The 55,638-nt window shown below is 64.0% G+C and carries 57 protein-coding genes and 1 tRNA gene (1 of these 58 only partly in view); 34 read left to right on the top strand and 24 right to left on the bottom strand.

Annotated elements, in window-relative coordinates; genetic code table 11:
- On the bottom strand, positions 1 to 325 hold the beginning of the coding sequence (locus tag ACN0TK_RS15500) for a hypothetical protein (protein WP_417310432.1). Its footprint begins 677 nt before the window's first position; only the first 325 of its 1,002 coding nucleotides appear in the window; the start codon lies at positions 323 to 325; its stop codon lies off the left edge, out of view.
- Complete coding sequence (locus ACN0TK_RS15495; protein WP_417310431.1) at positions 325 to 1,446, bottom strand: GNAT family N-acetyltransferase; 1,122 nt, start codon at positions 1,444 to 1,446, stop codon at positions 325 to 327. Before ACN0TK_RS15495 ends, ACN0TK_RS15500 begins: the two co-directional genes overlap by 1 nt.
- Before the next feature lie 350 nt (positions 1,447 to 1,796).
- Here ACN0TK_RS15495 and ACN0TK_RS15490 point away from each other — a divergent pair, with 350 nt between their 5' ends.
- From ACN0TK_RS15490 to ACN0TK_RS15445, 10 genes are all read left to right on the top strand, one after another.
- Entirely contained in the window at positions 1,797 to 2,540 is a 744-nt protein-coding gene (locus ACN0TK_RS15490; protein ID WP_417310430.1) for a family 16 glycosylhydrolase, read from the top strand.
- A complete protein-coding gene (locus ACN0TK_RS15485) occupies positions 2,537 to 4,870 on the top strand; it encodes a phosphotransferase (protein WP_417310429.1) in 2,334 nt (777 codons plus the stop codon). The genes ACN0TK_RS15490 and ACN0TK_RS15485 overlap by 4 nt, the downstream gene beginning before the upstream one ends.
- A gap of 91 nt (positions 4,871 to 4,961) precedes the next feature.
- Complete coding sequence (locus ACN0TK_RS15480; RefSeq protein WP_417310428.1) at positions 4,962 to 6,665, top strand: hypothetical protein; 1,704 nt, start codon at positions 4,962 to 4,964, stop codon at positions 6,663 to 6,665.
- A gap of 368 nt (positions 6,666 to 7,033) precedes the next feature.
- A complete protein-coding gene (locus tag ACN0TK_RS15475) occupies positions 7,034 to 8,044 on the top strand; it encodes an AraC family transcriptional regulator ligand-binding domain-containing protein (protein WP_417310427.1) in 1,011 nt (336 codons plus the stop codon).
- Positions 8,045 to 8,152: 108 nt separating this feature from the next.
- Positions 8,153 to 9,061, top strand: coding sequence for an alpha/beta fold hydrolase (locus ACN0TK_RS15470; RefSeq protein ID WP_417310426.1), 909 nt, complete (start codon positions 8,153 to 8,155; stop codon positions 9,059 to 9,061).
- Between the two features lie 51 nt (positions 9,062 to 9,112).
- Positions 9,113 to 9,817, top strand: coding sequence for an NAD(P)-dependent oxidoreductase (locus ACN0TK_RS15465; RefSeq protein ID WP_417310425.1), 705 nt, complete (start codon positions 9,113 to 9,115; stop codon positions 9,815 to 9,817).
- Between the two features lie 32 nt (positions 9,818 to 9,849).
- Positions 9,850 to 10,557: a DUF4386 domain-containing protein gene (locus ACN0TK_RS15460; RefSeq protein WP_417310424.1), complete on the top strand. Its 708-nt coding sequence runs from the start codon at positions 9,850 to 9,852 to the stop codon at positions 10,555 to 10,557.
- Positions 10,558 to 10,641: 84 nt separating this feature from the next.
- Positions 10,642 to 11,352, top strand: coding sequence for an NAD(P)-dependent oxidoreductase (locus ACN0TK_RS15455; RefSeq protein WP_417310423.1), 711 nt, complete (start codon positions 10,642 to 10,644; stop codon positions 11,350 to 11,352).
- A 72-nt stretch (positions 11,353 to 11,424) separates the two neighbouring features.
- Positions 11,425 to 11,859 carry a hypothetical protein gene (locus ACN0TK_RS15450; RefSeq protein ID WP_417310422.1) on the top strand — a complete coding sequence of 145 codons (435 nt, stop codon included), beginning with the start codon at positions 11,425 to 11,427 and terminating at the stop codon, positions 11,857 to 11,859.
- A gap of 57 nt (positions 11,860 to 11,916) precedes the next feature.
- On the top strand, positions 11,917 to 12,660 hold the full coding sequence (locus tag ACN0TK_RS15445) for a PRC-barrel domain-containing protein (protein ID WP_417310421.1): 744 nt from the start codon (positions 11,917 to 11,919) through the stop codon (positions 12,658 to 12,660).
- A 63-nt stretch (positions 12,661 to 12,723) separates the two neighbouring features.
- Here the strand turns inward: ACN0TK_RS15445 and ACN0TK_RS15440 are convergent, their stop codons facing one another.
- Entirely contained in the window at positions 12,724 to 15,081 is a 2,358-nt protein-coding gene (locus ACN0TK_RS15440) for a glycoside hydrolase family 15 protein (protein WP_417310420.1), read from the bottom strand.
- Positions 15,082 to 15,107: 26 nt separating this feature from the next.
- Complete coding sequence (fabG, locus tag ACN0TK_RS15435) at positions 15,108 to 15,893, bottom strand: 3-oxoacyl-ACP reductase FabG (protein WP_417310419.1); 786 nt, start codon at positions 15,891 to 15,893, stop codon at positions 15,108 to 15,110.
- Positions 15,894 to 16,387: 494 nt separating this feature from the next.
- Here fabG and ACN0TK_RS15430 point away from each other — a divergent pair, with 494 nt between their 5' ends.
- From ACN0TK_RS15430 to ACN0TK_RS15405, 6 genes are all read left to right on the top strand, one after another.
- Complete coding sequence (locus ACN0TK_RS15430; protein WP_417310418.1) at positions 16,388 to 16,912, top strand: DUF1269 domain-containing protein; 525 nt, start codon at positions 16,388 to 16,390, stop codon at positions 16,910 to 16,912.
- A gap of 1 nt (position 16,913) precedes the next feature.
- Positions 16,914 to 17,933 carry an HlyD family secretion protein gene (locus ACN0TK_RS15425; protein WP_417310417.1) on the top strand — a complete coding sequence of 340 codons (1,020 nt, stop codon included), beginning with the start codon at positions 16,914 to 16,916 and terminating at the stop codon, positions 17,931 to 17,933.
- A complete protein-coding gene (locus tag ACN0TK_RS15420) occupies positions 17,930 to 19,504 on the top strand; it encodes a DHA2 family efflux MFS transporter permease subunit (RefSeq protein WP_417310416.1) in 1,575 nt (524 codons plus the stop codon). Before ACN0TK_RS15425 ends, ACN0TK_RS15420 begins: the two co-directional genes overlap by 4 nt.
- An 82-nt stretch (positions 19,505 to 19,586) precedes the next feature.
- On the top strand, positions 19,587 to 20,264 hold the full coding sequence (locus ACN0TK_RS15415; protein ID WP_417310415.1) for a response regulator: 678 nt from the start codon (positions 19,587 to 19,589) through the stop codon (positions 20,262 to 20,264).
- Positions 20,251 to 21,624: an ATP-binding protein gene (locus ACN0TK_RS15410; RefSeq protein WP_417310414.1), complete on the top strand. Its 1,374-nt coding sequence runs from the start codon at positions 20,251 to 20,253 to the stop codon at positions 21,622 to 21,624. The genes ACN0TK_RS15415 and ACN0TK_RS15410 overlap by 14 nt, the downstream gene beginning before the upstream one ends.
- Before the next feature lie 161 nt (positions 21,625 to 21,785).
- Complete coding sequence (locus ACN0TK_RS15405) at positions 21,786 to 21,932, top strand: DUF3096 domain-containing protein (protein ID WP_417310413.1); 147 nt, start codon at positions 21,786 to 21,788, stop codon at positions 21,930 to 21,932.
- Between the two features lie 304 nt (positions 21,933 to 22,236).
- Here the strand turns inward: ACN0TK_RS15405 and ACN0TK_RS15400 are convergent, their stop codons facing one another.
- Complete coding sequence (locus tag ACN0TK_RS15400) at positions 22,237 to 23,817, bottom strand: FAD-dependent oxidoreductase (RefSeq protein ID WP_417310412.1); 1,581 nt, start codon at positions 23,815 to 23,817, stop codon at positions 22,237 to 22,239.
- Between the two features lie 140 nt (positions 23,818 to 23,957).
- Here ACN0TK_RS15400 and ACN0TK_RS15395 point away from each other — a divergent pair, with 140 nt between their 5' ends.
- The 3 genes from ACN0TK_RS15395 to ACN0TK_RS15385 are packed head-to-tail and all read left to right on the top strand — an operon-like array spanning position 23,958 to position 25,703.
- On the top strand, positions 23,958 to 24,419 hold the full coding sequence (locus tag ACN0TK_RS15395) for a DoxX family protein (RefSeq protein WP_417310411.1): 462 nt from the start codon (positions 23,958 to 23,960) through the stop codon (positions 24,417 to 24,419).
- Positions 24,416 to 24,856, top strand: a complete 441-nt coding sequence (locus ACN0TK_RS15390; RefSeq protein WP_417310410.1) for a cupin domain-containing protein — start codon at positions 24,416 to 24,418, stop codon at positions 24,854 to 24,856. The genes ACN0TK_RS15395 and ACN0TK_RS15390 overlap by 4 nt, the downstream gene beginning before the upstream one ends.
- Positions 24,857 to 24,896: 40 nt before the next feature.
- The gene (locus ACN0TK_RS15385) at positions 24,897 to 25,703 is read left to right on the top strand and encodes a VOC family protein (RefSeq protein WP_417310409.1); all 807 of its coding nucleotides are present in this window, start codon (positions 24,897 to 24,899) and stop codon (positions 25,701 to 25,703) included.
- Positions 25,704 to 25,860: 157 nt separating this feature from the next.
- On the opposite strand, the gene ACN0TK_RS15380 is transcribed toward ACN0TK_RS15385, so the two are convergent.
- The 4 genes from ACN0TK_RS15380 to ACN0TK_RS15365 form a co-directional block, all read right to left on the bottom strand.
- Positions 25,861 to 26,343, bottom strand: coding sequence for a DUF2867 domain-containing protein (locus ACN0TK_RS15380; RefSeq protein ID WP_417310408.1), 483 nt, complete (start codon positions 26,341 to 26,343; stop codon positions 25,861 to 25,863).
- A gap of 173 nt (positions 26,344 to 26,516) precedes the next feature.
- Positions 26,517 to 26,593, bottom strand: a tRNA-Arg gene (locus ACN0TK_RS15375).
- Positions 26,594 to 26,672: 79 nt separating this feature from the next.
- Positions 26,673 to 28,103, bottom strand: a complete 1,431-nt coding sequence (locus tag ACN0TK_RS15370) for a sensor histidine kinase (protein ID WP_417310407.1) — start codon at positions 28,101 to 28,103, stop codon at positions 26,673 to 26,675.
- 67 nt (positions 28,104 to 28,170) lie between these two features.
- Positions 28,171 to 29,655, bottom strand: a complete 1,485-nt coding sequence (locus ACN0TK_RS15365) for a dihydrolipoyl dehydrogenase family protein (protein WP_417310406.1) — start codon at positions 29,653 to 29,655, stop codon at positions 28,171 to 28,173.
- A 222-nt stretch (positions 29,656 to 29,877) separates the two neighbouring features.
- Here ACN0TK_RS15365 and rpmH point away from each other — a divergent pair, with 222 nt between their 5' ends.
- The 4 genes from rpmH (at position 29,878) to yihA (ending at position 32,957) form a co-directional block, all read left to right on the top strand.
- Positions 29,878 to 30,012, top strand: a complete 135-nt coding sequence (gene rpmH, locus ACN0TK_RS15360; RefSeq protein WP_417310405.1) for a 50S ribosomal protein L34 — start codon at positions 29,878 to 29,880, stop codon at positions 30,010 to 30,012.
- Between the two features lie 44 nt (positions 30,013 to 30,056).
- Positions 30,057 to 30,407: a ribonuclease P protein component gene (gene rnpA / locus ACN0TK_RS15355; RefSeq protein WP_417310404.1), complete on the top strand. Its 351-nt coding sequence runs from the start codon at positions 30,057 to 30,059 to the stop codon at positions 30,405 to 30,407.
- Positions 30,404 to 32,248, top strand: a complete 1,845-nt coding sequence (gene yidC, locus ACN0TK_RS15350; protein WP_417310403.1) for a membrane protein insertase YidC — start codon at positions 30,404 to 30,406, stop codon at positions 32,246 to 32,248. Before rnpA ends, yidC begins: the two co-directional genes overlap by 4 nt.
- Before the next feature lie 64 nt (positions 32,249 to 32,312).
- Entirely contained in the window at positions 32,313 to 32,957 is a 645-nt protein-coding gene (yihA, locus tag ACN0TK_RS15345) for a ribosome biogenesis GTP-binding protein YihA/YsxC (protein ID WP_417310402.1), read from the top strand.
- Between the two features lie 280 nt (positions 32,958 to 33,237).
- On the opposite strand, the gene ACN0TK_RS15340 is transcribed toward yihA, so the two are convergent.
- The 4 genes from ACN0TK_RS15340 to ACN0TK_RS15325 form a co-directional block, all read right to left on the bottom strand.
- Positions 33,238 to 34,800, bottom strand: a complete 1,563-nt coding sequence (locus ACN0TK_RS15340) for a putative bifunctional diguanylate cyclase/phosphodiesterase (protein WP_417310401.1) — start codon at positions 34,798 to 34,800, stop codon at positions 33,238 to 33,240.
- Between the two features lie 122 nt (positions 34,801 to 34,922).
- A complete protein-coding gene (msrB, locus tag ACN0TK_RS15335; RefSeq protein ID WP_417310400.1) occupies positions 34,923 to 35,429 on the bottom strand; it encodes a peptide-methionine (R)-S-oxide reductase MsrB in 507 nt (168 codons plus the stop codon).
- Positions 35,430 to 35,560: 131 nt separating this feature from the next.
- On the bottom strand, positions 35,561 to 36,127 hold the full coding sequence (locus tag ACN0TK_RS15330; protein ID WP_417310399.1) for a fasciclin domain-containing protein: 567 nt from the start codon (positions 36,125 to 36,127) through the stop codon (positions 35,561 to 35,563).
- A gap of 264 nt (positions 36,128 to 36,391) precedes the next feature.
- On the bottom strand, positions 36,392 to 36,568 hold the full coding sequence (locus ACN0TK_RS15325; protein ID WP_417310398.1) for a hypothetical protein: 177 nt from the start codon (positions 36,566 to 36,568) through the stop codon (positions 36,392 to 36,394).
- A 257-nt stretch (positions 36,569 to 36,825) separates the two neighbouring features.
- Between ACN0TK_RS15325 and ACN0TK_RS15320 the strand changes: the two genes are divergently transcribed.
- Entirely contained in the window at positions 36,826 to 38,328 is a 1,503-nt protein-coding gene (locus tag ACN0TK_RS15320; RefSeq protein WP_417310397.1) for an inorganic phosphate transporter, read from the top strand.
- Positions 38,329 to 38,403: 75 nt separating this feature from the next.
- On the opposite strand, the gene ACN0TK_RS15315 is transcribed toward ACN0TK_RS15320, so the two are convergent.
- From ACN0TK_RS15315 to argB, 3 genes are all read right to left on the bottom strand, one after another.
- Complete coding sequence (locus ACN0TK_RS15315; protein ID WP_417310396.1) at positions 38,404 to 38,910, bottom strand: NUDIX hydrolase; 507 nt, start codon at positions 38,908 to 38,910, stop codon at positions 38,404 to 38,406.
- A gap of 97 nt (positions 38,911 to 39,007) precedes the next feature.
- On the bottom strand, positions 39,008 to 39,313 hold the full coding sequence (locus ACN0TK_RS15310; protein WP_417310395.1) for a hypothetical protein: 306 nt from the start codon (positions 39,311 to 39,313) through the stop codon (positions 39,008 to 39,010).
- Positions 39,314 to 39,374: 61 nt separating this feature from the next.
- Positions 39,375 to 40,265: an acetylglutamate kinase gene (gene argB, locus ACN0TK_RS15305; RefSeq protein WP_417310394.1), complete on the bottom strand. Its 891-nt coding sequence runs from the start codon at positions 40,263 to 40,265 to the stop codon at positions 39,375 to 39,377.
- 179 nt (positions 40,266 to 40,444) lie between these two features.
- On the opposite strand from argB, the gene ACN0TK_RS15300 reads away from it, so the two are divergent.
- Both ACN0TK_RS15300 and ACN0TK_RS15295 read left to right on the top strand, forming a co-directional pair.
- A complete protein-coding gene (locus ACN0TK_RS15300) occupies positions 40,445 to 40,990 on the top strand; it encodes a sigma-70 family RNA polymerase sigma factor (protein WP_417310393.1) in 546 nt (181 codons plus the stop codon).
- A complete protein-coding gene (locus ACN0TK_RS15295; protein ID WP_417310392.1) occupies positions 40,987 to 41,718 on the top strand; it encodes an anti-sigma factor domain-containing protein in 732 nt (243 codons plus the stop codon). The genes ACN0TK_RS15300 and ACN0TK_RS15295 overlap by 4 nt, the downstream gene beginning before the upstream one ends.
- A gap of 104 nt (positions 41,719 to 41,822) precedes the next feature.
- Here ACN0TK_RS15295 and ACN0TK_RS15290 read toward each other — a convergent pair whose 3' ends face one another.
- From ACN0TK_RS15290 to ACN0TK_RS15280, 3 genes are all read right to left on the bottom strand, one after another.
- Positions 41,823 to 42,797, bottom strand: a complete 975-nt coding sequence (locus ACN0TK_RS15290; RefSeq protein WP_417310391.1) for an aldo/keto reductase — start codon at positions 42,795 to 42,797, stop codon at positions 41,823 to 41,825.
- A gap of 165 nt (positions 42,798 to 42,962) precedes the next feature.
- Entirely contained in the window at positions 42,963 to 44,459 is a 1,497-nt protein-coding gene (locus ACN0TK_RS15285) for an MFS transporter (protein WP_417310390.1), read from the bottom strand.
- A gap of 2 nt (positions 44,460 to 44,461) precedes the next feature.
- On the bottom strand, positions 44,462 to 45,079 hold the full coding sequence (locus tag ACN0TK_RS15280) for a TetR/AcrR family transcriptional regulator (protein WP_417310389.1): 618 nt from the start codon (positions 45,077 to 45,079) through the stop codon (positions 44,462 to 44,464).
- Positions 45,080 to 45,270: 191 nt separating this feature from the next.
- Between ACN0TK_RS15280 and ACN0TK_RS15275 the strand changes: the two genes are divergently transcribed.
- On the top strand, positions 45,271 to 45,978 hold the full coding sequence (locus ACN0TK_RS15275) for a pyrimidine 5'-nucleotidase (RefSeq protein ID WP_417310388.1): 708 nt from the start codon (positions 45,271 to 45,273) through the stop codon (positions 45,976 to 45,978).
- 119 nt (positions 45,979 to 46,097) lie between these two features.
- Here the strand turns inward: ACN0TK_RS15275 and ACN0TK_RS15270 are convergent, their stop codons facing one another.
- Complete coding sequence (locus ACN0TK_RS15270) at positions 46,098 to 46,946, bottom strand: LOG family protein (protein WP_417310387.1); 849 nt, start codon at positions 46,944 to 46,946, stop codon at positions 46,098 to 46,100.
- A 108-nt stretch (positions 46,947 to 47,054) separates the two neighbouring features.
- Here ACN0TK_RS15270 and dapD point away from each other — a divergent pair, with 108 nt between their 5' ends.
- From dapD to ACN0TK_RS15245, 5 genes are all read left to right on the top strand, one after another.
- Positions 47,055 to 47,900 carry a 2,3,4,5-tetrahydropyridine-2,6-dicarboxylate N-succinyltransferase gene (gene dapD / locus ACN0TK_RS15265; RefSeq protein WP_417310386.1) on the top strand — a complete coding sequence of 282 codons (846 nt, stop codon included), beginning with the start codon at positions 47,055 to 47,057 and terminating at the stop codon, positions 47,898 to 47,900.
- 153 nt (positions 47,901 to 48,053) lie between these two features.
- Positions 48,054 to 48,524: a DUF805 domain-containing protein gene (locus tag ACN0TK_RS15260; RefSeq protein WP_417310385.1), complete on the top strand. Its 471-nt coding sequence runs from the start codon at positions 48,054 to 48,056 to the stop codon at positions 48,522 to 48,524.
- Between the two features lie 19 nt (positions 48,525 to 48,543).
- Entirely contained in the window at positions 48,544 to 49,695 is a 1,152-nt protein-coding gene (gene dapE, locus ACN0TK_RS15255; RefSeq protein WP_417310384.1) for a succinyl-diaminopimelate desuccinylase, read from the top strand.
- The gene (locus ACN0TK_RS15250) at positions 49,692 to 50,228 is read left to right on the top strand and encodes a hypothetical protein (protein WP_417310383.1); all 537 of its coding nucleotides are present in this window, start codon (positions 49,692 to 49,694) and stop codon (positions 50,226 to 50,228) included. Before dapE ends, ACN0TK_RS15250 begins: the two co-directional genes overlap by 4 nt.
- Positions 50,229 to 50,267: 39 nt before the next feature.
- On the top strand, positions 50,268 to 50,822 hold the full coding sequence (locus tag ACN0TK_RS15245; RefSeq protein WP_417310382.1) for a hypothetical protein: 555 nt from the start codon (positions 50,268 to 50,270) through the stop codon (positions 50,820 to 50,822).
- On the opposite strand, the gene truA is transcribed toward ACN0TK_RS15245, so the two are convergent.
- The 3 genes from truA to def form a co-directional block, all read right to left on the bottom strand.
- Positions 50,803 to 51,540 carry a tRNA pseudouridine(38-40) synthase TruA gene (gene truA, locus ACN0TK_RS15240; RefSeq protein ID WP_417310381.1) on the bottom strand — a complete coding sequence of 246 codons (738 nt, stop codon included), beginning with the start codon at positions 51,538 to 51,540 and terminating at the stop codon, positions 50,803 to 50,805. The two genes, ACN0TK_RS15245 and truA, sit on opposite strands and share 20 nt — an antisense overlap.
- Positions 51,541 to 51,667: 127 nt before the next feature.
- On the bottom strand, positions 51,668 to 52,594 hold the full coding sequence (gene fmt, locus ACN0TK_RS15235; protein WP_417310380.1) for a methionyl-tRNA formyltransferase: 927 nt from the start codon (positions 52,592 to 52,594) through the stop codon (positions 51,668 to 51,670).
- Between the two features lie 173 nt (positions 52,595 to 52,767).
- Positions 52,768 to 53,289: a peptide deformylase gene (gene def, locus ACN0TK_RS15230; RefSeq protein WP_417310379.1), complete on the bottom strand. Its 522-nt coding sequence runs from the start codon at positions 53,287 to 53,289 to the stop codon at positions 52,768 to 52,770.
- A 121-nt stretch (positions 53,290 to 53,410) separates the two neighbouring features.
- On the opposite strand from def, the gene rmuC reads away from it, so the two are divergent.
- On the top strand, positions 53,411 to 54,865 hold the full coding sequence (gene rmuC, locus ACN0TK_RS15225) for a DNA recombination protein RmuC (RefSeq protein ID WP_417310378.1): 1,455 nt from the start codon (positions 53,411 to 53,413) through the stop codon (positions 54,863 to 54,865).
- A gap of 107 nt (positions 54,866 to 54,972) precedes the next feature.
- Positions 54,973 to 55,488 carry a LuxR C-terminal-related transcriptional regulator gene (locus ACN0TK_RS15220; RefSeq protein WP_417310377.1) on the top strand — a complete coding sequence of 172 codons (516 nt, stop codon included), beginning with the start codon at positions 54,973 to 54,975 and terminating at the stop codon, positions 55,486 to 55,488.
- A gap of 3 nt (positions 55,489 to 55,491) precedes the next feature.
- Here ACN0TK_RS15220 and ACN0TK_RS15215 read toward each other — a convergent pair whose 3' ends face one another.
- Positions 55,492 to 55,608, bottom strand: coding sequence for an HVA1 family protein (locus ACN0TK_RS15215; RefSeq protein WP_417310445.1), 117 nt, complete (start codon positions 55,606 to 55,608; stop codon positions 55,492 to 55,494).
- Between the last annotated feature and the right edge of the window lie 30 nt (positions 55,609 to 55,638).

Raw genomic sequence — 55,638 nt, 5'->3', positions numbered from 1 at the left:
GCGGGCCAGGCTCAACCTGGATTTTGAGGGTCTGGTCGGTGCCAGGCGCCGTGGACGCTTCGACATCCAATCTGCCATCCAGATACCCGTTGGCGTGCAGCAAATCCTCAAGCCGCTCGTCTTCCATGGCGATATAGGAACGCCAGTCAGCCCCAGGTTCCTGGCGCGAGCGTTCGACAAGCTGCTGGAAGTTGGTACCGCCCCGCAGCAGCTCGATGACTTCGCTCGAGGCGTCGTCAGAATGAGGCGCCTGGGCCATTGCTGTTTGAGACCCCGAAAGGCAGGCCATCAGGACCAGCGCGACAAGAACGCGGAACGCGGCCATCAGCTGGCATCCTTGAAACCGATCAGCCGTTTCACGACAGATCGCGCCGCAAGGTCAAATCGCTTGAGCGGAATGGTCTCCAGCCGATATTCCGCATAGTCGTAAGCGACAGCCCCGAACTTTTCCTTGAACCGCGCCAGCGACGAGGAACGACCACTCTCCCCAAGGTGATAGAAGCGACAGCCGGCGCGAACGGCATCGTCGATTATGAGTTTTTGCAAGAGATCATTCGCTCCTGTCGACCCTACCAGATCGATATCCATGGCGACGCGCGAACAGTTTACATTGCCGCCGCGCAGAACAACCGTTGCGGCCGCCGGCCTTCCGCCGACATAGGCGACGCCAACGCGGCAGTTCTCTCCCATGACCCGTGCTATCGTGGTGTACTTCTCGGTGGGTTCGACCATCCATGCACGCAGCTTCGTCAACGCCAGCGGTTCGTTCTGCAAGCGCGCCCATCGGCGACGCGCACTCTCAACGAGACGACAGTAGAGCGGCATCAAGCGGTCGCCGGTCCCGAACTCCACCTCCACCAGGCGCCCGGCCCGGCGAACATTGCGGCGCAGCTTGCGCGAGACGACGCCGTTCCAGATGGGATCATAGCCACCCGTCAGGTCAATCATATGCGCCCGTCGCGGCATTACCACCGCGCGTTCTGGCATGGCTTTGGCCCAGATATGGGCCTGACGAGGATTTGGCCGTAGATGGATACTTTGAAAACCCGCTTCTTGCAGATCGGCGATCACCGCGCGTGCCACATCCGACGTAGGAGGTTCGCTGCCAACCAGCCCACCCATACCCCAGCCATCAGGCATCGAGCCTGCTGTCGCCAGCATCGCCGGCACCCCCCGGCGCCTTATCATTGGCATCACGAAGCGCGCGCCCGATCGCGTCTCGTAGTATCGGCTGACGTTCTGAAAGCCGCCGGTTGCACAGGCAGCTGCAGCCCACTCGGGCGACTGATAGGGTACGGCCTCGGGATCTCTAATCATCAAGTCAGACCAGACGTCGGTTGAAGCCACACCGACGGTGACCAGATCGGCACATCCTTCACGCTGCGGCTTAACCACCGGGGTGGCTCGGGCAATCGTCTCGCTGCCATCGGTTGCGATATCTGCCACGCTAAATCCTAAATAACATCTTTAGTCTGGCGGGCATTTGTTCGCTGGCGCGGCGCCCGATGTAAACTCTCTCCATGCCATTAACGTAAACGGCGGTCGTGTCTGGGCAACGCGAAGGTTAGGACTGTAATAACCACCTTCGGATGCTCCGGCGACGTGTGTTGCCGATAAGAGCGTACTAGCAGAAAGCCCACTCCTTGAGACTAGATGCGCCCGTCCTTTCTGACGCTTCCCGTCGCCTACCCCTGTTCGGTAGGCGCCCGCGCCTGTCGTTACTGCTGGGGATACTGCTGCTGATCACGTTGATCGTGGGCTGGAGCGCGTTGCGCTCGGCTGAGCACACTCCCCCCATGAGCGAAGGCAGTTGGACACTCCGCTTCGTCGACGAGTTTGACGCTCCTTCGCTTGATGGAGACAGCTGGACGACCTGCTATTGGTGGAATGATCGCGGGTGCACCAACAAGGGCAACAGCGAGTTGCAGTGGTACCTGGCAGAGAACGTCTCGGTCGCCGATGGCCTTTTGAAGCTGCAGGCCCGCGCATCGCCAACAGAGGTGGACGGCCGGACCTATCCCTACACCTCGGGAATGGTCACCTCGGGACGCTACTACGTTGAGCGCGAGCAACCCGACCGCTTCAGCTTCACCTATGGCTACGTGGAAGTCAGGGCGAAAATGCCCAGCGGCAAAGGGCTCTGGCCGGCAATCTGGCTCCTGCCGTCGGATCACACATCGAAGCCCGAGATCGACATCATGGAGGCACTCGGACGAGCGCCCGACGTGCTGGAGACACACTATCATTACCAGTTGGCGGATCGGACCCACATCGTGGGCAAGAGCACGGCCACCTCCGACCTCTCGCGCAAGTTTCATCGCTATGGTGTCGAATGGTCGGCGAACGAAATTCGATGGTACCTGGACGGTCGGGAAATCTGGCGGGTCAGCGAAGGTGTGCCGATTGCCTCGCGGCCGATGTACCTGCTGATGAACCTCGCAGTCGGTGGAGAGTGGGCAGGACCCGACGTCGACAGCGCTCGTCTCCCGGCTGATCTGTTCGTCGACTACGTCAAGATTTGGCAGCAGGCGCCGTCATGAGCGAGCAACTGTTACCCATGTCTGATGTTTCCGCGCCCCTGGGTGAACGGCTGCGGACAAAGTTTGCCGCCAGCGCTTCGCTGACACGGAGCGGCTATTCCCTGATTGCAAGTTCCCTGATTACCTCGGCACTGGGCATGCTGTTCTGGACCGTTGCAGCACGCAGTTTCAGCCCGGCTGAACTCGGGATTGGCGCTGCCCTTATCGCGGCAATGACGCCGCTGGCCGGTGCTGCACAGTTCAATTTCAAGAACGTGCTGTATCGCTATGTCTCAAGCCCCGGGCCCAGAGCGCAGCGACTGGTCCTCGGCCTCTACCTGGCATCGGCGCTGGCTGCCGTTGTGCTCGGGACCGGCTTCGCCATGCTCGTGACCTGGATAAACCCCGATCTGGCAGAGCTTTTCCAGTCTCCCTGGATCGCCCCCATCTTCGTCGTCGCGCTGATTATCTGGACCATATATGGGCTTCAGGAAGCCGAACTGGTCGCCCTTCGCCTGTCCGTATTGATGCCCCCAAAGAGCCTCATCTACGCCCTCGCCAAACTGCTGGCGCTGTTGGGTTTGGCGACCTTCGTCGCGTCCGGGCTCAGCATTCTTGCTGCGTGGATCGTCCCTGCATTGGCCACAGGGATCGCGACCAGTGCACTGCTCGTCTATTATGGCGCCGGCGCCGACGATACGCACACTGCCGCGCGCTTCACCCGGCGTGAGTTTGTTGGCTTTCTGGGCTGGGATTATGTGGGAAGTCTTGCCGGCGGCCTCACCTACGGCATGGCGCCAATGTTGGTCATTGCTGCCGCAGGAACAGTCGCAGGCGCGCATTTCTACCTGGCATTTTCCATTGCATACGTCCTCTACCTCGTGGGCAGCCAGATGGGTGCGGCAATGATGGCGGAACATGCCAGCAGAAGCAGGCACCCGCGCGCCCTCTACGCTGACGCGCTGGTGCAAACAGTGCTGCCCGTCGCGATGGCTGCTCTCGCTACGGTCGCGCTTGCCCCGATGATCATGCAGATCTTCGGGAAAGAGTTCGTCGAACCGGGCAGCACCATACTGCGATTGCTCGTTCTCGGTGCAATACCCGGCTCAGCCGTGATCGTCTTCCTGTCGATATGCAGAACCAAAGGCTGGGTAAAGGTCGTCGCTCTCGTTCAACTCGTAAACATGATTTCCAGCCTGGGCTTAGGTTACATCCTGAGTGCAACACTTGGTGGAACTGGGATGGCGTTGGCGCTCCTGAGCACCGAAACAACGATCGCAACAGGACTGGCGGTCTGGACGCTGACCCGTCCGGGCGCATTGCACGGGCTCGCCCTCGACCTGGCCTGCGCATTGGTCCGCCTGGCACAGCGGCTGTTTAACCTTGCAAAACGGCTCAGCGGCACAATGCAACGAAAAACAATACAGGACCTGGACGGAGAGGAGTGGGCCGCTTCCTCATACTATGTCTCGCTCAGCGACGCCCAAACCATGCTGCCGCGCCGCGAGGAAGGCACAGCCGTGCTCAAGCGCGCGCACAGCAGCGCAGGCATCCGGGAGCTGGAGCTCGAGCAGAAGACCCTGACAGAGTTGCACCAAGACGAACGCGTGGCGCCCTTCGGTCGGCTAGTCCCGGGGGTTATCTCGTTCGGGATCGACGGTAGCGGGGCGCGTCTGCTGCTGAGCAAATTGCCAGGCCGGGATGGCAGGACCGTCAGCTTTGCAACCGGCGAGATGACGCCGGCGATCGAGGTTGCAGCAGAACAGATCGCACAACTGCATCGCCAGACGGAACTGCCAGATGGCATCGATGCGGACTGGATTGCGCGCTGGATCGACGAACCGATTGCTGCATTGAGACAATCGCTGCCCGAAAACGGCGCGGCGCTCAGCGCCCTCCATCGCGAACTGGTCGACCATTTTCACGGCAGCGCCGTCGCCCTGGGCCGCGGCCATGGCGACTATTGTCTCGACAATATCCTGTTCGAAACGGCGCCGGGCGGGGCGCCGATGGTGACCGGCATCGTCGACTGGGGCGGGTCCCGGCGTGATGCGCCGGCGGGTCTCGATGGCGTCTTTCTCGTCCTGACGGCGCGCGCCCGGCGCGAGGAGCGCGAGCTGGGCCATGTGGTGCGCGATGTGCTTGCGCGGCCCGAGCAAGCCGCGGCAGGACTTGGTGCACTGGTCGCCGAAGGCCTCAGCAGCAATGAGCTTCGGGCGCTCGTCCTGCTCTGCTGGCTTAACCACGCGACGTCAAACCTTCGGAAGTCCGGCCGGTATGGCGCCTCGCGGTTCTGGCAGTGGAACAATATCAAACTTGTGGTGATGGGCTATGAGCGTGCGAGCAAGTAGGCAGCGCGACGCGCGCATTTTCGTATCGCACGCGACGGCGTCTCACCTGGCCGCCGGCATTCTGCTGGCATCCGGTCTCATCTTCTGGCTGGTGGGCCTGCCCGCCATCGACCCGCAGACCCTGGGCCCCGTTGGCCTGATCGCCATCCTCCCCCTGCCAATTCTTGCCGCCTACGTGCTGATCATCGTCGGCTTCGTGAGCAGCCTGGGCGAGGCGCTCGTCACCACGCGCTGGCCCCTGTTCTTCCTCGTTTCATTGATCCTGCTGCTGCACGCGACCCCGGCAATCTCCTACGAGACGCTGCGCTATTCGTGGGCCTGGAAGCATATCGGGGTCATCGACTACATCATGCGCACCGGGCACATCGACCAGTCGGCGCGCTTCCTCTCAGCCTATCACAACTGGCCGGGTTTCTTCATCTTCTTCGCCACCATCGGCAACCTGTTCCGGCTGGACGCGCTGCAGATCGCCGATCTGGCGCGCTTTTCTCCGACAGTGCTCAACCTCGCCTATCTGGCTGTCCTGCCGTTGCTGTTCTCAAACTTCACAGCCGATCGCCGCATCATCTGGGCAGGCACGGGGGTGTTTCTGCTCGGCAATTGGGTGGGACAGGACTATTTTTCGCCTCAGGGCGTGGCGCTTCTGTTTTACCTGTCGCTGCTGGCCCTGGCGACCGGACCCCTGAGTCAGCGCGCCGTCGCGGCGCTGGTCACAAGTGACGGCACCCCTCTCAAACGCCCTCTGTTCTGGGGTGCCCCCGCGACACAGCCGAAGGCGAAATACCTGCCGCTGGCCCTCCTGCTGATCATCGCCATCACGGTAACCCATCAGCTTACTCCGCTCTTTGTCCTCGCAGCCTTATTCGCACTGTTTGTCATCGGCCGGTTGAGCCCCGGGTTTTTCATATTTGCTCTCGTCGCGGAGCTCGCCTGGCTCTTGTACTTCGCGACACCGTTCGTTGCCCCGATCCTTGGTGAACTCGTGGCCGAGTTCGGCGCCGTGGGCACCGGCACCGTGGAACGGCTGGTTGATCTGGAAATCGTGAGCGACGGCCAGCGCATCGTTTCGCTTGCCTCACGCGGGCTCACGCTGGCGATCGCCGCTGCTGGTGCACTGGGGATGCTCGTGCGGTGGCTTGGTGGGTACCGGGACGTCACTGTGCTCGCGCTGCTGTTTGCGCCAATGCCGCTGCTGGTGGCCACGCCCTACGGCGGCGAGATCGCCTTTCGGCTTTATCTCTTCGCCTTACCGCTGCTGAGTTTTTTTGCAGCGAACCTTTTCTTCGCAGAGTCGCGACCAGTTCTTGGGCGCGGCGCGTCCCGCCTAGGGCTGTTTGCCCTGGTACTGATTGCCCTCGTTCCAGGCTTCATCCTCGCCAATAATGGCAAGGACCAGCAGTACTGGTTTTCTACCAGTGAGATTGAAGCGGCGAACTGGCTCTATACCAACAGCACGCCGGGGCAGCTGCTGATCGAGGGATCCCGAAACTATCCCTCGCAGTTCAGGAACTACGAGAACTTCATCTACGTACCGCTCGTCGATGAACTGCCGGAGATCGAGGAACCGCTGGTCTCAGCCCCTGACGTCATGCTGGCGCGTTGGCTTTCCGAGTCGGAGCATGGCGGCTACATCATCATTACGGACAGCCAGAAGGCCCTCTTCGACAGCCTCGGCGTCCTGCCGCCCGGCGGTTTGCAGCGGATCGAGACGGCACTCCTTGCCTCCCCCCTGCTCAAGCTCGCCTACTCGACACGCGACACCTCGATATTCACGCTGGCCGGCGCTGGACGCTAGGCTCTTTGACCGTTGAAACTGCCGACTGGCGAACACTACTGAAGCGGTCGTCCCAGTCGTCGACGATCGAGCTGCGCGCTCGGCGCCCTGGGTTGTTGGCCCCGAAAAGTCCGCCGACATTACACGACCGCTTAGCGCCTCGTCCCCTGCCATCGGCCGCGGCACCTGTTTGGAGCTCCGACCGCGTTTCTAGTTGAGGTGTCGGAGCTACTCAACTCTCGCTGGCTCGCGACGGGTACAGAGCCGCCAATGCTCCGCGTGCCGCGCAAACAGCTCATATGCAGGCAGTCTGGTCCGGCAGTATTGCCGGACAGCTGGAGCAGTTGCGGGTTGCCACCGCCAAATCCGACACACAATAATGTGCCGCAATGCGAACGGTGACACCGACATTTGCGCGGGCGCTGGCGCGCGCTGCTGGTTTCGAGCTGACCGATGACGGCCGTCTGCTGCAGGGCGACGAGATCGTTCGGCGCCTCACGCTGTCCGACGGCAAATTGTTGCACCGCGAGTATTTCGATCTCGTCGACTGGGTAGACTCCACGCACCCGGACCGGACGGGTTTACCCTTCGCTTACGCGCGCGCCGTCGACATCGACAATCTTGGCGCCCTCGGCCTTGCCATGAAGACGGCACCCACGCTTCGCGATTCACTGCAACGCGCCGAGCGTTACTTCCGGCTTTTGACGGACACCGTGGCGTACCGGCTGGACGACCGGCAGGAGCCGAGCGTGTTCACGCTGCATCACCAGAGCGAGCCACATCCGGCGCTCGAGCTTCGCAACGAATGCGCCATGTGCGGATTCGGCCACGTCTTCAAGACGGTCGTGGGGCCGGAGCTCAGCTATGAGTATGTGAGCTTTCGCCATTCAGGCACCGGCGAGGTCGCGCGCTACGAGACATTCTTCGGGTGTCCGGTGCGGTTCGGCGCCGACCGCAATGCCATAGCATTTGCCGAAAAGATGCTGGAGCTGCCGACGCGCCTCGGCGATCCGGCCGTGTCGCGCTTTTTGACCGAGCACCTCGAAGCCGAGATCGGCACACTCTCCCCCGAGGAGGCGGCGTTCGAGCGCTCGCTCGCCGAGCACTTCTCCAAGGCCCTGAGCAACGGCATCCCCAGCGCTGCCAATGTGGCGCGCACCGTGGGGATGAGTGAGCGTACACTCTACCGCCGGCTTGCCGAGGCGGGCCTGACATATCAGGGCGTGCTCGAAAAGACGCAGAAGTCGCTGGCCGAAAACCTGTTGTCGGACGAGGCGTTCTCGATCGCCGAGGTAGCTTTCCTGACCGGGTTTTCAGAACAGAGCAGTTTCACCCGCGCCTTCAGGCGCTGGGCCGGCGTGTCCCCCGGGGCCTATCGCAAGCGGTCCGCCCCGAGCTGACGCCGACGCCGTTTGGCAGGCTCGGCCAAAAGCCTGGCAGTCTCGGCAAATACCCCAGGACATCGACCGGCCTATCCCTTGGTCATCGCACAACCAAGGGAGACCGTTATGCCTGCACTTTCAAATTTCAGCTCCAGCACATCTGCGCACGCACTGCGTTACCGCATGGCGTTCAGGGCCGCTGCAGTCGCCCTGCCCCTGTCCCTGATGACCTCAGTGGCCGCGGCAGAGACGGGCCAGTTCAACTCGGGTGGCGTGCCGATCCACTTCACGGATGAAGGGGCGGGCGAGACCGTCATCTTCCTCCACGGTTTCGCCGGGTCATCCGCCATGTGGCCGGCCATCGGCCTGATGCCGCTTGAGGGCTTCCGCACCATCGCCTTCGACGCCCGCGGCCATGGCAAGAGCGGCAAGCCGACCGATGCGACTGCCTATGGCACCGAACTCGTCGACGATGTCATCCGGCTGATGGACGAACGCGGCGTCGATGCGGCGCACGTCGTCGGCTATTCGATGGGCGCCGAGACCGCGCTGGCACTCGCTGTCGAACACGGCGACCGGGTGCTCTCGGTGATCGCCGGTGGCTCCGGCTGGTCAGGCAAAGAGGAAGCTCAGAGCTACGGCTTCATCGCCACCGCACTCGCCCAGAGCGATTCGTTCGGTGCGTTCATGGCGGCGATGGCGCCGCCGGAGCAGGAGCTGGCGCCCGAGGCGGAGGCGGCGATGATGGAGCTGCTGGCCGCGCACGGCATCGACCCGGGCCAGCAGGCTGCTCCGCTGGCTGGGGTCGCAGCCGGATTGCCCGAGATCATCTCGCTCGAGGCCTCGGCCTTGCAAGCCATCTCGGCGCCCGTGCTGGGCATGACCGGGGAGAATGACCCGGAGCGCGCCAATATCGAGGCCCTCGCCGAGGCTCTTCCCGTCGTGACGATCACCGTCGTGCCCGGCGCCGACCATCTGAGCGCACCGGTGACCCCCGAGTTCGTCTCGGCCGTCACCGATTTCCTCAACGACTGAGGTGCGCCGACGCGCGCCAGCTCAGGCAAGCACAAGGGACGGGAGGTCCTTATGAGACGCATCGCCATAATCGGCATTTCGGGCAAACTCGGCCAGCATATGGCCACACACGCCCTCGATCGGGGCTACGACGTCGTCGGTGTCTGCCGCCCCGAAAGCGTGACCAAGCTTAGGCGGTTCGGCGACCGGCTGACGCTCTTTACCGGCGACACCAGCGATCCGCAATTGATTGCCCAAGCGGTCAAGCACTGCGACGGCGTGCTGACGGTGCTGGTGCCCTGGGGCACGGATGGGATGGCCAGCCGAACGGCACTCGCCGTGCTCGGCCACGCTGCTGACGGAGCGCGCCTGGTGTTCTCGGGCGGCTGGCATATGCGGCGCGACAGCCGGGACCGCTATCCGCTGCTGCAAAGCCTGGTGAACTGGATCTTCGGCCGGATCGCCAGGCTGACGCAGATGGCCGACATCGACGACCACAAGCGCGCTGCGCGCCTGATCTTTTCATCCGACAAGAGCTGGACGCTCGTACGGGCCTCGGACCTCGAGGAGGGCGACAGCCAGGGACTGCCGGTCTGGGCGCCTCATGTCGGCGACCCGATGCTCAAATCGAACATCACGCGGCGCACCGACTTCGCGCTGTTCATGGTCAACGCCCTCACCGACGACCGCCTGATCCACCAAGCCCCCGCCATCGTCAGCCGCGCCGCGGCATCGGACCAAGATCTTGGCCGGACGGCAATGCACGCGACCACCTGATCTTCAACACCAGACTGCCAAGGAGACCTATCGTGAAAACCCAACTCACCCAGACGGAGATTTCGATGGCCCGTTATGCGGGCCTGCTCTACCTCATCATCATTGTCTTCGGCATCGCCTCGGAAGCTGCGCTGCGTGGCCCCCTCGTCGATCTCGCGAATGCAAGCGGCACGGCCGAGGCAATCCTTGCGGCTGCCAATACCTATCGTCTGTCGATCGCGGCCGACCTGGTGATGGCCATCGCCGACGCCGGCCTCGCAATCCTGCTCTACGTGTTGTTCAAGCCCGTCGCGCCGACGCTGGCGCTGGCCGCCATGATCTTCCGGCTCGTCCAGTCGGTGCTGATTGGCGCCAACCTGATGAACATGCAGGCCGCATGGCTGCTGATTTCGGGTGGACAGGACGTGACAGCGCTGGCGGCCGGGCAGGCGGATGCGCTCGCAGCGCTGTTCCTCAACCTGCATGCCCATGGCTATGATCTCGGGCTCGTCTTTTTCGGCATCAACAGCCTGATGACGGCGGTGCTGATCTGGCGCTCTGGGCTCGTCCACAGGGCGATCGGCGTCGGTGTGGCGCTGGCCGGTGGAGTTTACCTCGTCGGCAGTGCGCTGCACTTTTTCGCACCAGGTGCCTTCGAGCTGTTTTCCGCGGCCTATGTCATTCCCATGATCGCCGAGACCGTGTTCTGCCTGTCGCTGCTGTTGAAGGGCGTTGTTCGTCGCCAGCACCAGTACGCGTGAGCATTTGACACGGCGCCGGCGAATCCGCCGGCGCCTCCACGCTTGTAACGTGGAACGAGTAGTCGGCGGCGGCGTTTTCGCAGCATGACACAGACAGATCCCATCGCCCCGCCGGCCCGTATCGTCGTTTTTGGTGCCACCGGCAAAACCGGACTCGAGGTCCTGCGCCAGGGCAAGGCGCGTGGTTTCACAATGGTTGGGGTCGACGTCCACAAGTCCGACGACGTGCCGGACGATTGCGAACAAATCGTCGCGAACGTTCTGGAGGACGACCTGACGCCTGCGCTCGAGGGCGCCAGTGCGGTGATTTCGTGCCTCGGCGTGGGCAACTCCGTCGGTACGCTGCTCGATCCCCCACCGCTTTATTCGAAGGGCACGGGACGGATCATCGAGGCGATGGGGAAAGCCGGCATTGAGCGGATCGTCGTGATCTCGGCGACAATGGTGGCGGCGGACGATCGCGGCCCGCTGCTGTTCCGGCTTGGCACCACACCGGCGCTGACCCGTGTGCTGGACGAGATGGCCGACATGGAGCGTCAGCTTGCCGAATCCACGCTCGAGTGGACTGCCGCGCGACCCGGCTGGCTGCTCGACAAACCCGCAACGCATGATGTCGTCGTGTCCGAGGGCAAGATTGCCGAGGGCCTGATCCGCACGCGCATTGCGGACCTTGCCGGGGTGATGCTCGACTGCGTCGAGAACGGCACCTATGCGCGCGGCTACCCTGCCCCTGCCCGCAAGGAAGCGGACGAGGACGAAGGCAACCAGGCCGTGCTCAACTCGATGATGGCGTGACGCTGTCGAGGCGCGGCGCAAGCTTACCGAAAAGTATAGCTCACATCAGGCGGATGGCATGAGGTGTGGCCATTGTCGCGGCAGGTGACCGCCGACCCGGCGTCGCCGATCGCGAAAGGATCACCCACCATGCACATCATTCCGCGCGACATTCAGAATGGCATGAAGGTCCTCGATGCTTCGGGCAAGGAGCTCGGACATGTGGACGCATTTCACTTCAGCGAGAACGAAGACGACCCGCGGGCCGAACCATCCGAAGTCGACGGGGGTGACCGCGAACACAACACATCGATCATCGAACAGGTGGCCGAGTCCCTGTTTGCGGACGAGCTGCCTGAAGAGTTGCGAGATCGCCTGCTGGTTCAAGGTTACGCACGCATCAAAATGCATGGTGTGAAAAAGCACCGCTACGTGCTGCCCGAACAGATCGACTCCAGCGCGGACAATGTGCTGATGCTGAACGTCGACGAAGACGCGCTCATCGTGCGCGGCGCCTACCCCGAATAGACCCGACCCTGCGTCGCCTGACGCAATCACTCACGCTTGTTCACATAGGACCACAGCATGTTGTGGAACGTATCTGCCATCGAAACCTATCCCGTGGTGGCCAGCGATGGCCGCGTCGGGATGGTAGCGGACTTCATTTTCAGCGACCGTGACTGGCATGTGCCGTGGGCCGTGATCGACACGGGAGACTGGCTGGCCGGTCACCAGGTGCTGCTGCCCACCGCCAAGCTGGGCAAGCCTGACGCGGAGAGCCAGTCGATCAGCGTCGGGCTCAGCCGGGCGGACGTCGAGAACAGCCCGGTGCTGGGTCCCGAGGATGGGCAGGCAGCTGACGGCGCCAATGCGCAATACGGGATCAGCCCCTATCTGAGCGCCGGGTATCTGGCGGAATACCGGGCCCCTTTCGGCACGGCGCCCTTTGCGATCGCCGGGTCTCAGGATCATTTGCGTACGCGCGCCAACGACGCGTTCGACAGCCAGAACCCGACGCTGCGCAGCGTGAGGGTGCTGCATGGTTTTCACGTCGACAGCCGCGACGGCAGCATCGGGCATATCGAGGAATTCATCATCGATGACAGCACCTGGCAGGTGCGGTTCTTCGTGGTCGGCACCCGGGACTGGTGGCCGGGAAAGCGCGTGCTGATCTCCCCCAGATCGCTGCTGAAGATCGACTGGCAGGAGAAAGTCATCGCCCTCGATGTGGATCGCCAGCTGGTGAAGGATGCACCGGCCTATGATCCCCAGACGATGATGGATGCAGGTTTCGCGGACGCATACCTGAAGCACTACCGGCTGACTTAGCTCAGCCGGATAGGGGCCCAAAAAAAGCGCCGCTCCCGATGGGGGCGGCGCTTTTGTTTTGCATCAGCGCTGCTTCTTTTTCGCCGGACTTTTCAGCGCCGGTTTTGCGGCATCGTCCGCAGGTTTTTCGAAGGCGATGCGGTCGTCGTGCCCCGCCCAGGCATCGCGCTCGGGGAAGTGGAAGGTGAATACCAGCGCCGCCATTTTGGCGATCTGCCCGGCTGAGAACGACACGCCATGCATGCCGAGTGGCAGCGGGGTGGATGGGGTGTCGGTGACCTCATCCCACCCGTCGGCGCCCCAGTGCAGCACGAAGGGCTCGCCGCATTCGATCATCAGTGTCCGGTCGGCCGGCATGGTTTCGAACGCGCTGTTGGCGCGCCAGTGCCATTGGGCAGCGCGGGGCGCTTTGGCGCTGTAGCGGCTTTTGACTTCGTCCAGCAGTTCCGCGGGACGGCCAGAGGCTTCTGCCGCCAGGAGTTTCAGAAACTCTCCATGCGCCCAGACGAGCGGCATGGCGCTGCCCGAGGGCTTGCCGGGCGCCAAGCGAAGCTGGGGGATGGGTGCGGCGTCCCACACCTGCTCGGGGATCAGCCCCCCGGGCCCGGTCATCTTGATCATCGTCTCGAGCTCGGGCACCGCGGACTGGCCACTGGTGACGGCGTAGTGCCCCCGCTCCCCGGTCAGCAGCGGCCAGAGCCTTCCAATGCCGGTTCCGTCGAATGGCCGTCCATCCGCGTGCTCGCCATACCCATCGCCGTTGTAGCGCCGGTAGCCCGGGCCGTTCGGCGTATCGACGCGCAGCAGCCGATCGACGAGCCGCACCGTGTTGAGGATCTTGGGATCGTCCGGCTGCCGGAGTCCGGTGCGCACGAGGAACAGAAACTCGGTGCCGATCATCTCATCGGCCGGGCGCATGCCGTTCTCGACGTTTCGCACCATGATCTCGCCGGTGGTCGGCGCGGCGGGATCCGGGGCGCCAATTCTGAGATAGTAGCCGTCGACGTCGTTGCCCTGGCACAGCGGCCCACCCACCGAGTAGGTCCAGCTCTCGATCCGCTCGTTCCAGCAATCGGCAAGCGAGAGGATGTAGTCCCGCGTTTCTGCGTCAAACATTTGAGCCGTGGCGACGAGCGCACAGATGGTGACGGCGAGCGTGAAGGGGCTGGCGCCGGCGTTTTCTTCCCACCGGTCCTGGTCGGTCATCGGCCCGTTATGGACGATGAAGTTCACGGCCGCCCGCACCATCTGGTCGACCGGCAGGCCTTGCGGCAACGCGTCGCTCGCCTTGAGCTTGGCCATCAGCAGCAGCGGCAGCGCCACTTCGTCGAGCTGGCTGCCGCTCCAGTAGCCGGTGCCATTCGGATAATAGTTCTGGGCCCAGCTGCCGTTTTCGGCCTGGGTGCCGATCAGGTAGGTCAGGGTACGCGCCGCGTCCTCGGTCTGGCCCACGGCGATGAGGGCGAGCGCAGCCTCGACGGTGTCTCTGGTCCACACCAGATGGTAACCGCCCGGATCGTCGTGGCTGCTGCCCCAGGGCACGCTGAGGCTCGCGACGATGGCCCCGGCGTAGGTGCGGTCCTCGTGCACCTTGATGACCGCGGCCGACAGCTCTGCAGCGCGCTGCAGGTCCGCCGCGGTGTGGGGGATCTTGAGGGTACGCGCCCAGTTCTCCCACTGCGTGACGAAGAGGTCGCGCGTTGCGTCATAGTCGTCTGCGAGGCTCGAGCGCGCCAGCGTGCGCGCGCCATCCAGCGTTTCGGCGAAGGCGAGGACCAGCTTGCCCGAGTTGGCCCGAAGTGCGCCGGTGAGTGCAATATTGCCGTCCGGCGCCTCGGCATATTGCCAGGTCATGTCGCCATGCCGGTCGAAATCGGTCCAGCCGTCCGAGGTGCCGGCATAACCGGCGCTGGTTTTGACAAAGCCACAATCGGCCCGCAGGCAGAGCGCCGCGGCGCCGTCCTGCGCGCTCAGATCCTGTCCGGCCCAGCCATGGTTGGACTTGTGGCCGTTGAGATGCGGGGCGAGGAGTGTGAAAAGCTGCAGGTCATCTCCTTCGAGCTTGTAGTTGATGATCAGGGCATCGCGCAGCGGATGGGGCAGGAACTCCAGTTCGAGGCGATACCCCTCGCCTTCGTGCACGACCTTGGTCAGCGGCACACAGGCCGAGGGCGTCGAGATCTCGTAGCGCTCGGCGCGCTTGACCTCGGTCCAGCCACTGGGGGACTTGATGATGAAACCGAGATCGCGGATCTGCGGTCGCCCGGTGGACGGCCAGTAGACCTCGTTGACGATGCCGAAGCCGAAGGTGGCCCAGATGCGGCTTGTTCCCAGCGCGGTCGAGACCATGTCCTTGGCGCTCGAAGACCAAGTGGGGGCAATGCCAGGCGCGCCCGGCGCGCTGGTTGTGGTGTCGCTCATTTTTTGAGTTCCTGTAGCTGGCGGCCTCAGCCGCCGTGGGCGAAATCGGCGTAGTCCAGCATGCCGCCGTCGACGAAGACGGTCGTGCCGGTGACGTAGCTGCCGAAACCCGAGGCCATGACGGCAACGACGTGGGCGATTTCCTCCGGCTCGCCCATGCGGCCCATCGGGATCTTCTGATCGAGATCGGCCAGCCCGTCGGGGTCGCCCCACACGTTCTGGTTGATCGTTGTCTTGATGGCGCCCGGCGCGACTGCCAGCACCCGAACGCCATGCGGTGCAGCTTCCTGGGCCAGCGTCTTGGTGAGCATGGAAATGCCCGCCTTGGATGCCGTGTAGGCGCTGTAGCCGCTCCACGGAATGGTCTCGTGCACCGAGGACATGTTGACGATCGCGCCGGCCTTCTGGGCCGTCATGCGGCTCAAGGCCTGCTGGCAGCACAGGAACGTCCCGCACAGATTGATGTCGATGACCTGTTTCCAGGATTTGAAATCGGCGGACCAGGCCGGGCTGGACTTGCCGTCGATCCCGGCATTGTTGACGAGAATATCGATGCCGCCCCATTCGGTGGTCATCTTGTCGAACATGGCGGCGACCTGATCGGGTGCCGAGATATCGGCTTCATAGGCGAAGGCGCGCCGGCCCTTTGCCGCGATCTTTGCGACGACGTCATCCGCCGCCTCTTTATGCGCGACGAAATTGACCACCACGTCGGCGCCCGCCTCGGCGAGCATCAGGGCGACGGCCTCGCCGATGCCGGAATTTGCGCCGGTCACCAGGGCGCGTTTACCACTCAAATCGATGGACAGCATTGCCATCACCTCCGTTTCACTGCCCGGATAATGGGGGGACCAGCCATTTCGTTCTACAGCAAACCGAAGTCTGACAGATTTGTATATTTGCGCGAATGCAGAGCCCGCCGCGGTGTTTCGCGCAACAGATAAATGAGCATCAAATCATAGACTTGCGCTCTACGGCGCGCGAAACCCGCTTACCGAATTGTAAGGGTTTTTGGCGCCGGGCCAGCGCCACGGAACCCGCCCCGCCGTGCTCCAGCAGGTGCAAGGCGGGCGATGAAACCCGTGGCCTTTTGCAGCGGACGCTCCGGCCCGGAAACGATGCCTTGCGCCAGCGACCGCCGCGCGCCGGGCCACCTTACAAACAAGTAAAGCTCGCTAGAGGCGGGGACAAACCCGGCGGCTCAGAAAGAGGCTTAGTTGTCGCGCATGCGTCCAGGTTTCTGACGCCTGGCGGCACCGCGGTCCGGATGTTCCCGACCGCACTGCAGTCTCAAAGGATACCGATCATGTCTGAACTCCTCGTCATCGGCTATGACACGCCGGAAAAGGCCGAGGCCGCCCGCGCCGACCTTTTCGGCATGGCAAAGGAATATCTTGTCGACGTCGCCGACGCCGTCGTTGCGACCGTCGATTCAAAGGGCCAGATCAAGCTCAATCAGATGGTGAACCTGTGGACCGTCGGTAGCGCCGGTGGTGCCTTCTGGGGCTTTCTGGTCGGGTTGCTATTTCTGCATCCACTGCTGGGTGTCCTCGCGGGCGCAGCTGCCGGCGCGCTTTCGGGCGCCATGTCGGACTACGGGCTGAACGACCAGTTCATGAAGGACGTCGCGTCGGTTCTGCAGCCGGGCCAGGCCGCCCTGTTCATCATGGCCCGCACGACCGCTTCCGATCGCTTCGAAGCCCGGCTCGGCGAGCACGGCGGCCGCATCATCCGCACGAACCTCGATTCGTCGCAGGAAGCGCGTCTGCGTTCGGCATTCGAGAAGGCCCATTCGGCAGCCGTGGCCGACCATCAGAAGACGGCCTCGTAAGATGCGTCTCAATGGCAAGGCGATTGCACTGGCAGTTGTCGTCGTTGCCGCGGGCGCCGGCCTGTGGTGGTGGTGGCAGCTGCAAAGTGCCTACCCCTCCACGGACGACGCCTATGTGCGCGCCAACCTGCTGACCATCGCGCCACAGGTTGGCGGGCAGATCAGCAGCGTTGCCGTGACGGAGAACATGCACGTTCAAAAGGGCGACACGCTGTTTCAGATCGATACGGTGAGCCTGCAGGCGGCACTCGACAGCGCCCAGGCGCAACTCGATACCGCGACACAGAGCGTGCGCGCCAGCCAGACCGATCTCGGCACCGCCCAGGCCTCGGTTGTTGCGGCGACGGCGAACCTGAAGAACCTGCAGGGCGAGTTGGACCGCACTCAGAAACTGTTCGATTCCGGCGACGTCACCAAGGCGGCGCTCGATCAGGCGACGGCGCAGCGTGACCAGGCGGCGGCGCAGCAGAAATCGGCTCAGGCCGCCTTGTCGGCCATGCAGGATCAGGCCGGCGCGGCCGGCGCAGACAACCCCAGCGTGCGCGCGGCAGCCGCGGCGTTGACGATCGCCAAGGCCAATCTGGCGCATGCAACGGTGACGGCGCCGGAGTCGGGCTGGATTTCCAACCTGTCGCTCAGACCGGGACAGATCGTTGCTGCGGGGCAGGCCCTGTTCTCGCTGGTCGAAGACTCGGCCTGGTGGGTGGACGCCAATTTCAAGGAAACCGACCTGGCGCGGATCCATGTCGGCCAGCCGGCGACCCTCAGCTTCGACATGTATCCGGGGCTGAAACTCAAGGGCAGTGTCGTCAGCCTCGGCGCGGCATCGGGTGCGGTGTTTTCGCTGCTGCCAGCACAGAATGCGACCGGTAACTGGGTGAAGGTGACGCAGCGCTTTCCGGTGCGGATCAGCCTGCCGCAGCTGCCGACCGACCCGGATCAGCAGTTGAGGGTCGGTGCCAGTGCCAAGGCCGTGGTCGATACGACGCAGTCCAAGACGAAGACCGCCGCGAAGCAATGACCGACGCAACCCTCACCCCGGCAGATGGCGGCGCGGCGGAGCATCCGCCGGCCGCAGCGCGCCCCGGCAAGGCGCGCTGGCCGGTGGTTCTGGCCGTGGTGCTCACGGCGGTCCTCGAAGTGCTGGACTCGACGATCGTCAACGTCGCGCTGCCGCACATGAAGGCCGCCTTCGGGATCACCAGCGACCAGACGATCTGGATCCTGACCAGCTATATCGTCGCCTCGGTGGCGGTTATGCCGCTGACGGGACTGTTCTCGCGCTGGTTCGGCCGGCGCCGGCTGATCACCAGCGCGATCATCGGGTTCATGAGCTTTTCGGTGCTTTGCGGGCTCAGCAACAGTGTCGAGATCATCGTGATCTGCCGGCTGGGCCAGGGCCTGTTCGGCGCCTTTCTCATCCCGCTGTCGCAATCCATTCTGTTCGAGACCTTTCCCAAGGAAAAGCGCGGCCAGGCAATGGCGATGTTCGGGCTCGGCGTGGTCGTGGCGCCCGTTCTCGGGCCGACGCTGGGTGCTGTGCTGACCGAATATTTCAGCTGGCGCGCGGTGTTTTTCGTCAACCTGCCGATCGCGGCTTTCGCGCTGATGATGATGTCGGGGGAGCTGCCGAAAGAGGATCAGCATCGGGTCTCGATCGACTGGACCGGGCTGGCGCTGATGGTCTGTGCCGTTGGCGCGCTGCAGCTGATGCTGGATCTGGGAGCGAGCCGGGACTGGTTCGCGTCACCGGTCATTCAGGTCTGCGCGCTGACCTGTGTCATCGCCGCGGTGGCCTTTCTCATTCATGGCTGGAAGCTGTCGACCAACATCATCGATTTCGGGCTGTTCACCGACAGAAGTTTTGCCGGGGCGAATGTTGCGATCATGGGCTTTGGCGTTGCCATGTTCGGGACGATTGCGGTGCTTCCGCTTTTCGTTCAGGGCCTGCTCGGCTATTCCGTGCTCGACGCGGGCTTTCTGTTCATCCCGCGCGGCATTTCGGCCGGGATCTCCATGGTGCTGACCGGATCGGTGCTGCTCAAGCGGTTCGATGCGCGGTTGCTCGCCGCTGCAGGTCTTGTGCTCACCGGGGTCGGCAATCTCGCCATGGGGTGGCTGAACATCAATGCCGGGTTCTGGGATCTGGCCATCCCCGGGGTGATCTCGGGTGCCGGAATGGGGCTGTTCTTCGTGCCGATGTCGACGCTGGCCTTCCAGAACGTCAGCCCACAAAAACAGGACGAGGCCTCCGGCATCTATGGCGTGACGCGCTCAATGGGGTCGTCGATCGGCATCGCCGTGGTCGGCTGGCAGCTGACGCAACGCACCCAGTTTCACTGGAATGCGCTGGTGCCCGACCTGTCGCCGTTCAACGCCAATGTGTGGTCCTATCTGGCCCCGCTGGGCATGACACCAACAAATCCGGCGGCCGCCGGCGACCTGGCGAACCAGCTTGCAGTTCAATCGCAGATGTTGGCCTTTCAGGACGTTTTTTCCTTCACCGGCTGGGTGGCGCTGCTGATGCTGCCGGTCGTTTTTGTCATGAAGTCACCGCCGCGTGGCCGAGCGGGTACAGCGATTGCCCATTAGCGGAGCCGAACGGGCAGAAAAGCTGGACGAGATGGGAATTTCCCCGTCATCTGGCGGTCTTTTCGCAGAGGAAGCGAAGAAAATGAAAATTCTGGTTGCCGAAGACGACGCGCGATCCGCCGAATTCATGCGCAAGGGTCTGACCGAACTCGGCCACAGCGTGGAGACGGTCGACGACGGCAGGGATGCGCTCACCTACTGCCTGTACAATCCGTGCGACATTGTCATCCTCGACAGGATGATGCCCGGCATGGACGGGCTGAGCGTGCTCAAGTCGCTGCGTTCAGCTGGACGCAAGGTGCCCGTGCTCTTCGTGACGGCGATGGGTGACGTCGATCATCGCGTCGAGGGCCTGATCGCGGGGGGCGACGACTATCTGGTAAAGCCCTTTCATTTCTCCGAGCTGGTGGCACGTGTCACCGCGCTGGCGCGCCGGCCGCAGAGCCTCGAACAGGTGACCCACCTGACAGTTCATGACCTTGACCTCGACCTCATGTCGCACAGTGCCACGCGCGACGGGCAGCATATTCAACTGCAGAACAAGGAGTTCGCGCTGCTCGAGGTGCTGATGCGAAACGCCGGGCGCATCGTTACCAAAACCATGCTGCTCGAGCAGGTCTGGGACTTCAATTTCGATCCGCAGACCACGGTCGTGGAAACCCATATCAGCCGCCTGCGCGCAAAGATCGACAAGCCGTTCGACGTGCCGCTGATCCATACGACACGCAACTCCGGGTATTGCCTGCATGCGCCTCGGTGATCTGACTTCAGCCAGCGGATTTCGCTATTCGCTGCTGGTTGCACCACTGTTCGTGCTGCTCCTCGTGGGCACCGCCGGTTATCTCGACCGGGTCACCCAGGCGAGCATGGTGGAGCAGTTGGAGATCGAGATCCGCATCCAGCTGACCTCGTTGCGAGAAACCTTCGTCCGCCAGGGTCCCGAGGCCCTGCGCGCGGCGGTGCAGGCCAGCGCATTGAGCACATCACCCGCCGTGCAGCGGGTCGGGCTGTTCGATGCCGCGGGCGCGAACCTGGCCGGCAATGTCGATGTCGTCCCCGATATCGAAGGCTGGGATTGCTTTCCACTTTCCGCTGGCAATGGCCTGCCCGACCGCGAGTTCTACGGCACCGTGACCGCTTTCGGGCCAACAACGCTGGTCATGGCGCGCACGATGAGCGGCGTGGAAGCGGTACATGAGGAGTTGCACTGGGCTCTGATGATTGCCGGCGCAGTCATTATCCTCACACGCCTCATTCTCGAGGTAGCGGTGAGCCGCCACGTTGGCCGCAAGTTGCGCACGCTCGCAAAGACACTCGAGGCGGTGTCACAGGGCGACACCGATCGCCGGGTGCCAGTGGGCAAAGGCAATGACCAGATCGACAAGATATCGCGGCTCATCAACGTTCACCTCGACCGGCTCTCGGCCCTCATGGCAACGACCCGGAACACGATTGTGTCGATCGCTCACGATCTTCGCTCGCCATTGAACCGGGCGTCGCTCTCGGTGCAGGAGGCCATGACCAGCGAGGGCATCGCGCCCGCGCCGCAGGCCAGCCTGGAAGTGGCATACGACAACCTGACGCAATTGAGCGCCACGTTCGACACCATGCTGCGGATCTCCAGGATTCAGGCATCCGCCGACCATGCGGGATTTGAGAAACTGTCGCTGACGGAGCTCGCCGCCGATATTGCGGAGACCTTCCGACCGGTGGCGGAGGATGCGGGCCAGAGCCTGACCTTTGTCCAGGACGATGATGACAGCGCCGTAATCATGGGCGACCGCAGGATGCTTCAGCAGATGCTGGTCAATCTTGTCGCCAATGCCAGCCGGTACGGGCCGCCGGGAACCACGATCTCCATCAAGGCGTGGACCGGTCCGGACGATGTCGTGCTTGAAGTGGCAGACAACGGGCCGGGTATCCCGGCGGATCAGCGTCAGAATGTGCTGAACCCGTTCCATCGACTCAAGGGCGGCGGCCATGACGAGGGTGCCGGCCTCGGCCTGGCGCTGGTCGAGGCGATCTGTACGCGCCATGGCGCAAGCCTCACCCTGTCCGACAATGCGCCCGGCCTGCGGGTGACCATCTGTTTCCACCCCGCGACTGCAGGCGGCGCCTGACGCCTGTCAAATTTGTAAGACTGAGGGCAGGTCAGCGGCAAACCGCGGGCTCAGGGTGATGCTCCGCTTGGATAAAGCCCACACCAGGCGGGCATGGTGCGGCGTTCACCCAGGCCCCCCCGGCAAGGGTGGACGCCCCCGGCCAACCCTCAGGAGTCGCAATGGATTACCTCGTCCTCACCAGCCCCCTGCTCGCGCTTGCTGCAGGCATCCTCATTCTCATCGTCCCCAGCATCCTGAACTATGTGGTTGCTGCCTATCTCATCCTGATCGGCCTTCTGGGACTGTTCCCGCATCTCATCGGATAGGCTGCACCGGTTCGACTGCGAGAATGATGGAGGCACTGCCTGCCGCGACCGGCGCGGCGGGCAGTTTTACGTGTGTCGTATCGGTCAAAGGGTGGATCACCGCATTTGCCGCGACGCCGCGGCATGACGGTCGACACGCCGATGCCGTTCCCTACAGTGAGGCGGCATCACTGGCTGTGCGCAACCAGGACGTCAGGCCGGTGCCATTCGGCACCGCAAGACGCGGAGGAGGCATGGGACCACGCCACTGCGCTCCCATACCTCACCTGCCGAATTTTGAGACGGCGGGCGCCTCCCCGCCTCGCTAGGCCACGATCCGCTGCGTAATGACATCGGCCACACGCAGGGCATTGGCGATGATGGTCAGCGTCGGGTTCACCGCGCCGATGGAGGGGAAGAAGCTGGCGTCCGTCACATAGACATTGTCGAGTTCATGGGGCTTGCAGTCTTCGTTGAGCACCGAGTTCATCGGGTCATTGCCGAACCGCATGGTGCCGGACTGATGGGCGGTGCCGCCAATCGGAATGTTGTGGCCGAAGTAGAGCTTGCGATCGAACAGGTGGGGATGGATATCGGTCTTGTCGCAGAGGTCACGCAGCTTCTGACGCAGGCGCCGGTGGGCCTCCTGATTGGTGAGCGTCAGATCCAGCCGCACCTTGTCGCCGTCGTAGTAGATGCGGTTCTGCGGCAGCGGCAGGTCTTCCGACTGCAGCCAGAAATCGATCGAGTGCTTGGCGATCCAGTCGAACGGCTTCTGACTGATCCATTGCATGGAGGCTGGCAGACCTTCGGCCTCGATCTGCTCGCCGTCCGACTTGCCGACCATCTGGATGTGACCGAGGGGAAAATCCCAATCGCCTTTGCCGCCATCCTTGGGCGCGCGATAGAAATCGTTGAGCCCGAGGGTTTTCTGAAACCGGGTGGGATTCTCAGACTTCGACAGCGCCAGAACGACAGAATTGTTGTGCCGCATATAGTTTCGGCCAACCTGGCCGGACTGGTTCGCCAGCCCGTCGGGGTGGGTTTCGCAGGCCGAGCGCAGGAACAGCAGAGCAGACGATAGCGCACCGCATGCGACGACGAAGATGTCGGCCGACAATGTTCGTGTCTCACCGCCCGTTTCGATTTCAACTTCCTTGATCGCACCGCCAGACGCATCGGTGATGAGCCGCGTCACATAGGTGTTGGTCATCAAGGTGAGGTTGGGATAGTCGCGCAGCGCCGGATCCACGCACATCACCTGGGCATCGGCCTTGCCGTTCGTCGGGCAGGGATAGCCATCGAAGCGGTCGCAGCGGATGCAGGGTGAATGCGGCAGTGGCTGCAGGTTTTTTTCGTCGAGCAAGACCCCGACCGGGAGATGGAAGGGGTTGTAGCCTTCGGCGCTCAGATCCTGCGCCAGTTGCGCAATGCGCGGCTCATGCTCAACGGCATCGTAGGCGTAGGGCTTTGGCGCAGGCGGCGCCGTAGGGTCTTCGCCGCGCCGGCCATGGACGTGAAAAAGTTCCTCGGCCTGCTGGTAATAGGGCTCGAAGGTGTCGTAGCCGACGGGCCAGGCGGGCGACAGGCCATCTTCATGTTCGATCTCGCCGAAGTCGCATTCGCGAAGCCGAAACAGGGCTGCGCCATACATCTTGCTGTTGCCGCCAACGAAGTAATGCAGGCCGGGCGTGAAGGGCTTGTCCTTGTCGTCATACCAGGTCTCGTCTGCCTGATAGCGGTTGGCGCCGAAGACCTGGCCGGTGTCCCAGTTGTCGCGCGAACGGATCAAATAGTCGCCCCGTTCGATCAGCAGGATTTTCTTGCCGGTCTTTGCAAGGGCCTGCGCCGTCGTGCCGCCGCCGGGGCCGGAACCAATGATGATGACGTCATAATCGCTGGCCATGTCCGCGCTCCCTGTAACTGATCAGGCGTTGAATATGACACCGTGTCCTGGAGGCTATCTGTCTCGATTTATACATATAATTAACTCTGCAGCCGCGCCTGTCAGCGGTAGTGTCGGCAGCAAGTATGGAGGCTGTTGCCGTGACAATCGAGATCATCATCACGTTTCTGGTGCGCCTGGCACTCATCGGACTGTTCTTTCCGTTCAGCGCCTTGGACAAGGTGCTCAACTTCAACGGGGCGGTCTCGCAGGCCCGGCAGATCGGGGTCGGTCGCGGGTTGGGGATGGCCATGATCCTCATCGGCCTGACGATCGAGGTGGTGATGTCGCTGGGCGTGCTCACGGGTGTCGCCGATCGGCTGGCCGCCTTCATTCTCGCCGGCTACTGCGCCGCGACGGCCGTGCTCTACAAGCAGTTCTGGACCGCGCCAGCGTTTTCGCTGCGCAATCCCGGTGACCAGTTCTGGGATTTTCTGAAGAATTTTGCCGTGGCGGGCGGCTTTTTGCTGATCACCTTCGGGACGACGGCGAATGGCGTGCAGGACTTCTTTTCGGCGCCACTGTCGTCGACGCAGCCCTATGCCATCGGAGCGCAGCCATGACCGAGACGCCTGAGGTCGGGTACTGGCATCTTCATGTCGATGCCGATGGCGTGAGCCGGAACGTGCGCTGCACGATCTCTCACTTCGCCCTGCATGCGCTGGGACAAGGGGCGCCGCCCCAGTGGCTGGGAGACACGTTCGACAGCCAGGCAACCGTGCTGTTCACCGTGCAGCCGCCGGGATGGGTCGCCGACTGGCACGAGAATCCCAAGCCGCAATGGATCATCCCGCTGTCGGGCCGGTGGTTTGTCGAATCGATGGCCGGCGAACGCGTGGAGATGGGCGCGGGCGAGATCTCGTTCGGACAGGATCAGGGGTGCCGGACCATCGACCGCAAGCGTGGTCATCTGTCGGGCACGGTCGGTGATGCGCCCGCAGTGCTGATGCTGGTGCAATTGCCCGAGTTCACAGGCTCCGGGCCGTGCAGTTTCCGATGACACTGCGCGGGCAGGCCGGGGCACGCCCGGGAGAAAGGCCATGACGCGGATTACAGCGGTCGCGTTGGCAAGCAGCGATGTCGAGCGGCTCTCGCGGTTTTATCGCCAGACGTTCGGGTTCGAGGTCTGTCCCGCGCCACATGGCGCGCAGGGTGGGCTGGACGAGGGTCAGGCACCGCAGCTGATGCTGCGGCTTGGCCTGCAACACATCGCCATCGTGCCCGCCGGCAAGGGGCCGGTCTATTGCACCGCAGTCGCCAACAGCCCGGCGTTTCAACACTTCGCCATCGTGACGGGCGATATGGACGCCGCCTATCGGCATCTTGAAACGGTGACAGACTGGGCGCCGATTTCGCGGGCCGGACCGGAACATCTGCCGGAGCGTTCGGGCGGCGTGCTGGCGTACAAGTTTCGCGATCCCGATGGCCATCCCCTCGAACTGCTGCAGTTTGCCGGCAAGACAGTCCCCGACTATTGGCGCGGACAGGCGGAGCACGCGCCGCTGTTCTGGGGGATCGATCACACGGCCATCGCGGTGCGCGATACCCAGCGCAGCGTGGCCTTTTACCGGCAGTACGGCTTTGAGCCCGACGCTCGCAGCCTCAACCACGGCATCCAGCAGGACCGGCTCGATGACGTCGACAGTGCGCATGTCGAAGTGACCGCCCTCACCTGCGCCGGCGCGCCGCCGCATCTGGAACTGCTCTGCTACCGGAATATGCTGCCGATGCAGGGATCGGTCGACGAGGGTGTCGCAGCGACGCGGACCTTGCTGGCGGATGTTCCGACCGGGCAGGCATCAGGCGTAACCGAAGACCGCGACGGACACCGCCTGCTGATCAGCTAGCGACGCGGCGGGTACAGGTCCCGGGCAACCGCCCGGACATCGAAAGGCCGTCTCGAGCATTCCCGACGCAAATGCCAAGACCCTCCGACCCAATCAGCCTCACCCTGCGGGGCGCGCGAGGGTCCACTGTGCAGGACGGAGCGAGCGCTTGCTGCTCCTAAGAAAGCTGTCGTCGCAAGCGTCGAAACATGCCGCGTACGATCCATCTGTGGGCAAAGCCAACCGGGATCATGTAGGCGCGGCCGAACGTGTTGTGTACGCAGACGGAGGACGTCACCGACAGAGTGTCGTTTGCGATTGAAATGCAGGTCATGACGTCTAGATGACGATCACGCTCGGTGAGCACCAGACACTCGTCATCGACGTATTCGACGAGGAAAAAGTCCAGGTAGTCACCGACATTGACCTGTCCGACACGCGTCCCGCTGAAGCCACCAATACGTTTGACGCCAAACACCGACGAAATCACATCGCGTATCTGAAAGGCTCGTTGCAGCAGTGGCTGCGGATCACTCATGATCGTATTCCACGCGGCCAAAGCAGTCATTTTGCGCGGCAGAGCGGTGTCCTGCCGATCGAAATAATAAAGCTCCGATACCGGCTGCAACGTCCGGATGTTCGTATCAGGCAAGACAATCATTCTACCGGTCCAGCTGCGATGCAGACACTTGCAATATGGGCTCGCTCCCGCCGTTCGCTGCATTTTTCTCGAATGACCGCTTGGCCCTTTCCCCGTCCTTCGGACATAGCGCTGCGCTCTGCATCAGCGATGTGACGCTCGATCCGCTATTTCTTGGCATGACAGGAAGAGAATGGCGCGCCCTAAGAGATTCGAACTCCTGACCCCCAGATTCGTAGTCTGGTGCTCTATCCAGCTGAGCTAAGGGCGCGCACCGCCGGGTTGATTTCCGGCGAACGGCGAGACCCATACATGGTGGTGCGGGCCATTGCAAGCGGGGTCTTGCGGGTTCATGCCGTGCGCAGGCTGGTGGGCAGCACAACGTCGAAACGGGTGCCCTGCGGCTGGTCGACATGGCTGAGGTGGCCACCGTGGGCTTCAACCAGTTCGCGGGCGATGGCGAGCCCCAGCCCGGTGCCGCCGGCGCGGGCCGAGCCTTCGAAGGCGACGAAGAGATTGTCCCTGGCGCGTGGCGGCAGGCCGGGGCCGTTGTCGGAGACGGTAAGGGTGACGCGATCGGCCTCGCGGGCGAATCGGGTTTCCACCATCGGGTCCTCGAGCTCGGCCAGCTTGGCCTCCAGCGCCTCGCGGGCATTCTTGAGCAGGTTGACGAAGATGCGGCCCAACTGGTCGGGATCGGCCTCGATCTCGGCGCTGTCGGGCACGGCATTGACCCAGCGGATACCGGGATGGCCGGCAAGGCCGGCCTCGAGCGCCGATTCCTGGATCATCGCCTGCAGGCGGACCGGCGCCGGGCGCGGCGGGGTGGCGCTCTGGCGGCCGTAATCGAGAACGGACTGGGCAAAGCCGATGGCCTTGTCGATGGAATTGACCAGCCGCGGCGCAAGGCGCTGCACCTTGGGATCATCGAGTGTCGCCACCTGGTCGGACAGCAATTGTGCCGAGGTCAGCGTGTTGCGCAGGTCGTGATTGATCTTGGCGACGGCGAGGCCGAGATCGGCGAGGTGCCGGCGCTGGCGCAGCATGGAAAAGATGTTCGATTCCATCGCCGCCAATTCGCGCTCCATGATGCCGATCTCGTCGCGGCGGCGGCTGGGGGCGACGATGAGGCTGGCGTTCTCGGGGGCCTCGCGATAGCCCATCATGTTGAAGGTGAGCCGCCGGATGGGCGCAATGAGAATGCGCGAGACGATGAAATAGAGCACCACCGAGGTGATGACGGCGAGGATGATCGACAGGACGAACAGGTTGCGCGAGTAGATCAGCAGATCGGCGCGCATCGGCGTTTCGGGCATGATGACCTCGACGATGCGCTCGGGCTGCGCATCTTCCGTGCCGACGATGCGCAGGGTCCGGTCGCCGCCCATGAACAGTGTGTCGAGTGTGCCGAGAACCATCGTCGCGATGTCGCGCTGGCGCAGATCGACGGTGACGACATCGGTGAGCGGCTGAGCATCCTCGAAGTCGATGAGCTGGCTCTGGCCTTCGCGGCGATAGACGATGGCCTGGGCGCCCGCCGAGGTCAGCAGACGATCGGTGAGGACGCGCGGCAGGTCCATGGCATCGGGGACGGCATCGAGCACGCGGGCCGCGACGATGCCGACCCGCAGCCGGTCATCGAGCCAGTTGAGCCGATAGCTGGCAGCCGAGGGCAGATAGATCACCACCTCAACGGCAAGGATCACCACGACGATGGTGGCGATGAGCTTGACGGAGAGCCCCGAAAAAGGGCCGGGCAAGGCGCGACGAGGGGTGGCCATCAGCTGATGATTAGCGCGGCGTCGGCCGCGTTTCCAGCCGCATTTGCACGGATGGCCATGGCCGCTATCAGCCCAGCAGGCGCACGAGCGCCATCCAGTAGCGCAGCAGCGGATTGTCCTTTTCGTGCCGCAGGTACTCCGTGCCGAGCCGGCTGACGATCTCGGCCTTGCTGGGATAAGGCGCCACGAAGCGCAGCAGATGGCGCATGGTGAGGCCATTGGCGATGGCGAGCGCGAAGATCGCCGCGGTTTCGCCGGCGCCCGGACCGGCGATGGCGGCGCCGAGAATGCGGCCGAAGCCATCGGTGATCAGCTTGGCAAAGCCATCCGTGTCGCCCTCGATGCGGGCCTTGTCGTTTTCGGCAAAGGACCAGCGGCTGACGCGGAAGCCGATGCCATGGCAGCGGCGGGCTTCGGCTTCGTTGAGGCCGATTTCGGCAATGGCGGGGTCGGTTTCGACCAGTCGCGGCACGAGGCGCGCGGCGCGCTGGGCGGACAGGCCGAGCAGCGCATGCCGCACGGCGATCTGGGCATCGCGCATGGCGGCATGGACGGATTGATCGACGGCCGCGGCGTCGCCGATGGCGAGGATACGCCGGTTGGAGGTGACAAGCCCCTTGAGCTGCAGGCGCGCCGGATCGGTCTTGTCCATCTTGACGCCGGCCTTGTCGAGATCGAGCGCGGCGAGCTCGGGGACGCGCTCGGTGGCGACGAGAATATGCGAGACATCGAGCGGCCGCTCGGTGTCGCCGGACCGGATGACGACGCCGATGCCCATGGAGCGCGCCTGGATGGCGGCGACCTCGGTGTGATCGTGCAGCTTGACGCCCTCCTCGCCAAGGCGGCGCAGGGTGACATCGACGAGCTCGCGATCGAAGCCGGGCAGCATGTCGCCGGCGGCGACCACCGTCACCTCGGTGCCGAGCCGGCAATAGGCCTGGGCCAGTTCGATGGCGCGCGGCGTGCCGCCGATGATGACCAGATGGGTGAGCTTGCGGGTGTTGTCGAGAATGGTGTCGGAAGTGAAATAGGGGACGGCGTCGAGTCCAGGGATCTGCGGCACCGTGGGACGACCGCCGGTGGCAATTATAAAGCGGCGGGCGCGGATCTCGACGTCATCGACCACCAGGGTGGATTTATCGGTGAAGTGCGCCTCGCCCTTGATGATCTCGGCACCCAGCGCCTCGTAGCGCGCCAGGCCGTTGTGGGGGCTGAGACCGGCGACGACCTGGTCGACGTGATCGTGGACCCGGCGGAAGCTGACCTTCGGACTGTCGGCGGTGATGCCGAAGCGCGCCGCGGTGCGCAGCTGATGGGCGCGTTCGGCGGCGACGCCAAAGGCCCGGGCCGGCACGGCGCCGGTATTGAGGGCATTTCCGCCCATTTCGCCGCGTTCGACCAGAACGACGGAGGCACCGAGCGCGCGTGCGGCCTCGACGGCAGCCAAACCGCCGGCACCGGCCCCTATGACACAGAGGTCGGGTGTAAGTCTTTCCGCCAAATCCGCCTCTGAGCCTTGCCAAGTTGCTGGTTTGAGGCGCCTCAATACCATTGCTTCGCGCAAGACAATAGACAGAGCGGCCGCAGCAGAGCAAAATTGCCACAGCAGCGTGCGCCAATCGGCACACACAAGGCACTACGGCCGCGTTGACTTGCCCCCCTCAATTCCCTATAAGCCCGGCAAATCTGCCGATACCCCCTTTCAGGGCCGGGCGGCACGCATCTTGCGTCCAGATAAGAACAAGGGAACCGCGCGCCGGCGTGGTCTAGTGGTATGAAACGTACATTCCAGCCGAGCACGCTCGTCCGCACGCGCCGTCATGGTTTCCGGGCCCGCATGGCCACCAAGAATGGTCGCAAGATCATCAATCGCCGTCGCGCCATCGGCCGCAAGAAGCTCACGGCCTGAGGCAGTTGCTGCCCGCCCGGCGGCAATCCTGCGAGGAGGCCAGCGTGCGGCGCCTCAAGCAAAGATCAGAATTTCTGAGAGTCGCCCGGGGCAAGCGCGTCGGGCGCTCTGCGTTTTCGCTGCAGAGCACGCCGCGTGACATCGAGCCCGCAGGGCTGGGTTTCACGGTGACCAAGCAGCAGGGCAATTCGCCGGAGCGCAACCGCATCCGGCGCCGGCTGAGAGCCGCTGCGGCGGTTTGCGCCGTGCAGTTCAAACCCCAACATGATTATGTGCTCGTGGGGCGCCGCGCCGCCCTGAGCATTCCCTTCGACCGGCTGGTGGGCGATCTTGGCGCCGCGCTCGCCAAAATTCACTCAAGCCCGACTGCGGGCGAGCGGAACAGGACAGCATGAAGCCCGATAATCGTAACATGATCATCGCGATCGCCCTCAGCATTGTGGTGCTGTTCGGGTGGCAGTTCTTCGTGGCCGGACCGCAGATGGAACAGGCGCAGCGCCGCGCCGAGATCACGGCGCAGCAGCAACGCGACGCAGCCGCGGCCAATCTGCCGACACCGAGCGCCGACGGCACGACGCCCGCCGCGAGCAGCGCGCCGGTGCCGGCCGGAACGCCGGGCAGCTTCGCCGACCGCGAAGAGGCGATCGGGGTGAGCGACCGGGTGCGGATCGATACGTCATCGCTGGCGGGTTCGATCAACCTGACGGGCGCGCGGCTCGATGACCTGCAGCTCAAGGAATATCACGAGACGGTCGACGAGGATTCCCCGATCATCACGCTGCTCGTGCCGTCGGGCGCGCCGGGCGGCTATTATGTCGAGCAGGGCTGGGCCGCAGCGGGGACCGATACGGCGGTGCCGGATGGCACGTCGGTTTGGACGCTCGAGAGCAGCAATGACGTGCTGACCAATGCCAGCCCGGTGACGATGCGCTGGGACAATGGCGAGGGCCAGATCTTCCGGCGCACCTTTGCGGTGGATGACGATTATCTGTTCACGGTGACGCAGTCGATCGAGAACACCGGCGCCGCGACCGTGGTGTTCTACCCCTATTCGCGCATCGTGCGGCAAGGCACGCCGAAGGTGCAGAACTTCTTCATCCAGCATGAAGGCCCACTGGGCGTGCTGGGCGACAACAACCTGATTTCGAAGAAATATACCGACATCGCCAACGACAAGCAGATCGATGCGACGTCGAACGGCGGCTGGCTCGGCTTTACCGACAAGTACTGGGCGACGGCGGTTCTCTCCGAGCCGCTGCAGCCGCTGAATGCGCGGTTCTCGCACATGGTGGTCGGCGGTACGGACGTCTATCAGACCAGCTTTGTCGAATCGACGCCGGTCAATGTCGGCCCCGGACAGACGGCCGAGGAAACCAGCTATGTGTTCGCCGGCGCCAAGCGCGACAATGTCATTGCCGGCTATGAAAAGACCTATGGTTTCGACCGGCTGGAACTGCTGATCGACTGGGGCTGGCTGTGGTTCTTCACCCACCCGATGTTCTGGCTGCTGACGTCGCTGTACGGCATCCTGGGCAATTTCGGTCTGGCGATCCTGGCGGTGACGGTGCTGGTGAAGGCGCTGTTCTTCCCGCTGGCAAGCCGCTCCTATCGCTCGATGGCAGCGATGCGCCGCGTGCAGCCGGAAATGAAGGCCATCCAGGAACGGTACAAGGACGATCGCGCCCAGCAGCAGCAGGCGATGATGGAGCTGTACAAGACCGAAAAGATCAACCCGCTCAGCGGTTGCTGGCCGGTGCTGATCCAGATCCCGGTGTTCTTTTCGCTCTATACCGTGATCTTCATCTCGCTGGAGATGCGGCATGCGCCGTTCTTCGGTTGGATCGTCGACCTCGCGGCGCCGGACCCGACCAATGTGTTCAACCTGTTCGGGCTGATCCCCTGGGATCCGACGACGGTACCGATCATCGGCGGGCTGCTGCACCTGGGCGTCTGGCCGCTGGTCATGGGCCTCACCATGTGGGTGCAGATGAAGCTGAACCCGCCGCCGACCGACCCGACGCAGGCGATGATCTTCAACTGGATGCCGGTGATCTTCACCTTCATGCTCGGCACGTTCCCGGCGGGTCTGGTGATCTACTGGGCGTGGAACAACACGCTGTCGGTGACGCAGCAGTATTTCATCATGAAGCGCAATGGCGCCGATGTGGACCTGCTGGGCAATATCCTGACCAGCCTGGGGCTGGGCAAGAAGCCGGCCGACGGCAAGTCGAGCTGAGGACGGGGCGGGACAACCGCCCCTCCCCCTTCCCCGGGGTCCGGGATGCGCCGGGAGGCAATCGATGTCCGAGACACGTTTTTCCGAGGCCCAGATCGAAGCCGGGCGGCTGCTGTTCGCCCGCCCCTTCACCTTCGTAAAGGGCTGCGTGTCGATTGCCGACCTGCCTGATCCGGACCGGCTGGAGATCGCCTTCGCCGGACGGTCGAATGTCGGCAAATCCTCGCTGATCAATGCACTGACGGGCACGACCGGCCTGGCCCGGACCTCGAACACGCCGGGACGGACGCAGGAACTCAATATCTTCGAGAGCATGTACGCGCCGCTTCGGATCGTCGACATGCCCGGCTATGGCTATGCCAAGGCGCCGGAAAAGAAGGTGGCGCAGTGGACGCAGCTGATCCACCGCTATCTGACCGGGCGTCCGAACCTGCGCCGCGTCTATGTGCTGATCGACGGCCGGCATGGCCCGAACGCCAATGACGTGACGGTGATGAACGAGCTCGACCGCGCCGCGGTGAGCTATCAGATCGTCGTCACGAAGGCCGACAAGCCCACCAAGGCGGATCTCGAGAAGGCGCTGGAAAAGACCCGCGCGGCGATCGCCAAGCGGCCCGCCGCGCATCCGGAGCTGATCCTCACTTCCTCCGAGAAGGGGACGGGGATTGAGACGCTGCGCAGCGAGATCGAGCAGCTGCTGGGCCAGTAGGGCTCACTCCGACTCCGCCGCGCGCCGAGTCTATCCGCTTCCGGCAATCGTCGTCTCTAATATTCCTGCTCCCGTTCCATGCATCGCGACAGACAGTTTGGCACGTCACGACGATGCGGGGATAGGTGATGCAATCAGCAACGATTTCATAGACTTATGTTGCACTGAAGCGGCGGCGCCGTTGGATGATGACATTTGTTGCTGCGAAACGGCCGCAGAAGCGCCATCGCGATGAACGGAAGCTGACCGGTGTTTGTGCAGGCCGCCCCTGCCCCGGCGCTCAGACGGCTTGCGCGATGGGCAGTGGCTCGTCCTGCTGCGCGGCGAGATAGGCGAGGACCTGATCGGCCGACATGGCCTTGCCGAACAGATAGCCCTGGCCGTAGTTGCTGCCCATGTCCTTGAGCAGCTGACGCTGATCCTCACGTTCGATGCCTTCGGCGGTCGTGACGATGCCGAGGCCCTGCGCCATGCCGATGATCGACTTGACGATCTTTGCCTGTTTCGCTTCGCCACGGCACGCCGCGACGAAACTGCGGTCGATCTTGAGCTTGTCGAAGGGCAATCGCGACAGCTGAGAGAGGCTCGAATAGCCGGTGCCGAAATCATCGAGGGCGATGCGAACGCCGGCAGCATGCAGCGACTCGACGATCTGCATGGCGGAATCGAGATCTCCCATGAGAGCGCTTTCGGTGATCTCGATCTCGAGCCGCTGCGGCTGCAGCCCTGTTTCGACGACCACCTGAAGGATGCGCAGGGCGAGCAGCCGATCGGTGAGCTGGACGGGCGACACGTTGAAGGCAACCGAGATGCCGGCGGGCCAGCTGGCCGCATCGCGACACGCTCGGCGCAGCAGACGATCGGACAGGGGCGCGATCATGCCGGAGGCTTCGGCCAGCTCGATGAACTTGTTCGGCGGCACGATTTCGCCATTCGGCCTGATCCAACGCGCCAGCGCCTCGAAGCCGGTGACCCGACCGGATCTGAGATCGATGACAGGCTGGTAGTGGGGGACGATCTCGCCGTCGGCGATGGCCTGACGCAGGCTGGCCTCGGCGATACTACGGCGCGCCACCGCCTCGTCCATCGACGGGTCGAAGATCGTTACAGCCGTGCGGTTGCGGCGCTTGGCCGACTGCAGTGCAAGGTCCGCGAGACGGATGGAGTCGGCCAGATGACAGCCATGCTCGGTCGACACAGCGATGCCTATGCACGCGCTGGTTTCGATTTCGATGCCGTCGACCGCGAACGGACGCTCGATGGCCTTGATGATGCCATAGCCGGCATCGGTCAGAACATCGGGACGTTTTCTAGAGACCACCAGGAATTCGTCGGCGCCGAGGCGCGCAACGAGTTCGCCCGGAAAGGCATTGCGCAGCCGCGACGCGATTTCGACGAGCAGCTTGTTGCCACCTTCGAAGCCGACCTGCTCGTTGATCGACTTGAAGTAGCTCAGATCAATGGCAAAGATGGTGTAGCCATCGATGGGCGGCCCCGAGGCCCGGATTTCCGAGGTAAACAGATCGACCATGCGGCGATTGGGCAGACGGGTGAGAATGTCGTGCTGGGACACCCAGATCGCATCCGCCTCAGCCTTTCGCCGCATCTTTGTTTCGCGACCAACGTCTCTGAGGCGGCGGAACGCATAGAGGAAGCCACAGGTCCCGGTCGCGAGGATTGCGAGGAAGAGTTCGTCGGCCTCATAAGCCTCGTTGGCCTCAAGAAAACCGATCAGCGCTTCGCCAAGGTCAAAATTTCGCGCAATCAGCCACAGTCCGATCCCGCTGGCGGCGAGAACGCCGGCGTCGCGCGCGGCACGATTTGACAGAAAAAGGCTACGCAACAGAACTTCCACCCACACCTAATGGCGTGGATAAGTGTAATCCTCCGCACTTAATCACCGGTTGACGGCAACACCGGTATTGCAAGTGATCTGGCCGGGCGGCGCACCCGGCCAGTCAGGGATCAGGCGGACGCCGGCTCGAAGGTCATGGCGACACCGTTCATGCAATAGCGCAGGCCGGTCGGCTCGGGGCCATCGTTGAACACGTGGCCCAGGTGACCGCCACAGCGGCTGCAATGGACCTCGGTGCGGCCGTAGCCGAGCTTGTAGTCGGTGGATTCACCAACCGCATTGGTGAGCGGCTCGTAAAAGCTCGGCCAGCCGGTGCGGCTGTCATATTTGGTGGCACTGTCAAACAGCGGCTGATCGCAGCCGGCACAGGCATAGATGCCCTCGCGCTTTTCGTGCAGCAGATCGGAGGTGCCGGGAAATTCGGTGCCTTCCTCGCGCAGCACATTGAAGGCTTCGGGCGACAGACGCGAACGCCATTCGGCCTCGGTGAGGGTGACTTCGAAATCACCTTCCGCGGCGATGGTGCCCGTCGTCATGGGGCGAAAGAGCGTGGCAGCGACGCCGAGCGACAACACGGCGGTGCTGCCCAGCAGCAGTTTTCGACGATTGAGAGCCATGAGTGGCGCCTTTCCTTTGACGGGTTTCAGACTAGCCGCCGTGCGCGACACAGTCCCTACAAATGAGCGTGTCCCGCACTGGGGCGGGACACGCAGTCGTTCCTACCAGTTCGCGCGAGACGCGCGGCTGGTTACATCTTGGGCAGAAGCACCGCGTCGATGACGTGGATCACGCCGTTCGACTGCTTGACGTCGGCGATGGTCACATTGGCCGTGCCGCCGTTCTCGTCGGTCAGGGTGACGGTGCCGTTGTCGACCTTGGCGTCGATCACGCAACCACCGACGGTCTCGATCTCGTGGCTGCCGCCATCGTCCTCGATCATGCCAACCAGAGCGGTCGACATCACATCGGCAGCGACCACGTGGCAGGTGAGGATGGTGACCAGCTGATCCTTGTTCTCAGGCATCAGCAGCGTTTCGACGGTGCCCTCGGGCAGCGCGGCGAAAGCTTCGTTGGTCGGTGCGAACACGGTGAACGGGCCTTCACCCGACAGGGTGTCGACCAACCCGGCAGCCTGAACGGCGGCGACCAGCGTGGTGTGGTCGGCAGAGTTCACGGCGTTTTCGACGATGTTCTTGTCGGCATACATGGCCGCACCACCCACCATCGGGTTGTCCTGAGCGATTGCCGAGCCAGCAACGCCGGAGACGGCGAGAACGGTGGAGAGGGCGGCGGCACGAAGAGCTGTGAGCTTCATTGTTTGTTCCTTCCTGGGTAAATTCGGTGTCCACTGTCTTGCATTCGGGACGTGAACAGTTACGGGACGCGCCAGGGGACAGTTTCACTCAACCGCAGAAAATCACTGATTTTCTTTTTTGTTCTTCGACGCAACCTTTCGATGAATATACGCGTTCGCGCACGCTCTCTTTATTACTGCCCTGCATCTCCCAGACTCGCTTTTCTTGCGACTGGAGGCGCAGGGTTTCCGCGACGCCAACGCGCGACCGGGTGCAGTGGGCGATCAGAAGCCCGGACGCGGGGGCATGGGCACGTCGGGCGACGGGGCAGAAACGATGCGTATCGAGGTCGAACCGGTCATGACGGTGTCGGCGGCGAGACGGTTCACCTCGGCATAGGCCTGGCTGAAAGAGAAAATTGCGAGGGCGATGGCGGCGAAGGTGCACAGGGCGTTCAGCATCGGGGGCTCCGGTCAAATTGATGCGCTTGAGGTGCGCTGTGGTCAGGCCCGACCGGGGCTTAATCGTGGCATTTTATCGAAGCTCGCAGTGTATGGTTTACCACTCGCTAATTCACACAGGGCGTCCACAACCCGAGGCGAATTGCGGCTTTACACCGCCAATTACGACACAAATGTCATAATCGACTGGCCCGGGGCGGCCGGCTTGGCTAGACAGGCGCACGACAAGCATCTGCCCTGAACGAGGCCTGCCACCCGTGTCCAAGCCCGCCATCGACAAGGACCTGAAACGCGTTTCGCAGCTGAGCGGCGCGACCCGCTCCAATGCCGAAGTCATCGCCGCGCCGGGGTTGGCCCTGCTGTTCATTCTGGCGGCACTGGTTTGGGCGAGTTGGGCCATGGCCGGCGGTACGCAGGGCTATTTCGTCGTCATCGCCACGGTGATCGCCGCCTATATGGCGCTGAACATCGGCGCCAATGACGTCGCCAACAACATGGGACCTGCCGTCGGCGCGCGCGCACTGACCATGGGCGGGGCGCTGGTGATCGCCGCGATCTGCGAGGCGGCGGGCGCGCTGCTGGCAGGCGGCGATGTGGTATCGACCATCTCGACGAACCTGTTGGTGAAGGACGCGGTGCTGAGCCCCAATGTGTTCATCATCGTCATGATGGCAGCGCTGTTGAGTTCGGCATTGTGGGTGAACCTGGCAACCATTCTCGGGGCGCCGGTCTCGACCACGCATTCGGTGGTCGGCGGCGTCGTCGGTGCGGGGATCGCGGCGCTGGGCTTTGGCGCGGTGGCCTGGCCGGTACTGGGCCAGATCGCCATGAGCTGGGTGATCTCGCCGCTGGTGGGCGGGCTGCTGGCGGCGGCATTCCTGACCGTGATCAACGCCACCATCCTCAACCGGGCCGAAAAGACCGAAGCGGCGCGGCGCTGGGTGCCGGTGTTCGTGGCGCTGATGAGCGGCATTTTTGCGATGTATATGGCGAGCAAGGGGCTGAAGCGGTTGTGGAGCCCCGACCCCGGCATCGTGGTGACCATCGGGCTGGTGTTCGGCGGGCTCGGCTGGCTGGTGGCGATCCCCTGGGTGCGCAGCGGGATGGGCGGGCCGGACAATGCGCGCAAGCAGGTCGGCCGCCTGTTCCGGCTGCCGCTGATCATATCGACCGCGCTGTTGAGCTTTGCGCATGGCGCCAATGACGTGGCCAATGCCGTGGGCCCGCTGGCGGCGATCGTCGCGGCAGTGAGCGAGGGCGCGGCCGGGGCCAAGGTGACGCTGCCGCTGTGGGTGCTGGCGATCGGCGGCATCGGCATTGCCATCGGGCTGGCGCTGTTCGGGCCGCGGCTGATCCGCACCGTGGGTGAAAAGATCACCAAGCTCAACGAAATCCGCGGCTTCTGCGTGGCGCTGGCGGCAGCGGCGACGGTGCTGGTCGCGTCGGCGCTGGGGATGCCAGTGAGCTCTACGCATATCGCGATCGGCGCCGTGTTCGGCGTCGGCCTGCAGCGCGAAGGGTTCTCCAATCGCGGCATCCGCAACAAGGCGGTGAGCCCCGAAGGCGTGTTCCTGAAGACCGACCACCTCAACCGCACGCCGGAAGAGGCGGTCCACAATTTCCAGAAGCGGCGCCGGCGCTATCTGGTGCGGCGCCAGCACGCGCTGTCGATTGCCACGGCCTGGGTGGTGACGGTGCCGGCTGCAGCCCTGCTCTCCGCCGTAGTGTATTTCGTGATGATGACGGTGTTTGGCATCTAGGCTGGATGCGCCCACGGCGCGACCAACGCGCCGTGATTCTCATGACGTCCGTAGCGCTCGTGCGCGAACGGCCGCCTATTCGGTGATCGCGACCGAGGGGGTGTCGTGGTGGCGGCCGGAGCCGAGTTCGCGCTGGGCCAGGGCGACTGCGACGTCGGCGAGGCCTTCGTGGGTGATGAGGCGCTTGGCCTCGGGCAGGACGGCCCAGTGGCGATAGCGCTGGCCGCGCTCCTTCCAGTCCTCACGCTGCCGGGCGACGCGGAGCGGATAGAGTTTCACCTCGATGGGCGCCGGACGTTCCTCGGTGACCGGCAGCCAGTACGAGCCGATCGGCTCGTGATCGATGTCGCCCTCGACGCCTGCTTCTTCCCAGGCCTCGTGCGCTGCGGTGTCCCACGGCGTTTTGCCGTCCATCAGCCCGCCCTTGGGAAAGATCCACTTGCCGCGGCCGCGCGAGGTGATGAGCAGCACGACTAGCTGGCCATCAACGATGGTGTAGGGCAAGGCGCCGACCTGCGGACCGGCGGGCTCGACCGGCTGGCGGCCGAATCGACGCAGAAAGCTGAAAGCCTTGTTGAGCATTGGGGCCGGTGGGTGATTCGAGGACGGCACAGTATGCAAGCGGCGAGTCGCGTTGGGAAGCGGGGCCTCCCAGGCAGATGCCGACCTGACCCGCTGCTCAGCGGCCCGGGCGCACGGCGTCCGCGAAAGCAGTCAGCGCCCACAGGACCGCAGCGGTCGCCATGGTGATTGCGGTATCGATCACAGCTTCGTTCAGCTTGAAGCCGACGCCGCTGCGCATGTCGCCAAAAGCGTCGAGCGCTTCGTTGAGCAGTTGCAGCGCGAAAACGATCAGGACGGCCAGACCGGCACGGCGAAACAGGATCAGCGCGACGACAAAGATGGCGATCGCCACATAGACGTGCAGGGCGGCTGGCGGCATGCCGGTTGCGCCGCCGATCGCCTGCTTCAGCGCATCCCACATAAGGCCGCGAATGCCAGGCCAGGGGCGCGCGACCGCCCACCTGCGCCGGAAGGACGGTGCATCAGCGGACGATCAGCGTGCCGGCGCCGTGTTCGGTGAACAGCTCGACGAGGACCACGTGGGGGGTCTTGCCGTTGAGGATCACCACGCCTTCGACGCCGTCTTCGAGCGCGGCGAGGCAGGTTTCGACCTTGGGGATCATGCCGCCCGAAATGGTGCCGTCGGCGATCAGCCGCTTGGCCTCGGCCACCGTGAGCTCGGGGATGAGCTGCTTATCGGCATCGAGCACGCCATCAACATCGGTGAGGAACAGCAGGCGCTTGGCGCCAAGCGAGCCGGCGATGGCGCCGGCGAAGGTGTCGGCGTTGATGTTGTAGGTATTGCCGTCATGGCCGGGGGCAACCGGGGCGATGACCGGGATCATTTCGGAGCGCGCCAACTGGTCGAGCAGGGTGCGATCGACTTCGACCGGTTCGCCGACATAGCCGAGATCGAGCACGCGCTCGATGTTGGAATCGGGATCGCGGAACTTCTTTTCGGCCTTTCTGGCAAAGACCATGTTGCCGTCCTTGCCGCACAGGCCAATGGCCCATTCGCCCTCGGCATTGATGAGCGCGACGATTTCCTTGTTGATCGAGCCGGCGAGCACCATCTCGACGATTTCCATGGTGCGCTTGTCGGTGACCCGCAGCCCGCCTTCGAATTTCGACTCGATGCCGAGATTTTTCAGCATCTGGGCGATCTGCGGGCCGCCGCCATGGACGACGATCGGGTTGACGCGGGACTGTTTCAGCAACGCGATATCGCGGGCGAAGGCCTGTCCGAGCGAGGCATCGCCCATGGCGTGGCCGCCGTATTTCACCACGACGGTCTTGCCCTCGTAGCGCTGCATATAGGGCAGCGCCTGCGACAGAACGGCGGCATCGGAGGAAAAACTCTCGAGATCGGTCATGGCGTAAGGCGTGTCCCCTGTTTCGGGCTCAGAGCTATAACGCATTCCGCCTGACACGAAAGCGCTTTCCAAGCAGAAATAACTTCCCACTGAACCTGTTGCAAATGATGGCGGAATTAACTTCATGACCCAGCGCCAGGGCTAGGCAGGCGGGGACGTCAGCGCTAAAGTCCGCGGCAATGAGTGGTTCAAGCGCAGACATTGCCGAGCTGATTTCCCGTACGGCCCTACGGGATCGTGCGGCATTTCGTGATCTGTACGAACGGACCAGCGCGAAACTCTTCGGTGTCGCCCTCCGTATTTTGAAGGACAGATCGGAAGCCGAAGAGGCGCTGCAAGAGGTCTATGTCAAGATCTGGCAGCGCGCCGACCGCTACGTACAGGGCGGCTATAGCCCGATCTCCTGGCTGGTGGCCGTTGCCCGCAACCACGCACTCGATGTGCTGCGGGCCCGTAAACCGGTGAACGACGACATGGACGTGGCCCTCGAAATTCCCGACGGCGGCCCCGATCCAGAACAGGCTGCACTCTCCAGTGGCGAGCGCGGACGGATCGACAATTGCCTCGCTCAACTGGAGGCAGACAAGGCCGATTGCGTGCGTGGCGCCTATCTCGAAGGGTTCAGCTATGACGAACTGGCGACGCGTCACAGCGTGCCGCTGAACACGATGCGAACCTGGCTCCGGCGGAGCCTGTTGAAACTGAGAGAGTGCCTATCGTCATGAGCCCACAGGCCAACAGCAGCGGACCGGAGGACGACCAGATCCTGGTCGCCGAGTACGCGCTCGGCCTGCTTGACGGGCCGGAACGCGAAACCGTGGCACGCCGTGTGAAATCGGAACCCATGCTGTCGGCCGAAATGCGGCTGTGGCAGAGCCGGTTGAGCGCGCTCGACGGCGAATTCGCCGAGGTGGCACCGCCGGCCAATGTGTTGTCGAAGGTCGAAAGGCGGCTGTTCGGCGAGACGCAGTCAGCCGGCGCTGGTGGCGTTGCCAGGTGGTGGAATTCGCTGGCGCTGTGGCGCGGACTGACGGCTGCTGCGGCCGCCGTCGCGGTGGTCGCCGTGAGCGTCAACCTGATGCAGCCGGCGCAACTGGCGCCCGAGGAATATGCCACGCAGCTGGTGGCCGCGATCCAGGCACAGGACGGGTTCGGCGTCGAGTTCATCGCGCTCTACGACCAGCAGAATGGCGAAGTGCGGGTCACCTCGTTGCGCGGCGATGCCGTGGCCGACAAGGATTATGAGCTTTGGTACATCAATGGCGACGCCCCGGCGGTCTCCATGGGCGTGCTGCCGATCGACGCGCGACGCGAGATTGAACTCGACGATGCGACGCGTTCGCAGATCGATGCCGGCACGACGCTGGCGGTGACGCTGGAGCAAAAGGGTGGCTCGCCCACCGGTAAGGCCCAGGGCCCGATCGTCGCGGTCGGCACGGCGATCGCGATCTAGATTTTCGGTTTTTGAGACCAAAGGCCCCGGAGCGATCCGGGGCCTTTTTTGTATGTCGAGGTAGATGAGACCCCTACCCGGCGCTGTGCGCCGCGGCCGGGCGTTTAGCCGACGCGGCCGAAGAGGTTGCCGGCGTTGGGGACGTGTTTGACGATCTCGTCGGAAATGGCGGTCATGCGGTCAAAGACCGACTGATCGATATCGCCTTCGAGGGCGGGCATGACGCTTTCGACCTGTTCAGCGTTGCGGCCGCCGATGATGGTGGCGGCAATGCCGGGGCGCGACAGGGCCCAGCGGATGGCGAGATGGGCCAGCGGGCGATCGCGCTCGGCGGCGATGGCCTTGAGCTGTTCGACGCCCTCGTAGACATGCGGCCAGATATCTTCGCGGAAGGGCAGGATGCCGTGGCGCTGATCGCCTTCGCGGAGGCCCGGATCGCGGCCGAACTTGCCGGTGAGAATGCCGTGGGCGAGCGTCGAATAGGTGATGACCGTGGTGCCGTGCCGGGTGCACCAATCGATAACGTCGTCCTCGGGGTAGCGCCAGAGCAGGTTGTAGCCGAGCTGATGGGCGTCGATGGTGCCGACTTCGGCGACCTGGGCCATTTCGGTGACGGAGAAATTGGACACACCCACGGCACCAATCTTGCCCTCGGCGCGGGCGCGTTCGAGCCCTTCCATGGTCGGTCGCATGTCCCAGCCGGTGCGGGGCCAGTGGATGTAGTAAAGGTCGATGGTGTCGACGCCGAGCCGGCCGAGGCTGCCTTCGACCTGCTCGTACATCGAGGCGGCAGTGGCTTCGGCGGGGTTGGCCTTGGAGGCGATAAAGATCTGGTCGCGCTTGTCGGCGATGAAGCGGCCATAGAGCTCTTCGGAGTGGCCGCCGCCATACCCGGCGCCGGTATCGAAGTGGCGCACCCCGGCATCGAAGGCGGCCTGCATGGCGGCGGTGAGATGGGCGTCCTGCTCGGAAGGGCTGCCATAGGGCACATACCAGGAGCCGCCGAAGCAGAGCGGTGGCTGCGCAATGGGGCTGGCGCCGATGCGCATGGGCTTGAGCGCGGGGGAAATGGTGGTCACTGTGGCAATCCTCCCAAATATGCCGAAAACAGAACTGTCGGACCGGGCGGGCGACAGAGGCCTGAGGTCCTGCGGCTGTTTACGGGATTTTGCGAGGCGAGGCGAGCGCCAGGCGGCAATGGATGCCGGGCGCATGTGGCGCGCCCGGCTGGATCGGGTGTCGGATCAGGCCTCGACGGGCGGTGCGGCTGGGGCACGGCCCGGCTCGGCGCCCGGCGGCGGCTTGATGCGCAGGAAAGGCACCAGAGCAACGACCAGCGCGAAGGAAGCGACCTGATAGAGAATGGCCGTGCCGGCAGCGCTGGCATAGGCGGCCTTCAGCGCGACGCCCGCCGAGAGATCGGACGCCAGATGGGTGAAGAAGATTTCGCCCACCAGCGCGATGCCGACGGCGCCGCCGATCTGCTGGAAGGCCTGCAGCGCCCCGGAGCCCGCACCGGCGTCGCGCGGCGGCACGGACGACAGGACGGTCTGGAATAGGCCCGAAAAGCCCATGCCGAGGCCGAGGCCGGCCACGAGCAGCGGCGGCACGAAGGTGAGCGTGTTCACCGTATCCCCGAGACCACGGATGATGAGATCAAGCCAGCCGATGCCGATGACCAGCATGGTGGCGCCGACGGCCAGCCGGGTGCGCAGATAGCGCTGGCCAAGACGGCCGATGAACAGTGACACGCCGAGGACGCCGAGCGAGAACGGCGTATTGGCGAAGCCCGACTGCAGCGGCGTCAGCTCGTAACCCGTCTGCAGCAGCAGCGAGATGACGAGGAACATCGGCGGAATGCCGGAGGCGAAGATGGTGGTGACCAGCAGGCCCAGCAGATAATTGGGATTGGAGATCAGGTTGTAGTTGAGCAATTGCGGCTGGTCGGCGCGGGCGCGGCGGCGCTGCCAGAGCACGAACAGCCCGACGACCACGATCGAGACGGCCATCATGGCGAAGGCCCAGGCCGGCCAGCCATAGGCGCGGCCTTCGACCAGCGGGAAGACCATGGCCACCGAGGCGAGGACGAACAGGCCGATGCCGACATAGTCGTTACGCAGGCTGGGGTTGCCGGGCGTGCGGGGAATGAGGAACCAGCCCGCGACCACGGCCAGAATACCGACGGGAATATTGACGAGAAAGATCGGGCGCCAATCGAGCCCGAAGAAATCGCCACCGATCAGCAACCCGCCCAGGATGGGACCGGAGACGGCGGCGAGGCCGGTGCTGAGACCGAAGAGTGAGAAGGCCTGGCCCTTTTCCTGCGGAGGGAAGGTGACCTGAACGATGGCCAGCACCTGCGGCGTCATGATGGCACCGGCCAGCCCCTGCAGTACGCGGGCAAAGATCAGCCATTCAATGGATGGCGCGAGGCCACAGAGCGCCGAGGCGAGAGTGAACGAGGCGACGCCGATAAGGAACATGCGGGTGCGCCCGACGATGTCGCCCAGGCGACCGAAGGGTAGCAGGCCGAGGGCGAAGGCCAGCACGTAGGCGGCAACCACCCACTCGATCTCACTGGGGCTGGCCCCGAGATCGGTCTGCAGTACGGGGAGCGCCACGTTGACGATGGTCACGTCGATCAGGTTCATGAAGGTGGCGAGCAGCAGCACCATCAGCGCGATCCAGCGGCGTGGATCGGCCTCCTCCTTGTTGCGTGGAACCTGAAAATTCTGCGGCATGACTAGTGACCTGAAACGTGGGAAGGATTGCGGAAGGCGCGACGGATTTCGTCGCACATCCGGTTGTAGTTTTCTGCCGACGGGTCGTCGGACAGACGGAAGCTGGTGAGCGCACCGATGAGCACGAGCGCGGCTGCCTGCGGGTCGAGATCCGGCTTCAGGCTAGCATCGGCCCGGCCGGTCTCAAAGATGGCGGCGATGGCAGTCTGCCAGTTGCGGCGCAGGGGCGCCAGCAGCTGGGCGAGCGCCGGATCGCGCGAGGCGCGCTGGCTTAGTTCGGCGACGACATCGAGCAGTTCGGTGTGCTCGGTGAGCAATTCGTAGTGATCGACAAACTCGGCCTCGAGCTGCTCGGCGCCCGACAGGTGGCTGCGGGGGCGCTTGACCACCTGCTGGCGGAAATCTGCCTGCAGGGTTTCGGCGAGCAGAGAGATCAATTCCGCCTTGGTGGGCACGTGATAGTGCAGCGTGGCGATGTTGATGCCGACCCGCTCGGCAATGTCGCGCGTTCTGAGACCCTCAAAACCCTTTTCATGCACCAGCGCGCGCGCCGCCGCGGCGATGGCGATGCGCCGGTCGTCGGTGGTTTCACGCTTGGTGGCGGATTGGGGGTCGGGCACGGCTGAGGGCTCACATCGGGCGCAGGAGGTGGGACGGAACAAGCGTCAGAGAGCGCTTGTTAGACCGGATCGCATCTCTCAATCAAGTGATTGATTGAAACAGGGGCGAAGTTTTTCCGGGACGCGCGTTTCGGTGAACGGTGTCGGCGGGCGGTAGTGAATGTGTCCGCGACCTGCTGTAGGATGGGCGGATGAACCAGATGTCCCCGCCGCCCCGCTCGCTCGACCATGTCACCGAGTGGATCTTCGACCTCGACAACACGCTGTATCCGCGTGAGTGCAACCTGTTCGCGCAGATCGACCTGCTGATCTCGGACTACATGGTGGATGTGACGCGACTGCCCTATGACGAGGCGCGCGCGCTGCAGAAAACCTATTACCGCGACTATGGCACGACGCTGAACGGGCTGATGCAGCTGCACGAGGTGGACCCGGACCATTATCTGTCCAAGGTGCATGACATCGACTATTCGCCTGTTGTGGCGCATCCGGATCTGGTGGGCGCGATCACCGCACTACCGGGCCGCAAGTTCATTCTGACCAATGGTGATGTGGGCCACGCGCGCCAGGTGCTGGGCCGGCTGGGCCCCGGGGCCGATGCGCTGTTTGCCGATATCTACGATATCCGCGCCATGAAGTACCGGCCAAAGCCCCTGCCCGAGGCTTACGACGCCTTCCTGGCGCTGCACGGGATCGACCCGACCCGGGCGGCGATGTTCGACGACCTCGAAAAGAACCTCAAGGTGCCGCACGAGGTGGGGATGATTACCGTGCAGGTGGTGGCCGGCGAGGACTTCGCGCATCACCAGGTCGACGACTGGGAGCTGACCCGCACCAGCGCCGATCATGTGCACCATGTGACGGCGGACCTGAACGGGTTTTTGCGCGCACTGGGGTGAGCGCGGGCGCCGGCGCCCCGCGTCCGCTGGGATGACAGCGGAGGCCTCGCTACCGGACCGCCCTCATGGTTCGACGAAGGCACCATGAGGGCCGGGACCAACGGCGCGATAGCTGCCGCTCAGTCGATCGAGACTTCTGGCAGGTTGTAGTGCTTGCGCACGACGTTCCAGCCTTCCTCGGCGCTGTCGACGACCGTGAAGAGGTTCGGGTCGTCGGGGCTGATGGTGCCCGCCTCGGCCAAAGCCTCGAAGTTCAGCACCTTGTTCCAGAACTCCATGCCGAACAGCAGCAGCGGCACGCGCTCCATGCGGCCGGTCTGGATGAGCGTGAGGGTTTCGAAGAACTCGTCGAGCGTGCCGAAGCCGCCCGGGAACACCGCCACGGCGCGGGCGCGGATGAGGAAGTGGATCTTGCGCGTGGCGAAATAGTGGAAATTGAAGCAAAGCTCCGGCGTCACATATTCGTTGGGCGCCTGCTCGTGCGGCAGGACGATGTTGAGGCCGATCGACGGCGCACCGACCTCGGTGGCACCGCGGTTGCCGGCCTCCATGACGCCGGGGCCACCGCCGGTGACGACGACATAGTCCTGAAAATTGAGCGCGCGGGAGGTTTCGGACGCATAGCGGGCGAAGCGGCGCGCTTCCTCGTAATAGCGCGAGGCCTGTTCGAGATTGCGCTCCTGGGTCTTGTTGCGCGCGGCCCAGGCGGGCTTGCCCGGCTCGGGGATGCGGGCGCCACCGAAAAGCACGACGGTGGAGTTGATGCCCTGCTCGCGCAGGATGAACTCGGGTTTCAGATATTCGAGCTGAAAGCGAATGCCACGCGTATCCTCGGAGGTCATGAACTCCGGGTCCGAGAACGCCAGCCGGAAGGTGGAGGATTCGGTCTGCGGCGTGACCGGCGCCTGTTGGGCGGCGGAAATATCCTGTTCGGAGGTACGTAGCGTGGTGCGCCGTTTTCTGGCCATTGATTGTCCTTTCGCTTCCCCACCAGCCTCGCATGGGTGAGGTTAAGGATCGTTGACAGCGAGGGCGTGCCGGATAATGTCCGGCGCGAAACCAAACCGGAGACCCCCATGGCGCACGAAGAGCTTGCCCGCGACATCGAAGCCGCATTCGAAACACGCAGCGAGATCACGACCTCGACGCAAGGCAAAGTGCGCGACGCAGTGGTTGAGGCGCTCAACCTGCTCGACAGCGGCAAGGCCCGCGTGGCCGAAAAGGGCGCCGACGGCCAATGGGTGGTGAACCAATGGCTGAAAAAGGCCGTGCTGCTGAGCTTCCGGCTCAACGACATGGAAATGATCCCCGGCGGGCCGGGCGGCTCGCACTGGTGGGACAAGGTGCCCTCGAAGTTCGCCGGCTGGAGCGAGAACCGCTACCGTGAGGCGGGTTTCCGCGCGGTGCCGGGCGCGATCGTGCGGCACTCGGCGCATATCGGCAAATCAGTGGTGCTAATGCCGAGCTTCGTGAACCTTGGCGCCTATGTCGACGAGGGCACGATGGTCGACACCTGGGCGACGGTGGGCAGCTGCGCGCAGATCGGCAAGAACGTGCACCTTTCCGGCGGCGTCGGCATTGGCGGCGTGCTGGAGCCGCTGCAGGCGGGGCCGACGATCATCGAGGACAATTGCTTCATCGGTGCGCGCTCGGAAGTGGTCGAGGGCGTCGTGGTGGGCGAAGGCTCGGTGATCTCGATGGGCGTGTTCATCGGCGCCTCTACCAAGATCGTCGACCGGGCAACCGGCGAAATCCACATGGGCAAGGTGCCGCCCTACTCCGTCGTCGTGTCCGGCAGCCTGCCCGGCAAACCGCTGCCCGATGGCACTCCCGGGCCGAGCCTTTATTGCGCAGTGATCGTCAAGACAGTGGACGCGCAGACGCGCTCCAAGACCGGCGTCAACGAGCTGCTGCGGGACTGATACCGCGCCCCTATGCACTATAGCGGCCGGTCCATCGGCCGCTATTCATGCGCTACCGGTTGTTTCCACCGCCGAATGCGGGGCGCTCTGGCCGCTCGCGTGTTCATGTCCTACCGTCCCGGCCGTTGTACTTGCGGCAAGGAGGGCTATGTCGTGGACGGACTGAAAGACCTACTCACAACCAGCGATGGGCGCATCAATCGACAGAAATGGTGGATCGGGACACTGGCAATTGTCGTCATTTCCATTCTGGCGAGCATCGTCATTTCCATCATCAGCTTGGGCAATGGCACCATTTCGGCCTGGCTGGCCGTGCTGCTCAACCTGGTGATGATCTATCCAACCTATTGCATCGGCATCAAACGCCGGCACGACCGGGACAATGACGGCAAGGACCTGATCGCGCTGATCGCCATCAGCCTCGTTCTCAACCTGCTGCAGGCCGTGGGAGTCGGCGTGACTGTCACCGGCGCAGGCGCCGAGACGGTGACCCAGACCGCGACCTGGCTGGCCGTCATTCAGTTTGCGGTGCTGATCTTCGTCATCTACATGATCGTGCAACTCGGGGTCTTGAAGGGCACGGACGGTCCGAACACCTATGGGCCCGACCCGCTGAACAGCTGACACAACAGGAGACGGCATCGTGACGTCTGAAACTGCGGACGATGCCGTCCGGCTGCTGCAAGAGATGATCCGCTGCGCTTCGGTGACGCCGGAGGCGGCCGGGGTCTTCGACGTGCTGGAGGCGGCGCTGACGCCGCTGGGCTTCACCTGCGAGCGGCTGCGCTTTGAGGGCGATGGCTCCTACCCGGTCGACAACCTGTTTGCGACGCGTGGCACCGCAGGCAAGCATCTGCTGTTTGCCGGGCATACCGATGTGGTGCCGCCGGGCGATGCCGCAAGCTGGACGCACCCGCCGTTCGCGGCCGAGATCGCCGACGGGCTGATGTATGGCCGCGGCACGACCGACATGAAAGCGGGCGTTGCCGCGTTCGTTGCGGCGCTGGCCGCGATCCCTCCCGAGGCCGGGCGGATTTCGCTGGCCATCACCAATGACGAGGAAGCGGATGCCGTCAACGGCACCGACAAGCTGATGCAATGGGCCGAGGCCCAGGGCCACCGGTTCGACTTCTGCATTGTCGGCGAACCGAGCGCCACGGCGCGAGTAGGCGACAGCATCAAGATCGGGCGGCGCGGCAGCCTCAACGGCCGGATCAGCGTGACCGGCACGCAGGGGCATGTCGCCTATCCCGACAAGGCCAACAACCCGCTGCCGGTGGCGGCGGCGCTGCTGTCCTCGCTCTCGGGCAAGCTGGACGACGGCACCGAACATTTCCCGCCCTCCAACCTTGAGTTCACCTCGGTTGACGTGGGCAACACGACGACCAATGTGATTCCGGCCAAGGTCGAGATGCGGTTCAACATCCGCCACAATGACCGCTGGACGCCGCAGGGCTTGATTGACGCCGTCAATGAAGTGATTGCCAATTGCGACAAACGCGACTGCGTGGTTGATTTCACAACTGCAGGCCGCCCCTCGCCGGTGTTCATCAGCGAAGTCGGTGGTGGCGTCGAAGTGCTGATCGAGACCATCGCGCGTGCGACCGGGATTGCGCCGGAACTGTCGACGGCGGGCGGCACCTCGGACGGACGGTTCATCGCGAACTATTGCCCGGTGGTGGAATTCGGAACACCGGGCGCCAGCATGCACAAGGTGGACGAGCATGTGCGGCTGGAGGACCTGAAGGCGCTGGTCGGGCTCTACCGCAGTTTCATCACGGATTACTTCGCTTGAACGCTTTTGTGGAGCTGGGTCAGGCAGCGATCGGCTGGCTCGATCTGATCGCCGGGCGACCGGGCGGTGTCGAGCGCTTCAAGATGACGCGGCGCGGGCTGATCAACGCCGTAGGATTCTATGTCGCCGTGGTGCTGATCGCGATGGTGCTGGCCGGCGGACTGTCGGCGACGGCCGACCAACAGATTTTCCTGATGCTCGGCAATCTGGCGCCAGCGCTGCTGCTGGGGGTGATCGGCTGGGCAACGATGAAGCTGTTGCGCCCCGCAGAGGCGGCGCTGAGCCTTGCGGTACCCACGATCTATGCGCTGGGCTTCATGCTGGTGGTGCGGCTGGTGCTAGCGCTGTTTGCCGGGCCGGCGGTGATGAACGCGGTGCTCGGCGCACTGGGGTTCATGCTGTATCGCGCCGGGCGTCAGGCGGGTGGATTGAACGTCGGCATGGCGCTGGTCTTCGCGGTTCTTTGCGTGCTGGCGCTTGTGGTTATGACCGCGGGCCTCTACATGCTCGTGAGCGAGGGACCGACAGGCTAGAGCCAGACAGTGAACCAGAGTTTTCTGCAAGAAACCCAGATGGCTGCGCGCGGCGTGTTCGCGCTGGCGATGTTCGATCGCCAGGCGGCCCGGTATTTCAACTTTTCGCGGTCGGGGCTGGTCAGCAGCTTCATAGCCGTGCTGGCCGTTGCCGCGTTCGAGCTTGTGGTGTCGGCATTGCTTGGACAGAGCAATATGTTCGAGTCGCTGGTGCAGACGGTGATCGTCTATGCCGCACTGATCGCGTCGACCTGGCTGTTTGCCCGCCAGATCGACCGGATGGACGCGATGGTGCCGTTCATCGTCACCATCAACTGGTCCAATGCGGCGCTGTCGCTGGCGATGATGGTGACCGTACTCGTGGGCCTGGGCCTCATCGCGCCGGTGCTGATGGGCGCGGCGGTGATCGTCACCATCAATATCGCCCGGCTGATCATGACGTTGAAGGCGCTGCAGATCGTGCTGCTGATCCTGGCGCAGGTCGTCGGACTGGTGGCGGCAGTGCTGGTGCTGGGCATGATGTTCCCGCTCACTGAAGAAGAGCAGGCGCAGCTCGAGCGGATGCAGACCGAACTCAGTAGTCCGCAGCAATAAGATAAAGCCCGTCGGGCGGCGCCAGCGGGCCGCAGCGGGCGCGATCGGCCGCATCGAGAGCGGCGCGGAAGTCAGCCGGGGTCCAGCGCCCCTCCCCCACCAGCTTCAACGAGCCAACCATCGAGCGCACCTGCGAATGCAGGAAGCTGCGGGCGTGCACCCGCGCGATGATCCGGTCACCCTCGCGGCTGACATCAAACAAATCCAGCGTGCGGATGGGCGACTTGGCCTGGCAATCAGCGGCGCGGAAGGTGGAGAAATCGTGCTGTCCAAGGATCAGCTGCGCCGCCTCGTGCATGAGACCGGCATCGAGCGGCATGGGCACCTGCCAGACATGACCGGCGTCGATGGCCGGACGGGCGCGGCGATTGAGGATGCGATATTCATAGCGCCGGCCGATGGCCGAAAAGCGCGCCTCGAAATCCGGGGCGGCCAGTTCGGCTTCGACGATCGCCACCGGATGCGGCTTGGTGTGAAAGTTGAGCGCTTCGCGAACGCGGAACGGATCCCAGTCGCGCGTCAGATCGAAATGCACCACCTGACCGAGCGCGTGGACGCCGGTGTCGGTGCGGCCGGCGGCCTGGATGGTGACGGTCTCGCCCGAAAAGGCAGTGATCGCATCCTCGATCACCTGCTGCACGGACGGATTATGCGCCTGACGCTGCCAGCCGCGGAACGGGCTGCCGTCATATTCGACGGTGAGGCGATAGCGCGGCATCAGCGGGTGCTCTGGGGGCTGCAGGCGAACGGAGGCAAGGCCCCCTCTTCCGCCCCTTCGGCGCACCTTCTCCGCTGAAGGGAGACGGGTTTCCGACGACCGCTGCAGATCGAGGGGCAGTCGGGCATCAGCTGACGCGCTCCGGCAGCTCCCCGGCGCCGCGAAGGAAGGTCTGGGCATCCATGGCGGACTTGCCCTGGCGCTGCACCGTGACGAGCCGCACGGCGCCGCTGCCGCAGGCGATGGTGAGATCGGGCAGGATGGTGCCCGGGGCCGTGCCGGCGGGCGCTTCGGCCAGAGTCGAGCGCAGGACCTTGACCCGAGTCGCGCTGCCCTTGAGATCGAGCTCGAACCAGGCGCCCGGGAAGGGCGACAGGCCGCGAATGAGATTGTGCACCTCGGCGGCCGAGCGAGTGAAATCGATCCGGGCCTCGGCCTTGTCGATCTTGTCGGCATAGGTGACGCCGGTTTCGGCCTGGGGCGTGAAATCGAGGCTGTCGCGTTCGACGGCTGAGAGCGCCCGGCCCATCAGATCGGCGCCGACCAGCATCATTTTGTCGTGCAATTCACCGGCGGTCATGTCCGGGCCGATGGGGATCTGGTCGACGAGACCGACGGGGCCGGTGTCGAGCCCTTCATCCATCTGCATCACCATGACGCCGGTTACGGTGTCGCCGGCCATCACCGCGCGCTGGATGGGCGCGGCACCCCGCCAGCGCGGAAGGAGCGAACCATGCAGGTTGAGGCAGCCGAGGTGCGGCGCCTCGAGGATCGGCTTGGGCAGGATCAGGCCATAGGCGACGACGATGCCGAGATCGGCATCATGGCTGGCAAAGACGTCCTGTTCCTCGGCGCCACGCAGCGAGCGCGGGGTGAAGACCGGAATACCGAAGCCATCGGCCGCCTCATGCACCGGCGAGCGGCGCTCGGCCTGGCCGCGGCCAGCCGGCTTGGGTGCGCGCGTATAGACAGCGACCACCTCGTGGCCGGAGGAGATGATTTCGGTGAGGGTCGGCACGGCGAATTCGGGCGTGCCCATGAAGATGATTTTCATGTGGCGTTAGTGGCACCGGACGGGCCGGGCGTAAAGGGGGCGCCGCTTCGGGGGCGCGCGGTAGGCCACCAACAAAACGCCCCGCAAGACATGTCGTGCGGGGCGAAAAATCTCGGAATGGGCCCCGGCTCTCGCCGGGGTGACATCGGGGTGGTGAGCGACGCCGGGCCGCGTCAGCCGGCCTTTTTGTTGAGGCGGTCGGCTTTCTGGAACTTTTTCAGCACGCGGTCGCGCTTCAGGCGGCTGAGATAGTCGATGTAGAGCACGCCATCGAGGTGATCGATCTCGTGCTGGATGCACACGGCCAGCCGGTCGGTGGCGTCACGCTCGACCGTGTTGCCGTCGAGATCGGTGTAGCGCACGGAAATTTCGGCCGGGCGCTCGACGTCGTAATAGACCTCTGGGATCGACAGGCACCCTTCTTCGGTGCTGACGATGTCGTCGGACATGCCGGTGATTTCGGGATTGATCATGACGATCGGGTCATTGGGCTCGTCCTCGCGGGACAGGTCCATGACGATGATGCGCTTCATCTCGCCGATCTGCGGCCCGGCGAGGCCGATGCCGGGGGCATCGTACATGGTGTCGAGCATATCCTGCGCGAGGGCCTTGATCCCGTCATCGACCTTTTCGACAGGGTCGGCCACGGCGCGCAGGCGCGGGTCGGGCAGGAGCAGGATGGGGCGCTTGGCCATCGATGGGGTCCTCATTGCAGGAGATGGGGCTGAATATGGTATTTTGAGGCGAAGGGTCAACCGGTGGCGCGTGCGGGCGTCATGTGAACAAAAGGGAAACCGAATCGGGTAGCGTAGGAAAATGGACCGCGTCTATTTCACCCTGGCCGATTTTCCGGTGCGTTTTTTCGAGCTCGTGATCGCCGCTGGCGCGGTGATGGCGTTGCTGCTGTGCGTTGTACTGGTGGTGCTCGTGCGCCAGAGCCGGGCCCGCGCCGAGGTGGAAGAGGCCGCCACGGCGCAGCGCGAACAGCTGGAACAGGCGCTGGCGCTGGTGCAGCAATCGCACGCCCAGCAGTTGACCGATCGCGACCGGCAGATCGTCGAACTGAAGCAGGACCTGCGCGAGGAACGCCAGCAGGTGGGTCAGGCGCGCATGGACCACTCGGACCTCAGCACCCGCTATGCGCGGCTCGAGACCCAGCTCGACGAGCACAAGCGCCAAAGCGCGGCCGCTGAGGCGCGGTTCGTCGAGTTGCGCCAACAGATGACCGACCAGTTCAAGGCGCTGGCCGGCGACGTGATGAAGGTGCAAAGCGAGACCTTCACCCGGCAGAACCGCGAGCAGGTGGATACGCTGCTCAAGCCGTTGAGTGACAAGATCGTCGAGTTCCAGACGGGGCTGCTGCGCGACCGGGCGGCGATGACCGAGCAGATCAAGGCGCTGGCGGCTAGCAACCTCATGATCACCACCGAAGCCGGCAACCTGACGCGGGCGCTGAAGGGCAATACGCAAGCGCAGGGCGCCTGGGGCGAGATGATCCTCGAGACCATCCTCGAGCGCTCGGGGCTGCGGGAGGGCGAGCAATATCGCACGCAGAGCAGCCACGCGGCGGGCGACAGCGGCCGGGTGCGCACCGATGTCGAGATCCTGATGCCCAATGACGACGTGCTGGTGATCGATTCCAAGGTGTCGCTGACCGCCTTCGAGGCCTTCACCAATGCCGAAACCGAGGTCGACAGGACGCAGCAGATCGGCGCGCATGTCGCCTCGATCCGCGGCCATATCAAGACGCTGGGCGACAAGACCTATCAGCGGCACGCGGGCTCGAGCCTCGATTATGTGATGATGTTCGTGCCGATCGAGGCGGCGCTGGCAGCAGCGGTGACGCATGACCCGCGGCTGGTGGAATATGGCTTTGCCAATGGCGTGATGCTGACGACGCCGACGACGCTGATGACGGTGCTGCGCACGGTGCGCAACGTGTGGGACATCGAAAAGCGGCACGAGAACGCCGAGGAAATCGCCAATCGCGCCGGGGCGCTCTATGACAAGGTGGCGGGGTTTCTCACCAGCATGGACAGTGTCGGCAAGTCGCTGGAGCGGGCGCAGGGCGCCTATAGCGATGCGCGGGGGCAGCTGCAGACGGGACGCGGCAATATCGTGCGGCAGATCGAGATGTTGCGCGAGCTGGGCGCGAAATCGAGCAAGCCATTGCCGCCCGACTGGAACGCGGAGAACGGCGACGACCCCGCCCAGACCGCTGCGCCGGAAGACGGCCCGCCGATGCTGCTACGGGTGTTCGACGGCGACTGAGCTTCAGAGCGGCAGAGACTGCGCAACTCAATAAGTTAATCGTCGGAAAATAATTTCTTTACACGCCTGAGCGCATTCCCTTAGCTGTCAAAGTGGGGGGACGTGCCGTGACTGAGAGTGTGCTGGACAGCCGGCAGAGCGTCGCCGTGTTGCTTGAACGGCTCGAGCGGGTCGAGGCACTTGTACAAAGTCTCGTTGCCGAGCCGGTGCAGGACGCGCCCCCTGATCCCCAGACCGGGTTGTCTTCCAGACGCCGCCTCGCCCGGCTGGGGCCACGGCAGCACGCCATGCTGCAGATGCTGTTTCGTGGGGCCAGCAATGCCGAAATTTCCGAGCGGCTTGGCGTGACGGTGAACACAGTGGCCGGGAATGTGTCGACGCTGGCGCGGCATTTCGGGGCGCGCGGGCGCACGCAACTGGCGGCGCGGGCGCAGCTCGAAGTCGCCGCAGTGTCTGGTGCAGACTACCTGGAACTGAGTGGCGGGCTGCCTCTTGACTGGGACGCCAACTTCTTGCGCAAGCCCATGCGCGAGCTGCTGGATGATGACCCGAGGAGCGCCCTGCGTGCCACGCGGCAGCGGAAAGTCAGCACCCGCGCCGATGGGAAAGGCGCCGGTCCATAGGCGCTATTTCTTCGGCTTGAGCTCACTTTCCGATTTCAGCGCCCGGTCGCCGTCGGACTGTTTGACCAGATAGGCCGGCTCGTCGGCGCTTGCCTTGCGCTTCACTTCCGTCCCCTTGATGGTGCGGGTGACGTCATCCTCGAAACGCTC

It is taken from the genome of Devosia sp., from assembly GCF_048261455.1.
GTDB lineage: Bacteria > Pseudomonadota > Alphaproteobacteria > Rhizobiales > Devosiaceae > Devosia_A.
Note: the sequence above shows the minus strand (reverse complement) of the source record. Positions and strands in the feature narration are given on the sequence as shown.

What these genes read in the sequence shown, in the direction of transcription:
- ACN0TK_RS15465 (WP_417310425.1), top strand. Translation starts at nt 9,113, where the DNA reads ATGAGACGCATCGCCATAATCGGCATTTCGGGCAAACTCGGCCAGCAT.
- ACN0TK_RS15270 (WP_417310387.1), bottom strand. Translation starts at nt 46,946, where the DNA reads ATGGCCAGAAAACGGCGCACCACGCTACGTACCTCCGAACAGGATATT.
- ACN0TK_RS15380 (WP_417310408.1), bottom strand. Translation starts at nt 26,343, where the DNA reads ATGATTGTCTTGCCTGATACGAACATCCGGACGTTGCAGCCGGTATCG.
- rmuC (WP_417310378.1), top strand. Translation starts at nt 53,411, where the DNA reads ATGGACCGCGTCTATTTCACCCTGGCCGATTTTCCGGTGCGTTTTTTC.
- truA (WP_417310381.1), bottom strand. Translation starts at nt 51,540, where the DNA reads ATGCCGCGCTATCGCCTCACCGTCGAATATGACGGCAGCCCGTTCCGC.
- ACN0TK_RS15325 (WP_417310398.1), bottom strand. Translation starts at nt 36,568, where the DNA reads ATGCTGAACGCCCTGTGCACCTTCGCCGCCATCGCCCTCGCAATTTTC.
- ACN0TK_RS15415 (WP_417310415.1), top strand. Translation starts at nt 19,587, where the DNA reads ATGAAAATTCTGGTTGCCGAAGACGACGCGCGATCCGCCGAATTCATG.
- ACN0TK_RS15425 (WP_417310417.1), top strand. Translation starts at nt 16,914, where the DNA reads ATGCGTCTCAATGGCAAGGCGATTGCACTGGCAGTTGTCGTCGTTGCC.
- ACN0TK_RS15300 (WP_417310393.1), top strand. Translation starts at nt 40,445, where the DNA reads ATGAGTGGTTCAAGCGCAGACATTGCCGAGCTGATTTCCCGTACGGCC.
- ACN0TK_RS15420 (WP_417310416.1), top strand. Translation starts at nt 17,930, where the DNA reads ATGACCGACGCAACCCTCACCCCGGCAGATGGCGGCGCGGCGGAGCAT.
- ACN0TK_RS15410 (WP_417310414.1), top strand. Translation starts at nt 20,251, where the DNA reads ATGCGCCTCGGTGATCTGACTTCAGCCAGCGGATTTCGCTATTCGCTG.
- ACN0TK_RS15295 (WP_417310392.1), top strand. Translation starts at nt 40,987, where the DNA reads ATGAGCCCACAGGCCAACAGCAGCGGACCGGAGGACGACCAGATCCTG.
- ACN0TK_RS15475 (WP_417310427.1), top strand. Translation starts at nt 7,034, where the DNA reads ATGCGAACGGTGACACCGACATTTGCGCGGGCGCTGGCGCGCGCTGCT.
- yidC (WP_417310403.1), top strand. Translation starts at nt 30,404, where the DNA reads ATGAAGCCCGATAATCGTAACATGATCATCGCGATCGCCCTCAGCATT.
- ACN0TK_RS15365 (WP_417310406.1), bottom strand. Translation starts at nt 29,655, where the DNA reads ATGGTATTGAGGCGCCTCAAACCAGCAACTTGGCAAGGCTCAGAGGCG.
- fabG (WP_417310419.1), bottom strand. Translation starts at nt 15,893, where the DNA reads ATGCTGTCCATCGATTTGAGTGGTAAACGCGCCCTGGTGACCGGCGCA.
- ACN0TK_RS15245 (WP_417310382.1), top strand. Translation starts at nt 50,268, where the DNA reads ATGGCTGCGCGCGGCGTGTTCGCGCTGGCGATGTTCGATCGCCAGGCG.
- argB (WP_417310394.1), bottom strand. Translation starts at nt 40,265, where the DNA reads ATGACCGATCTCGAGAGTTTTTCCTCCGATGCCGCCGTTCTGTCGCAG.
- yihA (WP_417310402.1), top strand. Translation starts at nt 32,313, where the DNA reads ATGTCCGAGACACGTTTTTCCGAGGCCCAGATCGAAGCCGGGCGGCTG.
- ACN0TK_RS15310 (WP_417310395.1), bottom strand. Translation starts at nt 39,313, where the DNA reads ATGTGGGATGCGCTGAAGCAGGCGATCGGCGGCGCAACCGGCATGCCG.
- rpmH (WP_417310405.1), top strand. Translation starts at nt 29,878, where the DNA reads ATGAAACGTACATTCCAGCCGAGCACGCTCGTCCGCACGCGCCGTCAT.
- ACN0TK_RS15385 (WP_417310409.1), top strand. Translation starts at nt 24,897, where the DNA reads ATGACGCGGATTACAGCGGTCGCGTTGGCAAGCAGCGATGTCGAGCGG.
- ACN0TK_RS15485 (WP_417310429.1), top strand. Translation starts at nt 2,537, where the DNA reads ATGAGCGAGCAACTGTTACCCATGTCTGATGTTTCCGCGCCCCTGGGT.
- ACN0TK_RS15490 (WP_417310430.1), top strand. Translation starts at nt 1,797, where the DNA reads ATGAGCGAAGGCAGTTGGACACTCCGCTTCGTCGACGAGTTTGACGCT.
- fmt (WP_417310380.1), bottom strand. Translation starts at nt 52,594, where the DNA reads ATGAAAATCATCTTCATGGGCACGCCCGAATTCGCCGTGCCGACCCTC.
- def (WP_417310379.1), bottom strand. Translation starts at nt 53,289, where the DNA reads ATGGCCAAGCGCCCCATCCTGCTCCTGCCCGACCCGCGCCTGCGCGCC.
- ACN0TK_RS15390 (WP_417310410.1), top strand. Translation starts at nt 24,416, where the DNA reads ATGACCGAGACGCCTGAGGTCGGGTACTGGCATCTTCATGTCGATGCC.
- ACN0TK_RS15315 (WP_417310396.1), bottom strand. Translation starts at nt 38,910, where the DNA reads ATGCTCAACAAGGCTTTCAGCTTTCTGCGTCGATTCGGCCGCCAGCCG.
- ACN0TK_RS15330 (WP_417310399.1), bottom strand. Translation starts at nt 36,127, where the DNA reads ATGAAGCTCACAGCTCTTCGTGCCGCCGCCCTCTCCACCGTTCTCGCC.
- ACN0TK_RS15440 (WP_417310420.1), bottom strand. Translation starts at nt 15,081, where the DNA reads ATGAGCGACACCACAACCAGCGCGCCGGGCGCGCCTGGCATTGCCCCC.
- msrB (WP_417310400.1), bottom strand. Translation starts at nt 35,429, where the DNA reads ATGGCTCTCAATCGTCGAAAACTGCTGCTGGGCAGCACCGCCGTGTTG.
- ACN0TK_RS15470 (WP_417310426.1), top strand. Translation starts at nt 8,153, where the DNA reads ATGCCTGCACTTTCAAATTTCAGCTCCAGCACATCTGCGCACGCACTG.
- ACN0TK_RS15430 (WP_417310418.1), top strand. Translation starts at nt 16,388, where the DNA reads ATGTCTGAACTCCTCGTCATCGGCTATGACACGCCGGAAAAGGCCGAG.
- ACN0TK_RS15455 (WP_417310423.1), top strand. Translation starts at nt 10,642, where the DNA reads ATGACACAGACAGATCCCATCGCCCCGCCGGCCCGTATCGTCGTTTTT.
- ACN0TK_RS15275 (WP_417310388.1), top strand. Translation starts at nt 45,271, where the DNA reads ATGAACCAGATGTCCCCGCCGCCCCGCTCGCTCGACCATGTCACCGAG.
- ACN0TK_RS15370 (WP_417310407.1), bottom strand. Translation starts at nt 28,103, where the DNA reads ATGGCCACCCCTCGTCGCGCCTTGCCCGGCCCTTTTTCGGGGCTCTCC.
- ACN0TK_RS15445 (WP_417310421.1), top strand. Translation starts at nt 11,917, where the DNA reads ATGTTGTGGAACGTATCTGCCATCGAAACCTATCCCGTGGTGGCCAGC.
- ACN0TK_RS15285 (WP_417310390.1), bottom strand. Translation starts at nt 44,459, where the DNA reads ATGCCGCAGAATTTTCAGGTTCCACGCAACAAGGAGGAGGCCGATCCA.
- ACN0TK_RS15400 (WP_417310412.1), bottom strand. Translation starts at nt 23,817, where the DNA reads ATGGCCAGCGATTATGACGTCATCATCATTGGTTCCGGCCCCGGCGGC.
- dapD (WP_417310386.1), top strand. Translation starts at nt 47,055, where the DNA reads ATGGCGCACGAAGAGCTTGCCCGCGACATCGAAGCCGCATTCGAAACA.
- ACN0TK_RS15405 (WP_417310413.1), top strand. Translation starts at nt 21,786, where the DNA reads ATGGATTACCTCGTCCTCACCAGCCCCCTGCTCGCGCTTGCTGCAGGC.